Origin of the sequence: Mucilaginibacter terrenus (assembly GCF_003432065.1) — a bacterium.
In the GTDB taxonomy this organism is placed as follows: domain Bacteria; phylum Bacteroidota; class Bacteroidia; order Sphingobacteriales; family Sphingobacteriaceae; genus Mucilaginibacter; species Mucilaginibacter terrenus.
The window spans coordinates 2,013,451-2,071,121 of record NZ_QWDE01000001.1 but is presented as its reverse complement, the minus strand read 5'-3'; the positions used below and the strand labels follow the sequence as shown (position 1 = coordinate 2,071,121).

Genomic DNA, 57,671 nt, shown 5'->3' with positions numbered 1-57,671 from the left:
AGAAGAACTCCATCAACAAGAAAATAGACAATCTAAACCCCATTGATTTAAATTCCTTATTTAAAAAACCATCAATTAAAGCTTTTATAATTATGAAAAGAAATGGTACAAGTAATATGAGCCCGCCCTTAAGCAAGATATCTACAATACCAATTTCAGCTGAGAATCGTATTGGCTGATCGCCCCCTTCAGCATTATTATGATAAAAATAAGGACTGAAGTAGGTGCCTAAATAACCTCTACCAGCTATCCAATCTGTTCCTTTAAACTTAGAAAAAAACTCATTGAATATAAAAGTTCTAGTATCTACAGTATTAACAGAGTTTGATTTTATGAGTGATGTAACATGAATAAAAACCTTTTCAAAATATAGAGTAACGATTGTTAACGCGGCCGTTGTTACGGCAAGTACACTTATTTTGAAAATCTTTGTTCTAAGAAATTTGAAGATATAAAACAGATAATACAGTACAAAAATACCAGCAAACCTAATTGTAATAGCTCTATCAACAAAGAAGTTTGATATGAATATTATAGAAAGCATCAACAAGATTAGATAAATTTTTCTAATCGGTTTTTGCTCATTTATAAACAAAAACTCAAATAGTATTAAATAGCAAGCTTCGTTAATTAACACTGCCTTTTCACCACGAAAAAGATATAAATCCAGTAAAACAATTAACGGGAATATTGTATTGGAGACTTTTGCTATTTTCATTAAAACTGTAATTGAATTATCTTCAATGGACAGTGCGACAATTGCGATGAAAAAGCCTAAAAATGCTAAAGGGTTTGTAAATAATGTTATTAGCTGAGTTGTTTCCGGAGTCAAAGACCAAACTAAGACACCAACAACAAAAAATAAGTATAACAATATAAACTTATTACCAGAATTGGCACCACCTTTTCTTCTGATTACTCCGTTACACAATGCAGCAACTACATAAAAGCCGATAACTGCACCAACACTCAATATTCTAAATAAGAAAATCTTACTCTGTATGAACATGCTAAAGCTCACAGATCCTATTAGAATGAAGTAATATAAATAGGGGATTAACTTTCTTTTATTCACAATAATTTCTTTATTAGTTTTGCGGGGTTGCCTGCCCAAATTTCGTTGTCGGGTATAGAACGGGCAACCACAGCCCCGGCACCAACTACAGCATTTTTGCCAATAGTTACACCTTTTAAGATGATGGCATGTGCGCCAATAAATGCTCCATCGCTAATGTGTACAGGTGCTGTATTCACATTACTATTGTGTTCGGCCCGGCTCAGCCTTTTTGCTGCTTCAATAGGATGAAAATCTGTATCATATATGGCAACCCCTCCGCCAATTCTTACGTTGTTACCAATAGTAATATTGCGTTGGCTTACAATAGAAATGCAGCTAACCCCTACATTGTCTCCAATGGTTATACTGCCACCATCGTTTACAATAAAATAGCACTGTTGCTGCCGGCCTATCATGTTGTGATACTTGCCGCTGTTCATACTAAATTTTTTACCTATGTTAAAATGGCCTTTTAAGTTCACGTTAACTATAGGTACCCCTCTAGCTACAAAGTCTGAGTGAAATTTTACGCCATTCATTTTAAATTTAACAAACGTTATAACCCAGCAAATTGGTAACGATAGTTGAAAATAAACATGCTTTAACCCTTTTAAAATATATCTTAATAGCATGTTTATCAATTTAAAAGAGCCTTGTAAACACTTAGGTTATCTTTAATAATTGTTTCCTTATTGTGCCTTGCCAAAGCAGTAATACGGCCTTTTGCTCCTATTGTACTGGCTAATTCTCTGTTCTTGTGAAGTTGAAGTATAGCACTGCATAAACTAAACGGGTCGTTTGCAGGGACCAGAAAACCATCTTCCTGATGATTGATGATCGACGGTAAGCCTCCTGTATTCGTCGCAATTACCGGAATGCCCAACAGTTGGGCTTCGCAAACACTATTTGGGCTGTTGTCAATATAAGATGGGTGTACAAAAACCGACGAACTCAAAATGGCATCGATAAGTTCATTGGCGTTTGCTATTCCAAGTAACTCAACGTTCAGGTCCTTTGCATATAAATTTAATTTTTTTTCCCAAAATGTATAGGAACTAAGCCCGAATACCTTCCACCTGAATTTTACATTCGATACTGATTTTAACAGACTGGCCGTTTTAAGGATCAAGTCAAAGCCTTTATATAAATTGGGCGATATGGTTGTGATTATTTCAATGATTTCAGTGCCATAATTTTGCCATGGCACTGCGTTGTAAAAAGCACTTCTTAGCATTTCGCTGCAGTAGAAGTAGCGGGCTTTGCCGTTGTATAATGCAGCCACATTGTTGTCCCAAGTGGTGCGGCCAATAAAGTTTGGGCAGTTGGCTAATATCTTATGTTCGCGTTTAGCATTTAATTTATAGATACGAAGCTTTTTTATATAAGATATATAGTTCTTAATTCCAGCATAACGTAAATAGTCAAAGTTGCTTACTCCTGGCGGGAACCAAGCGTTCATGTACGGAATTAAAATACCCTGTAAATGAATGACTACAGGTATTTTAGTATAATACGAAATTAATCCAAAACTTTTTTCGCTGCCAAAGATATGTATAATATCGGGCTGGAAATCTGCTATCACCTGCAAGAATGCTTGCACCTCAACAGCATCGTATTTTTCATAAAATAACACGTGCTTGGTTCTTTTCAAAAAACTGTCGTAAAGCGCAATTGGATAATATGTAGTTTTATTTTGTTTTACTTTGAATGATTTATCAGTAGAAAAAAAGCTAATTGCGAGTTCTAACTCAGGCTCATCAACAATAGACTCCTCCAATGAAGAGATCCACCCGCCTCCATTATTTGAGGTAACATGGTTGTTAAATAAAGAGGGTGTATTTGTGAACCAAAGAATGCGCATTTTTAAAGCTTTTTAAAAATTTTTTTGAACTCAAGTGGCGCAGCCAGCAGGCCATTGGCATTGGCTATAATTAAACTGATACTGATTCCTAAAATGCCTAAATTCATTTTTATAGCTATTAGGTAAGTCATTGGGATAAATAGTACCATCGTTACTAAAGAGATGTAAAATTGAGTTTTAAGCCGACCTAATCCGTTTAAGATGTGAACATAAATCATTCCGTAGGACATTGATAGCACATAAAGCATTACTCCTAAGCTGGTGATGAAGTGAACCTTTACCATTCTATGTAACCATATGTTAAAGATATATGGAGACAGTAATAAGATAATTATTGCAGCAACTGCAAAACCCATCCATATTTTAAAAAGATTCTTTTCTAAAGCTTTGATCCAACTATAATCACCTTTAACCTTTGCTTCTGTAACGGCGCTCCATACAGGGGTCATGACAATGCCAAACACCATCAAAATTACGCTGAATAGCTTATAGGCAACGTTGTATTCTGTTACGCTGGTGGGATGGAAGTACCTGCTGATTAATACGTTGTCTGTTTGATATTGAACGATTCCTGCCATGCTTATGACAAAAAACTTACCACCTACATTCATGATACTTTTAGAGCTCGCGAAAGAGATGTCTTTCAAGGAGGGGATTAGATCCGGTCTTTTAAATCCAAAGAAATAAACATTAATTGTTATGAGCGATAATAAAGTGCCGGAAAAGTATGCTATTCCTAAATTTAAAAGGCTGCCTGATGTTGTATACTTAAAAACAACTATAAATATCAGAGACAGCAGACTCCCAAATAATAACGTGAAAGACACCGCTGATGATTGTTGAAATGCATAGTTTATAGAATTAATTATTTGCAAAACAAATTGTATACAAAAGAAGCCAAAAATGATACCCATTAAGTCCTTAATATCATTTTGATAATTAGCAGAAATGTTCAGAATGGATGAATAATTCACAAGATGATTTACCATCCAAAAAATACAAAACAGCCCTATAGAAATGATGATTAAAGAGGCGTAAGCAGTACTTATTAATTTCCTAACGGTCTTAATATCATCATTTGCAATAGCTATAGACAGTTGATTACGTAACCCATTGCCTAGGCCGATATCAAAAAAGTTAAACCATAAAACGATTGTACTTACACTTAGCCAAATACCATATTTTTCCGGATTAACATAGTTGATAGTGAGCGGTACCATTAGCAAATTAATGGCAATACTCCCACCTTTCAACAACAATGAAAGAGCAACATTCTTTTTAGCTTTTGAAGATCTTTCGTGGCCTTTGTTTAGAAGTAAAAAGAGTTTGCTCTTAATTGCTTGAATCATAATAAGTCGTGATAATGTTATTTGTTGACTTATTTACCTATACTATAAACCTTAAAACCAATTTCGGTCAGAGCTTTTTTGTTGACCACATTTCTGCCATCAAACAAAAAGGCTGGCTTAATCATGTTGTCGTAAATACGTTGCCAGTCATAAGTTTTAAACTCATCCCATTCTGTCATTACCGCTATGGCATGGGCGCCTTTGCAGCAGGCGTATGCATCTTCATATACGTCCACCAACTCTGCATTCTTTTCAGCTTTACGAGTTTCCAAATAGTTTAAATCGCCTAATATTTGGTCTTCAGCAACCTTTGGATCGTAAACAGCAATAGTTGCCTGCTCGTTTAAAAGATCGTCAGCAACATAAATAGCAGCAGATTCGCGGGTGTCATTGGTGTCTTTTTTAAACGCCCAACCTAGGAAAGCAATCTTTTTGCCTGAAATGGTGTTGTAAAGCGTTTTAACAATTTTAGTAGCAAAACGTCTTTTTTGATGATCATTCATGATGATAACCTGTTCCCAGTAATCAGCAACTTGTGTTAAGCCGTAAGAGCGGGCTATATACACAAGGTTAAGAATGTCTTTTTGAAAGCACGAGCCACCAAAGCCAACTGATGCATTAAGGAACTTCGGGCCAATACGGCTATCAGTACCGATTGAACGCGATACCTCTGAAATATCTGCGCCTGTATGTTCACAAAGCTCAGATAATGCGTTTATTGATGATACACGCTGCGCAAGAAAAGCGTTTGCCGTTAATTTAGAAAGCTCAGAAGACCAAAGGTTGGTAGTTAATATACGTTCTTTAGGCACCCAATTAGCATAAACGTCAACAAGTGCCTGGATAGCTATTTGACCTTCTTCTGTTGTATCACCACCTATTAAAATACGATCTGGAGCGTGGAGGTCTTCCACTGCTGTTCCTTCCGCTAAGAATTCAGGATTAGACAATATCTGAAATTGAACATTGTTGCCGGTGTTCTGCAGTATACTTTTCACAGCTTCAGCAGTTCTCACTGGCAAAGTAGATTTTTCAACAACTATCTTGTCTGTCTTTGATACTCTGGCAATCTGCCTGGCGCAAAGCTCGATATATTTAAGATCGGCGGCCATTCCCTTACCGGTACCATAAGTTTTGGTAGGTGTGTTTACCGATATAAAAATCATCTCGGCGTCAGCAATTGCCTCATCAACTTGGGTAGAAAAGAATAAATTTCTGCCTCTTGCTTCTGCTACGACCTCTGCCAGGCCAGGCTCATAAACAGGTATGTTTTCTGTATTTGGATCATTCCAGGCATCTATACGGGCCTGGTTTAAATCAACAACAGTGACTTTAATGTGCGGACACTTTTGTGCAATTACGGCCATTGTAGGCCCACCTACATAACCTGCGCCGATACAGCAAATTTTCGTTATAGCTTTGTTCATTAGGATTGGATTTTTCTTTTGTTAATTAAACCTAAGGTAATTGAACGTAATAGTTGAGCTGAATGTTAGGAGTTTACCATATTACAAGTAAAATATTGCGATAGTATAAACTTGTTACTGCACTACTGCAGATTAAAATCTCCTTAGGAATGTTCTTAGTTTAGAGCCTAAAGTTTCTTTTTCTTTATCAGTGTATGTATTGTAAGAGCTGTAGTAGCTATTGGTATAACCATAGCCATAGTTGAACTGATCTCGTTTGATACCGTTAAATACCAATGTGAATTTGGGGAAACGTTTAGCAGAATCTACGTCATTAATAAAGTCGAGTTCGTCTTTTAACGTATGACCCTGACGAATCATGTAAACTACTGCATCTGCCGTTCTTGAGATGATGTAAGCATCAGTAACCAGGTGAATCGGAGGTGAGTCGATAAGTATATCGTCGTAGCTTTCCTTCAGTTTGTTTATAAGGTCATCAAGACGTTCCTTTTCAAGTAATTCTGAAGGATTTGGCTGTATTGGACCACAACCAAGTACGTCTAACCCTGGAATGCCTGATGGTTGTATAAGCTTAGTTACATCATTAGCTGTTTCAGCCAAATAGTCACTTATTCCAGGGTGTTCAGATGAAAGATTGAATACTCCCGATATCTTTGGCTTACGCAAGTCCATCTCCAAAATAATTGTTTTCCTTGAAGCATAGGCTAAAGTAACTGCCAGATTGGAGCTTACAAAGCTCTTGCCTTCACTACCAACGCTGGAGGTAAATAAGGTTACACGCCCCGAGTTGTTATTTGCGTGAAGGTGGGACAAATTAGTACGTAGCACCCTGAACTGCTCACCGATAACAAATTTCCCACGTCCTTCTGTAACCACGATAGGGGTAGTATCCTCCTGGTAAGATAACTCACCAAGTATTGGAACGTTAACAGCATCTTCAATTTGCTTACGATTGCTAATCCGTTCGTTAAGGCTTTCCCTGGCGTAAAGCAATCCAATCGGTGCAGCGAGTCCCAGCAATACTGCAATTGCATAAACTATACCCGGCTTAGGCCACTTGGCTTTACCGGCGTGAGCATCATCAACAATTTCGGAGTCGGACACCGTGGAGGCATACCTTAATGCTACAGATTCTCGTTTTTCAAGTAAGTAGGAGTATATTTTTTCTTTACTTTCTTGTTCCCGTTTCATTGCAGTGTAAACACGGTCTTGTTCGGGTATTTTCTTTAGGTCTGAAATAATACCGTTATTAAAAGACTGCATTTGCGACTTGATAGCCAATTGCGATGCTTTCAAGGCTTTAACCTTTTCTCTAAAAGCTACTTGCAACGTTTTTATTTGATCATTTATTGGGTCAAACATTGGATTGCCAGCAGGGATTGTTGCCAGCATTTCTGATCTTTTTGTTTGTAGATTAGTTAGCTTTTCATAAAGTGCCATTAAACTCGGATCAGACAAATACGCGCTTGTAGGAGGTAACTTAGAGATATCATCTCCGGATGCTTTAAGCGTACGTTCCAAACCATCAAGTATTTTCAACTGGATTTCGGCATCGTTTAAAGCTTTTATATTAGCCTGTCTTATATCTCTAAAGCCTTGACCTTGTGATGTCACGTCGGTCATGCCCTGAGTGCTCTTAAATTCCTCTATCGCCTTTTCGTCTATGCTTAAATTGCGGTTTAACGAATCTAATCGAGCGTCAATAAAGTCGATTGCCTTTTTAGCATCTTTGTTTTTTGATGACATCGCATCTGCCTTATATTGGGCCATCAACTCATTTAATACGTCTTTACCTCGTTCAGGTACCTCGTCTGAGGTAGAAAGGTTAACAAAAGGTGCATCCTTATTCTCCAACTCAACTTTTACCTTAGAGAGCTGGTTGTCGGTAACCTGATCGGGGTCGCTAACATTGATGTTAATAGTAGCACCCAAATAGCCGCTTATATTATTGGTAGCAGTTAAAGTCCATGTACCGAAAGTGCTTTTCACAGGGCTGCCAAACTTATAGTCCTTATCACCTTCATCAGGATTCGACAAGGTAAAAGTCTGTGAGTCTTTTATGATTACGGTAAGTTTCGCACCATTTCCGTCTATTGTACCAGTTGTTTTTACAAAAGAAAATAGCACCGGACTACGTTTGTATAGATCCTCTTTTTTACCGTTTATCTTAGTAGAATAGTTAACCCAAAGCTGAAGATCATTTACCACCTTGTACATGATCTTTTTTGATTGCATTACTTCAATCTCGTTCTCGACGATAACCGGAGTGCTAATAGGGTCCAGTTGCTGATCCTGGCCACTTTTATTAATAACCGTTCCTTCTGAACTTGTTGGGCCTTTAAATTCCAATGTAGCAACAATTGGATAGGTGGGTTTAGATACTTTTAGATAGAAGAATGCCAGTATAACGAATATTATTACGCCTAATACAAACAGTGGCCAGTGAAATAGATATTTTTTTACCAGGTCACCAGAATTGTCGGGATTGGTATCCCCGGCAGGTAAGGTAAAGGTAGTTAATTGAGTTTTTTGCTTGCTCATATAGTAGGATGCTGTATTATCGGGTTAAAAGAATTGCGAGAATTGACAAGGCTGAAACTAACAAGCCAGCTTTTTGGAACGTAGTGCCTTCGTTCTGCGCCCTTGCCTGGTTTGGCTGTACGTAAATCATATCATTATTTTTTAAATAATAATAAGGCGAGTTAAATAGGTTTTTAGATGTGAGATCTAAGGGAACATACGTACGCTTTCCGTCAACTTCGCGCACCAATAATATTTTGCGGATACCTGTTACGTATAAATCACCTGCAAGGCTAAGGGCCTCAGTTACGGTTGCCCTTTCGTTGTTAATAGTATAAACTCCCGGTGCTCGTACATCTCCCATAACGCTCACTTTAAAGTTTTGAATTCGAACATTAACCCTTGGCTTGGTTAAATAAGGCAGTAGCTTTTCTTCGAGCAGCTTTGCTATGTCGAATGTGCTCATCCCCAATACATTAACATCGCCAACAAGAGGCAGACGTATGTTGCCCGCTTTGTCAACAAGGTAACCTACAACCGCATTTTGCTCGCTTTTATCAAGATTTGTTCCGGATGGGCGCTCAAGATTGTAGTTGAACAGATACGACGCGTCCGGGTTCATGCTGGTAACATGTATGCCAAGTAAATCGCCGGGCTGGATTGTTAAAGGAGTTTTATTAGTAATATCTTCAGTATGTATGCTGTCTCGGTTTAGATCCTGAAAATAAGGAACGTTTTTGTAAGATGTACATGAAGAAACAAAAAATGCGAGGGCTAAAAAAATAGGTAAGAGATGTTTTAATTTCATATTGATTTAGTTAACTAAAATTGAATAAGTGCGCAATTGTATTTGAGCCATTTACTAATATTACGGCGTCTGCCAAAGGTGGCTGAAATTAAAAAATCGTGCGCTATTAATCAACAGTAGTGTTAAGCTCAGAAATTTGGGGGAAAAACCAAGCAAGAAAAACGGTTGATCTACTCTCATGTTCGCAAATAATTGCTGTGTTGCCAACTTATTTCCATTGCGAAAATAATAAAAAATATGAAATGGTGAATTTTTTAAGTTTTTTTTTGCGGTAATTATAGCAATATCCGGCTTGGCGTTGCAAATATTCAAATTTTACTTTTTGTGAAATAATTTCTTTTTCATATAATAGGCACTTGATGCAGATTCCCAAAAATGTATTAGCCAACGCCGATGACTTTGGTTATAGTAGCTCTGTAAACAAAGCTATTTTATTGTGTTATGAACGCGGCATTATAAATAGTACATCATTGATGACCAACACAGAAGGTTTTTACGATGCGGTTGAAAAGATTCACTCAAATTCGGCGATAACAAACATAGGGGTACATGTTGATCTGGCAGAATTAAGGCCTATAACAAACATAGATCCTTTTTTTTTAAACGAGACCGGTGGTTGGAACATTTCCGTAACAGGAAGTTTAATGCGCTATTTTTCATCAGCACAAAAAGACGCTTTGTATAAGGAGATTGTAGCGCAAGTGAATCGTGCAATTGACCAGAAGATTTTTATCACTCACATAGATTCGCATTTACACTTGCATACTTTACCTGCTTTTATTGGGATTTTTTCACAGGTTGCTAAAGAATATCGCTTGAAACTTAGGTTAGCTCAAACTTATCGGCAAGGTAGCTTTACAAAATACTTGTACAGATATATCATAAATCAAAAGCTAATCAGAAAAGAACTTAATTACTCAGACCGCTTTGAAACGATTGAATATTTCTTAAGTAAGTACCCGAACAGTAATATAGCCCGCAAAACAGAGTTAATGCTGCACCCGGATTTAGATGCTAACGGAAATTTAGTAGATCACTACGATAGTAATACTATGATAAGATGGTTGGATTTTTTAGGACAACCATATACAAGTTAACAACGTATATTACATACTTAAACAAATAAGCCAATAACCGGGTAAGCCTATTAAAGTATATATTTTGACTGGAAGTAAATTTTAATGTTAAAATTTATAATTTTATCCTTTTACAAGAGATTATGGTTTAACAAATTTCTTTAATGTCTTTTATTACAGTAGTGCGCCCAATTTTGATTAATTTTCTGAAGCAATAATTTATTTGGCATGATGTTTTTAGGGGTGTATAACAGCTCAGGGGTTTTAGAACCAACTATTTTTTAAGAAGGGAATGGCGAAGAACTCTACGTTGAATTTATTTGAGTATCCAATCTTTACCTCCACCTTAGACCAAGTTGAAGTTGATAATAAGTCTAAGTATGTTATAAATACTTTAAATCAATACTCATATATTATTGCTGAGAAAAATCCGGCTTTCAAGAAGGTTTTACTTGAGTCTGATATACTTTTACCCGATGGAGTAGGGATCGTAGGGGCAGTGAAAATCCTACTAGGAAAAAAAATTAAGAAGATAGCTGGAGCCGATCTCCATTCTTATATGTTAAACATAATGAATCTAAAAGGTGGGAAATGCTTCTATCTTGGTTCTTCTGTAGAAACACTTGAAGGTATACGCAATCGTTTATCAGTAGAATACCCCAATATACAGGTAGAACTTCATTCGCCACCATTTAAAGATAACTTTACTGAAGAAGATAATTCTGATATGATAAAGCATATCAACGCCTTTAAGCCTGATGTACTTTTTGTAGGAATGACTGCTCCTAAACAAGAAACCTGGGTGTATCACAACAAACATAAACTTGATGTGAAAGTGATTTGCTCAATAGGAGCGGTATTCGATTTCTACTCAGAAACAGTAAAGCGGCCAGGTAAGTTTTGGATTAACTTGGGTTTAGAGTGGTTCATCCGCTTGCTTAATGAACCTAATCATCTATGGAAGCGTTATCTGCTTTATGGACCTGTATTTGTTCATAAAGTAGGGAAGGAAAAGTTTTCTTTAATGTTAAAAGGTAAAGCTTATCTGGGCGATAAGTAAGCAGTTGGTTTACAGTTCAGTATCTTAACTGCCAGGAGGTTTGGAACTCCAGTAAATAACTTAACGGTATTGGAAAAGATTATTAAGGTGCTTCGGTGTTACTTATTATTAGGTATCTGTGTAATATCTGTAAACTGCAACTCCACCGCACAAAAGTCTAAGTACAGTATATCACATCCTTTAAAGCTTTCAGGTATAAATAGCAAAGTGATATCCGACTTGGACATCACCGGAGATACATCAAATTGCATTAGCCTCAACCAATGTAGTAACATAACAATTCAAAACTGTAGGCTTCGAAACTCCGCTAAAATTGGGATCAACATTCTTAATTGTAAGAATATTAAAATCATCAACTGTTATTTTGAACAGGTGGCAACGGGTGTTTATGTTTTTAAAAGTCAGCAGGTTAATGTTCGTCAAAATCAATTTAAAAACATGCAAGGCCCTTTCCCGCGCGGCCAGATGGTACAGTTTGATGAGGTGACGGGAGCGGGGAATAAAATAAGCGATAATATAGGTGAAAACCTGCCTGGTAAAAGTTTGCCGGAAGATGCCATTAACCTGTATAAAACAACAGGTACAGCTACAAGTCCGGTTGAAGTGATTGGTAATCGTATTCGCGGAGGTGGCCCAAGTAAAACAGGGGGAGGTATTATGCTTGGCGACAATGGCGGTGGTTTTAGTATCGCAAAAAATAATATATTGGTAGACCCTGGTCAATACGGTATTGCGATAGCTGGAGGTACCCATATAAGTGTCATTAACAACAACATATACGGCCGGCGGCAGCCATTTACTAATGTCGGTATTTATGTTTGGAATCAGCATACTTCCGCTTGCGCTTTGAATGTGGTTCAAGGTAACCTCGTCAATTTTAAAAGTGCCGATGGCGCATCAAACCCGGGCTGGAACCAGGGTAATTGTGGTAAGGTTTATGGCTGGGAAAATAACGACTGGAATGCTCCTATAAACGCATCTATGCTCCCTAAACAACTGTTTGCGGTGCAATAATTATCGGCTATAAGCATGGTAAATATAGTAGCTTTGTACAACTATATGCTTATGCAAAAAGGACGTTTACCTATGCTTACTTAACATTATGCTATCTTTAATTAAAGACAAGGTAAAAGCTTTTTGGAGTAACGGAGACGAGCGTAGCCTGCAGGTTAAACGTAATATTATTTATACTTTTCTAATTCGCGGACTAAGCGTTCTTATAGGGTTTATGCTATTGCCACTTACCATTAATTATCTTAACTCAACACAATATGGTATTTGGGTTACTATGGCTTCCCTGGTGGCTTGGATCAATACCTTTGATATAGGGCTGAGCAATGGCCTTCGGAATAAATTGGCTCATGCACTGGCCCTTAATGAGCACGAAACAGTGCACCGCGATGTTAGTACAACTTATGCTTTGCTATGCATAATAGCAGCAGCTGTGTTCCTATTATTCTTCACAATAGGCTCCTTTTTTAATTGGAACGAGCTGATGCGCGTACCCGCCACGGTTAACTTCGACGTATGGTCTGTATTGGTAATCACCCTGGCTTCTTTTTGTATACAGTTTGTTTTACAGCCTGTTAATAGTATCCTTACCGCTACACACCAGCCTTTTAAAGTTTCAGTTATCACGCTGATGGGGCAGGCATTAACATACCTGGCCATTTGGCTTTTATCGCTATGGAGCAAAGAAAATTTATACCTGTTAGTGCTTATAACATCCGGAACACCGGTACTGGTGTTGCTTGTAGCTAACCTATACCTATTCGCTACAAGTCTCAAAAGCTTCATTCCCAGGGTTAAAGGTATATACCTAAATAACGCTAAAAGCCTGCTTACCGTAAGTGGCGCCTTCTTTTTCATACAAATAGGTGCGCTTGTACTTTATGAGACCGACAATATCGTGATCACAAGAGTGTTAGGGCCAGACCAGGTAACATTGTTTAATATTCCTTTCAAGTATTTTTCTATTATCAATATTATATTCTTTATCATTATAACACCTTACTGGAGCGCCTTTACAGATGCTTACGCTAGAGGAGACCTTCACTGGATTAAACAGTCTGTCAATAAGATGCGCAAGCTTTGGCTGCTTGCATCGGCGTTTGCAGTTGTGCTTTACCTTTGTGCGGACGTTGTTTACAAGCTGTGGATAGGACACGGTATTGCTGTTCCAGATATGCTCTCGCTTGTTATGGCTGTGTATGTAATACTACAAACCTGGATGGTAATACACGCTTACCTGCTTAATGGCGTAGGCAAGCTGAGGGTTCAATTGATACTGGTAATAAGTATAGGAATTATAAATATACCACTGTCTATATGGCTGATAAAGCAGGTAGGCTTGCCCGGCACGGTACTGGCCAATATTATAGTTATGTTGCTGACTAACATTGTTATAACCTGGCAATGCAAGCTCATCATGGACAACAAAGCCACCGGAATCTGGAACCGATGATTGCAAAGATATATGGAAAACAAACCAAAAATACGGCTTGAATGGGTTCCAGAGGCGTATAAAGACCCAATCACAAATGCTCGGAGGGATGAAAAATTGCCGCAGATTAAGAGCACGCACAACTTTAATAAGGTGCCATTAAAAGCTTTAAAGAAGAGTATTAATAAGAAATAATAATTATTATTTTACTGGCAAAACACTGTCACCACTTTAGTGCAGAAATTTTTGTTTATTGGGGTGCTGATTTTCAAGACCGAAATGATGGGAATTGTTCCATATTGGTGATCCAAAACCTTCAAAAACCACATTTTTTTTAACAGATAAAAGTGCTGTTTCTTCCGAATAAAAACTTCCGCGGCAAGAATTTCAAAAATCGTGTTTTGGGGGTCAAAAATCCTGAACTTTTCAATCCGGTAACCTAGTCGTGAAATTTCCGACGGCATCACTACACAGTTGCGATTATTGGACTGTTTGTTCATCAACTTCGTCGCGGTTTAATAAGCGATGTTCTTTTATTAATTTTACCACTGATGATAAGTGAAAAGGAAACGACAGCCATCAGTAAATTCCTGAGCCTGGTTTTACGCCACAACCCAAAGTTAATTGTTATACAACTGGACGCGGCAGGATGGGTGCGTGTTGATGAATTACTGGAAAAGATGGCAGCGCATGGTAAGCCATTAACCCGTGCAGTACTTGACCATGTGGTGGCAACTAACACAAAGAAGCGTTTTGCCTTTGACGAGCATGGCGAGAAGGTCCGTGCCAGCCAGGGCCACTCGGTAGAAGTAGAGCTTGGTTTGCAACCGCAAACGCCACCTGCGACACTTTATCACGGTACCGGTAGTCAATCTGTAGAAAGTATTTTGGCGACAGGGTTAGAAAAGCGCAACAGGCAGCGCGTACATCTGAGCGCCGATACCGAAACGGCCACCAAAGTTGGGCAGCGGCACGGTAAGCCGGTGATTTTTGAAGTAGCAGCTTTAGATATGTACGCGCAGGGGCACAAGTTCTATCTATCAGAAAATGGCGTTTGGCTAACGGATGTTGTGCCACCTGTATTTTTAAAGCTCATGTTAAATGGAAAATAAACCAGTAAAGCCGGAATGGGTGCCGGCGGCGTACCGTGGAAGCCTAATCAAAACAGGCACCCTAAAAAGCATGGAGAATATTTGTAGAGGTATACTATTTGGCGTAGCCATTGGCGACGCGCTAGGAGTACCTGCCGAATTTAAGAGCCGGGAACAACTGGTAAATTCGCCTGTAACAAATATGATTGGCTGGGGTACTCATGAACAGCCTCCTGGTACATTCTCTGATGATAGTTCCCTTACTTTTTGCTTGGCCGAAGCTATTGCCGACGGATTCGACCTAAATAAAGTAGCAAGTAACATGATCAACTGGCGCTATCGCAAGTACTGGACAGCTCACAACGAAGTTTTTGATGTTGGGATTACCACGCAAAGTGCCATTGACCGTTTAGGGGCAGGCGAAAGGCCGGAATTTGCAGGCGATTTTGACGAACGCAGTAACGGAAACGGCTCGTTGATGAGGATACTTCCTCTGCTTGTTTTTATAAAGGACAAAGCTGTTAACCAAAGATATGAACTTATTAAGCAGGTTTCATCGATTACGCACATGCATGTGCGTTCGGTGATATCGTGTTTTTACTATCTGGAATTTGCTTTAGGCTTATTAAATGGCGGAGACAAAATAGCTGTTTACCAAAACCTGCAAGTCACCGTTGCCGAGTATTTGAGATCAATTGAGATAGTTGCCGGTGAGCGACAGATGTTTGATCGGTTGCTGATAGACAGGATAGACATGATTCCGGAGGGGCAGATACAAAGCAGCGGCTATGTGCTTCACACATTAGAAGCAAGTATCTGGTGCCTGCTTAATTCTGATAGTTACAAGGATGCAGTGTTGAAGGCCGTGAACCTCGGCAATGACACTGATACAACCGCAGCCGTAACAGGCGGTTTAGCTGCGTTACTGTACGGTTATCAAACCATTCCTGCAGAATGGCTCAATCAATTAGCAAGAAAAGATGATATAGAAGATCTGGCGATAAGATTATCCGGAGCGGTCTGACCTGATATCTGCGCTAAACTGCCGTCATCAACCTCGTGTTCTTGTCTGCTTTCGATGAACTTCAAACATATTTATTGTACTTCGCGATTGGTGCCGAAGGTGTATAAAGAATGGATGATCACACGGAACCATAAATACGAATTACTACGCTAACATCTCCCTGATCTCCGTTACCTTCCTTTCATCTACTACATAAGTTTGGCATACCGTGTTATTTAAGTTCATGTTGTAGCGGTGTGACAATCCATCAGGATCTGGAAACCTGAACTTAACACCCGGAAGTTGCGAAAGATTCAATGAGGCGAGCGCGTTGCGTTTTAGCGACAGGAACAAAGGGGGAAAATTGCCGTAATCATCCAGCACCTTAAGCCTTATTATCTTTTTTCCTAAGGTGCAACCGTAGTAGTGTTCCAGTAAGGTGCCGTAAATGGTGGCCACAACTACGGAAATTAATGCCGACCACCAGCTATCATGAGTAACAAGCTGTAGCGGAATAAAAAATAAAGTCATATCGATCAGCTTGGCCCAAAGCCTGGGGAAATGGCTTTCGATAGCTGGATTATAATGAAGTTGGAAGGTTAATTCCTGGTATTGTAGCTTACCATCATCGCCCCTTGAGGGCCGGTGAACTGTTTGCTCGACAATAGTTTCAGATATTCTTTTCAATAGCAGTAATCTACCATCCGAGATGTACTTTCTGCTAACAACGTATAACGCCATTGGCTGAACTCTGTACCCGGTTTAATCATTATTAAACTTTACAGTTCCAAATCTTAACGGCGTGCCGGTAAATACAAGGTAAAGGTCTGTTACGCCAAGTCCGTCTGGCAGGTCGAGGGTTAGTTTTTGCAGGCCATTGTAGCTGCCGGTAAATGATTTGATGACCTTCCCATCAGGCGCTCCCGAGCGAAGTTCAATGGTACTCACCGGGTCTGTGCCGCGACCGCGGGGAATAAGCGCCAGCTCAAGGTTTTTGATGCCAGACAGGTCGGTTTTGGCGAACTTTACCCACGCGCCACCATCTTTTACTACCGCAACTGTACTGTCGCGGTTATAAACCATGTTGTGCGTTTCGCTAACATCTTTAACAGGCACCAGCTGACCGCGTAGTACCACAATGTTTTCACCCAGTATAGGCGCTACAGTGCCGGTCCCTTTATCTGTATACGCAGCGCGGAAGATAAAGCTGCCGTTCTCGTTATCGCCTTTCGGGATCGCCGTTACATAAGTGCCGCTTACCGGCATCGATTTTTGTGCTTTTTGAGGTGTGGCCGTGCTCATGATGTATCTCACTACGCTATTCAGCTCGTTAGCAGACAGGGCAGGGTGGGCAGGCATTGCGGCATCGCCCCATACACCCGAGCCGCCGGTTTTTATCTTTTTAGACAGGTAAGTTACCGCGTTAGGGTCGTTCTTGTATTTTTTGGCAACTGATATAAAAGCCGGACCGAGCAATTTTTCTTTAACAGCGTGGCAAGACCTGCAATCGCTTTTGTTGATGAGCGCCATACCGGCTGCAAACTTAGCAGAGGCATCTACACCCTGCTGTTTCTGGGCAATTGCGGTCATGTTGTAACCTTCGGACAGGTAGTTAACGCTTACCGACACCTGGGACGGAGAAATACGCTTGTTGGCCAAACTGCCATCCTCCTTATCGTTAACGTTTACTTTGTATGTCACGGTTTTACCCGGGAAGAAGAAGCTGCTATTACCTTTAGTGATATTAACTGCAACAACCGGTGGCTCGTTACCCGCTTTTATGGTTACTGCCTGGCTGTTCTTTAAGCCTTTCAGGTCGGCTACAGTGAGGGTGGCTTTATAAACGCCCGGTGTAGTAAAGGTTACCGACGGATTTTGTTCCTTTAGCGTTTTGTAGGGTTTGCCATTTTTGGTGATGGCCCAGGTATAGCTAAGTACGTCATCGTCGTCAAAGTCTTTTGTGCCTGCAGATGACAGGTTAACCTTAAAGGGTACCGAACCGGCTGTTTTGTTAGCAGCCGCCTGCACCTGCGGCCTGCGGTTGCCGCCGTTAAATTCAATACGGATAAGTTCTGCCTCGGGATTGTTGCGGAAGTAACCATTGCCATACTCCAGCACGTACAGGTCACCTTCGGGGCCAAACTTCATATCTATAGGTCCGCGCAGTTTTAGCTCTGGCAAAAAGCGCTCCATGCTTTTGTAATTGCCGTTCTCATCTATCTCTACCACGTTTATCCAACCGCGCACCCAATCGGTTATCAGCCATTTGCCTTCATAATACTCAGGGAAGGGCCGTTTAGGATTTTTAAAATCGGCGCGGCGAAAGATAGGGCCACCTACCGCGCTGTTACCGCCACTTTCCATCAGCGGGAACTTTTCGCTGATGCCTTTAGCATACCAAATGAAAGCAGGTGTTGCAGGCGGCAATTCTACCAAACCGCTGCTGTTGGGCGAATGGTTCTCCGGGTGTTCGGCGTTAAAAAAATCGCCTGATTGTTTGGTGGCGAAGTCGTACTTGCGGTAAGCCTTATTATCACCAACAAAGTACGGCCATCCGTAGTTGCCTGGCTTTTTAGCCTGGTTAAACTCGTCGTAAGATTGCGGACCACGCTTTTCAAAATCGTCCTTTGATCCATCCGGACCAACTTCGCCCCAGTACAGCCAGCCTGTTTTGCTGTCAATGGTGAGCCGCCATGGGTTACGGTTTCCCATGGTATATATTTCTGGTTTAGTCTTCGGCGTGCCGGGAGGGAAGAGGTTCCCTGCCGGGATAGTATAAGTACCATCTGCCTGTGGATGTATGCGCAGGATCTTGCCCCTCAAATCGTTGGTGTTCGACGATGATTTTTGCGAGTCCTCAGGTGACATACCCGGGCGCTCGTCCAGCGGCGTAAACCCATCGCTCGCGCGGGAAAAAGTATTGTCGCCGGTGCTCAGGTACAGGTTCTTATCCTTATCAAACAGCATACCGCCGCCTACGTGGCAGCACTCCTCACGCTGGGTAGGCACATCCAAAATGGTTTTTTTGGTGTTCAGCAGTATCTCTTTTCCCAGCCAAACGTAACGTTCCAGCGTGTTCTTGGCGACATCGCCTGCGGGTGCATAGTATAAATAAATCCAATGATTGGTCTCGTAATCAGGGTCGAGTATAACGCCCTGCATTCCGTCCTCGCCTTCGCTTACCTCACCCTTTTTGTTCACATACTTGGTGCTAACGGCAAACTCGCCTATCACGGCTATCTTGTTGGTGGCCGGGTCATAAACCTTTATCTTACCCTTGCGTTCGGCGTAAACAACGCGACCATCCTTCATGATCTGGAACTGCATAGGCTCTTGCACATCCTGCGCCAGTACCACTTTGGTAAAACGGTTTTCCTCAGGCTTTTTAGGGGTTTGCGCATGCAAGGTAATGGTAGCAACGCTCAGCAGTAGTACAGCCGGCAGCGCCTTGAACAGGGTAAAGGTTTTAAACATATAAGGTTGGAAGAATTAGGTGTTTAACTGGTTGATAACACTGGCTAAAATAGCTGTTATAAAGCAAATTAAAGTATAAAACTTTTATTTAGTGAAAATAACTAAATAAAAGTTTTAACGATGGTTATAGCCACTATCGGGGGTGCCTATAATTTGAAGAAGGAGTAAATCTTAAATATTAAAACCATATGGAATGAATACTCGTAATTATCAACAACTAAATGCCTAACCCGTTGTTAATGAACCATAATATCAGACACTTACATGTTAAATGAAAAAACACTTGCAGCGGCTATCAAAACCAGGAGGCTGCAGCTTAATTACACCCAGGAGTATATAGCGTACAAGCTTAACATGTCGCAAAACGCCTACAGCAAAATGGAACTGGGCTATACCTCCATCACCGTAAGCAGGCTTATTGAGCTTTGCCGCGCACTGGAAACGGACCTTTTTGACATGCTGAAACCTGTAATGCAGGTAGCATAACGCATTCTTTCTACCGTGCCGGCGTGCTGTCTTGCCGCCGGCATTAAACAAAACCTACAAAAATTTACATCTATTTTCATTTTCCTCTTGCAGGATCAAATTATGTTGCGTTACTTTGAAGTACAAAGTACTTTAAATGGAAGATAAAGACCTTATTGACGAGATCAGCTCGATAAAGAACATTATGGAGCGCAGTACCCGGTTCATCACCCTTAGCGGGCTGTCGGGTGTTATGGCAGGTATTTACGCGCTAATTGGTGCGTTCCTGGCATACCGCATGTTATATCTTCAGCCGATATATGATTTTAAGGCGCTGGACATACAGCTGTTTACCCTGGCGCTGGTGGTGCTTTTCTTTGCTGTAACTACCGGCATCTTGCTTACTTACCGTAAGGCACGCCGCAGTGGTCAGTCCATTTGGAACAAGAGCAGCCAGAACATGCTTATGGCAGGCGCGCTGCCTTTGCTTACCGGTGGGGGCTTTGCTTTAACCATGTGGTACAACGGTTATGTATGGTTAATAGCATCTGCTTGTTTAATATTTTACGGCCTGGCCGTAGTTGCTGCAAGCCAGTACACTTTTGGTGATGTAAAATGGCTTGGCATTTGCGAAATTGCGCTGGGTTTAATGGCCGGTATCTTTACAGGTTATGGTTTGTTTTTTTGGGCCTTTGGCTTTGGTATACTGCATATTTTGTATGGTACCGTTATGCACTTTAAATACGACAGGTGAAAGTAACGCTAAATAATTTTGATAAAGCTTTTGAGAACCGCATCCGGCTGCAGATAATGAGCGTGCTGGTGGCTAACGAGAGCTACGACTTTAATTCGCTGAAGGAACTGCTGGACGTAACCGACGGCAACCTGGCCTCGCACCTGAAAGCGCTGGAGAAGGAGGAGTACATAACGGTGAATAAAACTTTTTTGGGGAGGAAGCCCAACACCCGTTATGTAGCATCTGAACTTGGCAGGGCAGCATTCAAGCGGCACCTGCAGGAGCTTGAAAATTTAATTAGGCAGCAGAAAGCCTAATTTTTTTTAACTATTTACTTTTAAATTCAAAGTACTTTTAAATACACAAAAATGAAAAAGATCGTCAGTTATTTTTGGGCAGACAAATTCGGGCTGGTTTGCATAGGGGTTATTATTGCCTCGTTCGGCTTGTTTTTGGTAGCCGATACATTTCCCGGGCGTGATAACTTTGGTAAGTTCTTCGCCAATTACATCATATCCATTTTAATGAGTGTGGCGGTGTTTTCCACAGCGTTTAAACAGCACCGTTGGCACTTAAGTAAGGGTAAGGCGGAGTATACCGCTTATCTGCTGGTAATATGGTTCATCAGCGCATTTGCATTAAACCGGGAGATGAATGTATTTGAAGACAGTACCGACTGGCTGTGCATATGGATAGTTGTATCATCACTGGCACTTACCCTGGCTGCCCGCTACAAGGATATGCAGGGATTTATTAAGTACGTTGTTTTCCTGCTGCTCGGGATCGCGCTGGCGCTGTTCCTGTATTATGCTTTTTACCTGCTGCCGTTGTACATCGTTAGCATAGTAGGCATGATAGCTATTGGCATATCTTTTCATACCTATATCCCCATGCTGATGGCCATTGTTGCCATACGGATCATCATTCGTGCTTACAGGGACGACAAACGGGTGTTGTATGCGGCTGTTGCGGGGTTTGCGGTGCCGGTTGTTATAGCGGGTGTGTTCCTGTTCTATTGGGGACAGGCAAGCGATAAGATCAACTTCGCTGTGAATCAAAACACACTTAATGAAGGCAAATTGCCCACCTGGGTAGCGGTGAGCCGCCAACTGGAACGCACGCCGGTTACCGAGCGGATAATGAAGGCAGGTTTGGTATACCACGAAGTAAGCCCTGATGGTAACCTTTTTTGGGGCGGCTTCCCTACTATGTCTTTCGACGCAAAAAAAGAGCACGACCCGCTGGTGGTACTTGCAACGTTGTTCTTCGAGAAACCTAATCTGGATGAAAGTGATCAAATTAACATACTCAAAGCCATGTACAACTCGCGTCACCAGGCGCAGGAACGGCTCTGGAGCGGCGACCAACTGCAAACGGTAAGTGTTATCAGCAACGTAAAACTTTTCCCCGAGTACCGTTTCGCCTATACCGAAAAGACACTTACGTTACGCAATAACAGTAACTGGGAATGGAACAACCAAGAGGCTATTTACACCTTCCACATGCCCGAGGGATCGGTAGTGAGTTCGTTATCATTATGGATAAACGGCAGGGAAGAAAAATCAAGGCTAACAACCAAAGCTAAGGCTGACACTGTGTACAAGACCATTGTAGGTGTAGAGCAGCATGACCCATCGGTTGTGCACTGGCAGGAGGGTAATACGGTAAGCGTGCGCGTGTTTCCGTGTACCACCAAAGAGAACCGCCGCTTTAGAATAGGTATCACCAGTCCGCTACGGCTGCAGGGCAAAAGATTACTGTATGAGAATACCTTTTTTGAGGGGCCTGATGCCAGGACTGCTGTTGAAACGCTGCAGCTTTGCTACAGCAACAAACCGGCTGACCTGCAAATTCCATCAATATTTAAGCAAAGTGGGGTAGACCTTTACAGTGGAACCGGCACTTACCAGCCGGAGTGGGAACTATCCTGCGATGCGCCGGCACTATCAGCAACTGCCTTCAGCTTTGCAGGCCAAAATTATAAGGTAAGCGAGGATGTACCCGCCTACGAAGCCTTTGAACCGAAAGCTGTGTACCTGGATGTGAACAGCGCCTGGACGGAAGAGGAATTTAAAGCGGCTTATCGGGCTGCTGGCAACCAACCGGTTTATGTTTACTACGATAAGCTGGTGCGGCTGACTGATGAAAATGCAGATGAACTATTCCAGCTGTTACGTAGTCAAAACTTTAGCTTGTTCCCGTTTAGCCAGATAAAAGAACCTGCTACAGCGCTGGTGATCACCAAAAGCGATGGTGCATCGCCAAACCTGACGGACCTGGACGGCAGTGGCTTCGCCAATGAACTAACATCATACTTAAAAGAGCCAAGGCAAGTAAGGGTGTTTAACATTGGCACAAAGCTTACTCCGTACTTGAAAGCTTTGAAAGAGATGAGAGTTTTTAACTACAGTGAGGGCGCCCCGCGGGAACTCTTCGCATTGTTGAACAATAAGCAATTTACAAAAAGTCCGGAGAATGATTTTGTCACTGCTATCGCAGCAGCCGGGTTCAACATCAGCAAAACTGAAGGTAGCGCGTCCGGACAGGCGCCTGATCATCTGCTGCGCTTGTTTGCTTACAATGATATCATGAAAAAGGTTGGTCCGGAATACTTTAAACACGGGGATGTTGATACCACCAATGTAGCCGAGGCAGAACAAGCGTATATTGTTTCGCCCGTGTCCAGCATGATCGTGCTGGAAACGCAGGAGGATTACAAACGCTTCGGCATTGACGAAAATAAGGACAGCCTGAAGAACGCTTCTATGAAGTCTTCCGGTGCTGCCCCGGAACCACAGGAATGGCTGCTTATTATCCTCGGTGCAGCTATAGTGGCAACGTTCATCTACCGGTCTAAAAAAGCAGTTCCGCAATTATAATCATGATAGCTTTAACATTAAAACTGCCGCTTAAATGGCATGCTGCAGTGGTTCTGGTTGCCATTTATTCAGGGCTGCTGTTATGGTTTGTGCCTCATTATTTTAACTGGACGGCAGAAATGATTTGCGGGTTAATGCTGGTGCCATACATCTGCACAATGGATGCGCAGCGGCGGTCATTACGCTACCTGGCTCCCGCGCTGCTGTTCATTACCCTGGCTATGCTGATGCCGGTTAATACGCTGTTTTTCCTGGCCATGCTGTTTGCCGCGCTGCTGCTTATAGAAAGTAGCTTTGGGCGGGTGAGTAACATACTGTTGTTCCTGCTGCTGCTTATTTCGCCCGTGTTCAGGCATTTTACACGCTTGTGGGAGTTCCCCATGCGTTTGTGGCTTACCGAGAAGGTAGCGGCTGTAGTAAACTTGCTGGGTATGCAGGCCAGTGCTGTGGGTAACCAAATTCAATTGGGCAAATACGAGTTCTCTATAGATACTGCTTGCGCAGGGCTCAACATGCTGGTAATGTCGGTGATTATCGGCCTGTTCGTACTGGCATGGTATCAAAAGCATGTTGGCAAGTTTTTAAGTGTTCTATCCATATTGCTGTATGTCGGCTTTGCTGTAGCACTCAATGTGCTTGGCAACTTCTTCAGGATACTGTTTATTGTGATTTTCAAGATCATGCCGGGCACATTCTTTCATGATGTGATTGGCATTATTTGCCTGGCCGTATACGTGCTTTTACCACTTTTAGTACTTACTAAACCTATCCTTATCCGCCTCGGGAACGGGCGCAGTGCTGTTGGTGCCGCTATTGAGCCTGCGCTCCATTACCCGTGGTTACATGCTTTACTGTTGGCTGCCATTATGTTTACAGCGGTACGGGTAACCAGTGCCGACAGCTTTGTAAAACCTGCAGCAAACTTTACTATTAACGGCTACAGCCAACAGCAGATGGATGGTGGTATCATGAAGTTTGAGAACCGGCGTACGCTCATTTACTGTAAGCCGGCCGCCTTTTACGCTCCTGAACATGACCCTATGATCTGCTGGGTAGGCAGCGGCTACACCTTTACCAACATCCGCCAGGAGATGGTTGGCAATACCCGGATTTACCTCGCTACGCTGCAAAAAGGTACAGATCGCCTTTACTCGGCATGGTGGTTTGACAACGGCAGCATAAAAACAGTGGACCAGTTTGCATGGCGCTGGACTGCTGCAAAAAGCGGCAGCCGGTTTTACCTTGTAAATGTCAGCGCATCCTCACCGCAAGCATTGCGCGAAAGAGTAGGGGAACTTTTAAGTAAAAACCTGTTTAAAACATCAACAACAATAAAATGAATACAACATTGCCCGCCGGCAACAGCGCTTGCCTGAACCGGCACATCGAAGATCTGAAAAGCCCTATAAAATCAATGCATACGATAAACTACGAACACCTCATGCGCCGAACCAGGCTTTGCATTGGCATTGTTATATTCGGCTTGTTTATTAGCGGAGTTACCGCATTCCCGCTGGAAACTGAGCTTAAATGGATGGCAAATCAAAGCAACGATTTGCCACAATATGTTCAACATTGGCTGGACACAGTCTACGGAGCAATAAAGACAAGCAACAATACATACCCATTTCTAAGTTACGGTACCGATTGGCTGGCCTTCGCGCATGTAATGTTGGCTGTGCTGTTTATTGGTCCGTGGCTTAAGCCGTTGCAGAACATCTGGGTGGTTCAATTCGGAATGATCGCTTGCGTGATGATACTGCCGCTCGCTTTTATTATGGGGCCAATAAGGGGTATCCCAATCTTCTGGAGCCTGGTTGATTGTTCTTTCGGCGTGCTGGGTATTATTCCGCTTTACATCGCTTATGATGGCATCAAAAAACTTGCTGTTTTAAATAGGAGAGGATTATAATGCGTATCAAATTTAACGGCCACTACTTCGCCTTGGCCGTGCTGCTGTTTATAACGGAAGTACTTATCGGAGTTTACATGAACGATAAAATCATTCGCCCTTACGGCGGCGACTTCCTGGTGGTGATATTAATGTACTGTGCATTAAGGGCTTTTGTAGTAATAGATACACAAAGGGCTGCCATTGGCGTATTGGTTTTGTCCTACATAATAGAGTTTGCACAATATTTTCATCTCATCAATTTACTTGGCTGGCAGCAATCTGCGATTGCGCGCAACTTATTGGGTACAACCTTCAGGTGGGAAGATATGCTGGCTTACACTCTTGGCATCCTATTGGTAGTAATAATAGAACGATGGCTGAAAACTAGGAACTCAGCGACACATCCAAACGCAAATGCCTGAAACAGAACAGCAATACTTTGTACCAAAAGGCTCCATCGTTCGCGAAATTTGGGGCAAGGCAGATAACATCATGTTTATCTTTGCCGCTTCTGCCGCGGAGTTCGCCCTGAACAAGGCGGTAGACTGGCTGTACTTTACCGGCAAGCTGCCCGCCGATCCGCTTGGGAGGTTGTTCTCTACCGTTAGCTATGCGCGCATGATCATCTACTCGGATTATGATGGTGCCATAGCCGCCATTAACCGGATAAACGCCATACATGCAGGCGTAGAGCAGGCACGCGGTGCACAAATACCCGATTGGGCCTATCGCGATGTACTTTTTATGCTGATAGATTATTCGGTACGCGCGTTTGAACTGCTGGACCGTGAACTTACCGATGACGAAAAGGAGGAGGTATTTGATGTGTTCTACAGTGTTGGCCTGCAAATGGGGCTTAAGGACATGCCCTTTAATTACCGGCAATGGACAGACGTACGGGTGCAGCATTTGCAGCAGCACCTCTTAAAAAGCAACTTTGCTATTGACCTGTTTAAACAATATAAAAAACACCTCGGGCCGATACGGTACCAATTGCTAAAACAGGTGCAATTGCTCATGCTGCCGCCTGATGCTAAAAAGCTGCTGCCGATAACCAAAGTGTCTTACCTGTCGCCGATAATCTCATTCTACAAGTTGAGCAGGCTGCTAAAACTTGATGGTGTTCTGAAAGAAGCAATCCTTCCGGCTGAATACAAAGACCAGATAAAAGCGCTTGATACTGATTAAAATATTTGCAGATGATCAAAAACATACAATCTTGGGCAGGCGTTATATAAGTGCCGTACACGTACCCGGCACACGTTAATACCAAAACCAATTATGCCTACTCAAATTACCGGGCTTATACTATTACTGGGGCTGATGCTATTTGCATTATACCCACTTATGAAGAAGCGGCGTAAATCAAAGCCGAGGGTTGATACCGATACCCGAAATGCTAATTACGCCATTAACGCTGATGGTAAGCTGGAGCGCATACGTGGTAACAGCTTTATCAACGATTGAAAATATTCTAAATAGTCTAGATCGTTTTGAGGCTCCAGCAGATAACAGCCTGTTTATCATTAGCCTAAATTAGCTCAGGAAAATTATTAATTTTGAAGTTGAATACGCTGATTAACAGCCTTACTCATATAGGTAAGGTGTGCGTCGGCTATTAAATGACCTAACTGCAGGCGAATGCCCCATAACCCCGTAGTTAACAACAATGATGTAATTTGCCTTAGTATAGCAAGGTAAGCTTATGCTTTAAATAGCTGATGTGTTGGTTTGTACTCAATGGAATGTAGCACCCGCCTGGTTTATAAATGAAGAAACTTTTACGCTCATTATTCCTGATCTTTTCTTCAGCAGCGTGTTTTGCGCAGGCTCCTAATATAACTTATTCTACTCCGCAGGTTTACATGCTTGGGAGGGCAATAAACAACTTGTCGCCTAATAATACGGGTGGTGCAGTCCCCGCTACCGTTTACGGGCAGGTATCCGCATTTGTTGGTTCGCCAAACAGTGCTGGTTCTATAAATGCCACTGGCAACCTGGCTAAATTTAACCAGCCGTATGGGCTTGCAAGAGACTCAAAAGGAAATATCTACGTTGCAGATTATGGCAACAACCTCATTCGCAAAATAACAACCGCGGGTGCTGTCACCACTTTCGTGCCTGCCGCCGCAGGTCTCTTAAATCCTACCGGCTTAGCTGTAGATGCTGCAGATAACGTATACATAGCTGATGCAGGCAACAACCTTATCAGGAAAGTTACGCCCGCAGGTGTGGTGAGTACTTTTGCTGGTGAGGGAAGCTTTGGTTATGATGAAGGTCCGGCTGCACTGGCAACGTTTGCTTTTCCTGCCGGAGTAGCTGTTGATGCTGCTGGCAATGTATACGTGGCAGACCTGAATAATAATGCTATCCGTAAGATATCCAACGGAATAGTAACTACACTTACTGGTAAGGCCGGACAAGGTTTTATTAATGGTACATTAGCTGAGGCAAAATTTAATCACCCATTCGGTATCACCATCAGTTCCTCCGGCGATATCTTTGTAGCCGATCAGGCTAATAACGCCATCCGTAAAATATCAGGGACGCAGGTAACAACTCCGGCTGGTAACGGAAGTGCCGGAGCTGATAACGGCTCAGGGTTGACTGCCAGCTTTTCGGCTCCGCAAGCACTCACAACAGATGCAGCAGGCAATGTTTATGTGGCTGATGCCGGCAATAATCTTATTCGCAAAGTTACATCTTCAGGTAATGTAACAACCCTTGCGGGACAGGCCGGCGAATACGGGTCAGATAACCTGGTGGGTACCCAGGCTACTTTCTGGTACCCGGACGGTATAGTTGCAGATGGCCTTGGTAACGTTTACGTAGCGGATCAAGGCACACACATTATACGCAAGGTCGCGGCAGCAGGCTACACCATTAGCCCCGGGCTGCCGGCAGGTTTAAGTTTTGACGGAACCAGTGGCATTATTAGCGGCACCCCTACAGAGCTTAGCCCTGCAACTAATTACACTGTAGTCGCCTACAATGCAAAAGGAAGCAGCACGGCAATCATAAACCTTGAAGTACGGGAAATAACCAGTGACGCTACGCTAAGCAGCCTTACAGTAGATGCCGGGCCGTTGAGCCCGGCGTTTGATCCGTTAAAAAGGAACTATGCCATAGCAGTGCCTAATACCACGGGTACCATCAGTGTAACGGCAGTCACTACAGATGCTACTGCAAAGGTAAAGGTCAACGGCATTTTGCAGGCAAGCGGCGCACAATCCGGCGGTATAGCTTTGAACACAGGCGGTAACACCATTTTAGTTGACGTTGTGGATAAGAATGGCATAACGTTGTTAACTTACAAGGTACTGGTGAACAAGGCACAGCCCCCGTTGCCACAAGCGCCGGTTATTAGCTACCAAACACCGCAGGTGTATAGTTTAGGCGCGCCTATCAGCCCTTTATCGCCCGTTAACACTGGTGGTGCTGTGCCTGCCAACCGTTTTGCTGAAGTAACGACTTTCGCTGACGGCCTTAACGGACCAACAGGAGTTGCAACAGATGCTGCAGGAAACGTTTATGTTTCAGACTACGGTAATAACCAAATTGTAAAAATCACCCCGGCTGGTGTAAAGTCTGTCTTTGCGCCATCATCAGAAGGTTTCATTGGTGCCTGGAGCCTGAGTACTGATGTTTTCGGGAATGTATATGTTGCTGATACCGGGAACAACCTAATCCGTAAAATTACAAGTGCGGGGCTGGTAAGTATATACGCGGGTACAAGTGAATACGATTATGTGGACGGACCTGCTGCCGGAGCAAAGTTCAGGACGCCATATAGTACCACGACAGATGCTTTGGGAAATGTGTATGTAGCCGATGGTGATAATGATGTAATCCGTAAAATTGACGTTAACGGAGACGTTACTACATACGCGGGCAACAATGTAACAGGCCTTTTAAACGGCCCTGCTTCGTCTGCAAAGTTTGATGATCCAATTGGTGCAGCAAGCGACGCGGCAGGTAACGTATACATTGCCGACAAAGGTAACAACGTTATACGCCTGGTAACCAAGGATGGTGTTGTAAGTACTTATGCCGGGAGCGGGGCAGAGGATGTTGACGACCTTAATGGCACATCAGCCGCTTTCTTCAGGCCACATGGTGTTACAGTGGATGCATTGGGCAATGTATATGTTGCTGATTCTTATAATAGTAAAATAAGAAAAATTGCACCTTCGCGGGATGTTACTACACTGGCCGGTAATGGATATTATGGCCTGGAAGATGGTATAGGGACCAAAACGAATTTTAACTTACCCATGGGGGTGGCTGCTGACCGATTTGGGCACTTGTATGTGGCAGACCAGGGAAACGGCGCTGTCAGGAAAATAGACATTACAGGTTACCAGATAAGCCCCACCTTGCCTGCCGGACTGGTGTTTGATGCAAAAACCGGCACCATAAGTGGTACCCCAACTGCCCTGAGCCCTGCAAAAACCTACACCATTACTGCTTACAATACAGGTGGCAGTAGCCAAGCAACACTCAGCATAGCTGTGTTGGAACATTCATCAGAAGCCAAACTAAGCTCCCTGGTTCCAAGTCCGCTTTTTGATTTTACTCCGGTGTTTGATCCTACTACAGAGGCTTACGCAGGTTCTACTTCAGCTACATCCATTACCTTAACACCAACGGCTATTAGTTTGCAGGCCAACATCAAGGTACAAGGTGTAGATGTTGCAAGTGGAACTGCTTCGCAGCCAATAAATTTGGCATTAGGTATTAATGTTATTAAAGTTAAGGTAACTGCTGACGATGGCATCACCACAAAAGAATATACCGTAACTGTCACCCGCACGCTGCCATCTTCTAACTCAGCTTTAGCGGCATTAACCACCAGCACAGGAACGTTAAGCCCGTCATTTGATGCCGCCACAACAAAATATTCTGTAATTGTTGCTAATACCACAACAGCAATCAAATTTACGCCAACAACCAGTGACACTAAGGCAACCGTAACTGTCGCTGGCGTGTTGGTAAACAGTGGTACAGCCTCGCAAGATATTAATTTGAGTGTGGACGATAAGGTGATAAATGTTGTTGTTACGGCGGAAAACGGCAGTACAACCACTTACGAGGTTACCGTAACAAGGGCCAAATCCTCCAATGCCGATCTTTCGGCGCTTGCGCTTAGCACCGGGAGTTTAGATCCTGCTTTTACGTCAGGAACCACAGGTTACAGCGCAATTGTACCAAATAACGTTACATCAATAAGCGTTACCCCAAACGCGGCTGATAACAACGCCACCATTAAGGTAAATGGTATTCCTGTTGCAAGTGGTTCGGAATCACAAAATATTCCATTGGCCATTGGGCCAAACATTGTTATTATAGAAGTGACCGCGCAGGATGGCACAACCATTAAAAACTACACCGTTACGGTGACGCGTGAAAAGTCGTCCAATGCAGATCTTGCTGGTATAACCCTAAGTGAGGGTAGCTTAAAACCTTCATTTTCCGCGGGTATAATAACTTACACAGCCGGGGTATCTAATAGTATCAGTGGTATAACCATAACAGCGCCTGCTGCAGCGGCCACATCAACCATTACAATAAACGGGACTGCAGTTCCATCGGGGTCTCCTTCAGGGATCATCCCGCTTGTTGTTGGTGATAACCCTATTGCTATAGTGGTAACAGCCGAAAACGGTACTCAGAAAACTTACACGGTGACAGTCACCCGCGAAGCGTCCGGGAATGCCAACCTAATCAACCTTGCATTAAGTAATGGTACGCTCAATCCTGTATTTGATGGCTCTATAATAAGCTATACAGCCACTGTAGCCAATGCGATAACGGGTATAAACGTCACACCAACGGCTGCAGACGCCAACGCTGGTATAACAGTAAATGGCAGCGTGGTAGCCAATGGTACGCCATCCTCAAACCTGCCGTTAGTTGGTGAGACAAATACTATAACAATTGTAGTAACCGCTATAAACGGGGCAACCAAAACCTATACGGTAACCGTTACCAGGCTCAAATCGTCCAACGCGGACCTGAGCAACCTCAGTGTTACTGCCGGGCCGCTTACACCGGCATTTTCATCCGGAATGACTTCTTATTTGATAGAAGTGCCAAATAGCACAGTAAGCACCACAGTTACAGCCACCACGAGTGATCCCGGCGCTACAATGGAGACTTTTCAGCTGCCGCTTACCAATGGTGTACCGTCGGGGCCAATTGCGTTATCTCCGGATATCAACAATGTAGATGTTATTGTTACTGCTGCAGATGGTACCACAAAAACCTATAAAGTGGTGATCAGGCGTGCGTTTAGCAACAATGCCAACCTTAACAACCTGCAACTTAGCGCAGGGATACTCTCGCCGTCATTCTCGGCAGCAGAGGTAGATTACCAGGTTGTTGTACTTAACGCCGTGGACCGAATCAGGGTAACACCAACCGTGGCCGACGCTAATTCGGTTGTAAGTGTAAACGGGTCAACAGTAAACAGCGGCTTAGCATCCGGCGACATCCTGCTTAACGAAGGCAACAATACTATCCTGGTGCTGGTAAAAGCCGCCGATGGAACCGAGAAGACATATAGCATACATGTAGTGCGCGAAATACGGCCACCATCATCTGATGCAGCTCTTGTTTCGCTCACGCCAAGCGAGGGTACACTTAGTCCGTCGTTCAACACCAATGGATTGTCTTACCAGGTGTTGGTGAAAAATGATGTGAGCACCATCAACTTAACGCCGGTAACCAGCAATCAGCTTGCTACGGTAACCGTAAACGGTGTGCCTGTTGCAAGCGGCAGTGCATCACAGGATATAGTACTTACTGATGGCGAAAACCAAATATTTGTTGTGGTTATAGCCGAAAATGGTAAGAGCCGGAAAACCTACTCGGTAACAGTGAACAGGGGTGCACTGGCCATGGTGCTGCCAAATGCATTTACGCCAAATGGTGATGGGTTTAACGATACCTGGAAGCTGGCAAAAATTGAGCTCTACCCAAATTGTACTGTAAGAATTTACAACCGTGCAGGACAGCAGGTATTCTCATCAACAGGCTACAGTATACCCTGGGATGGAACCTATAACGGTAAACTGTTGCAACCAGGCGTATACTACTATGTTATAGACCTGAAGCAAGGGCAGGGCATACGGTCAGGGTCGGTGACGATTATCAGGTAGATTTAACGGTTTAAGCGCGTGCTATAATTTTTTGTCATCTATTTTAGGTCCGAAGCGTTCTCTCAAAGCAGTCATCTTCAACTCAAAAAAGCGATATTGCAGGTAAGAGATTAAAATTGTTGTACCCCATATTTCCGCTACTTTAAGGATGCCATTTCTTGGCTTTACAATTTGAAGTATAAATTGAATTATTAGTGGATGTACAAGATATACAGAATAGGAGATTAGGCTAATAAATGTAATTAACCGTACAGGTAAACTGTTGCTCTTCACCTGTAAGTCGTGTAAAAGTGGCAGCATCATTGCTATCGAGAGGCTCATCAGGCTAAAAAGTAATGTCTTAGTGAAAGTATTTGGCTCACCATTTTGCAGGCCGGTAGTGAAATCGAAGTTAACAACGTACTGCTGAAACAATATGATCATCATTAGCAAAAAAAGCACTCCACCTGCTACAAACAATGTGTTTTTGTACCGGGTCCATTTAATTTGATAATAGTACTTGACAAAGGCAGCTAACACGCCCAACCCAATAGCGTCCAAACGAATAAAGGTTATCTTTCTGTACCCGCCGTCCCAGGATAGATGGCTGGTGTGAGATAAAATAATTCGTGCAAAAAGTGGTAAAAAAATAAAGGTGCAAATGGTTGTGATAAGAGAGGATTTTCTTGACCGAAAGACAAATTGCATAGCAAAGAGAACAAGAGGAAAGGTCAAATAGAACCATTCCTCCACGCTTAGGCTCCATGCAATTCCAAAAAACTTGTTCGATTCTTCACTTACGAAATCCTGAGTAAACACAAAAAAAGATAATAATTTGAGCTTACTAACGGGAAGTGATGTTGTTGTGAGCAACACAAAGGATAAATACACAAGCAACATAAAATAGTAGTTTGGCAGCGTACGAAACCATCTTCGTATCCAAAACAACTTAATAGTTTTAAAGCTGGTTGTTACCTCTTTGTCCACAGCGTTTATCAGGATAGTACCTATCAAAAAGCCGCTGAGTACAAAAAACAACTCGACACCAACAACTGCCGTGTAAGCACAGATATAATGGATTATTTTTCTTGACGAGATTATAAAAAGGGTATGTGCGGTAAGCACAAAAAGAACTGCAATACATCTTACCAGGTCAAGGCCAAAAATGCGTTTGTCAATAGTCATTTACGACACCAATATAAAGGTAATCACCCGAGTTTGATCAAACAGCTGAAATAAATGTCAAAGTTTAGTTTTAAAGTTAATTACACAAAATAATTGCTAGCTTTCTTTTGCTCTGCAAACTCTGGGCTAGTAGCAACTTAACTTTCTACTTACATCTGGTTAACACGGCCCTGCTATTTTTACCAAAAAACGCATGAGCTCACGCAGGAACTTTATTGCAACAACCCTTACAGCAGCAGCCAGCCTCACTCTTTTGCCGTCGGTAAATAGTTTTGCAAACATTGGTAATACTTATCGCCGTAATGGCGATACAAAGCCAAAGCTGCGTTTTGCGCTTGCGTCGGATATCCATTACGGGCAGCCGGGTACACCTTTCGACGAGAACACCGGCAATATGGTGAAATGGCTGAATGCAGATCATGCCGCCAATCACCTGGATATGATTATTGTGAATGGCGACCTGGTGCATGACCGTACGGATTTGCTGCCGGTAATAAAATCTAAATACCTGGACAAGTTCAGCGTGCCTTACCATACCATCCCCGGTAACCACGACCGTGCTGATGCACAGCTATGGAAAAGCGTATTTGGTTATGAAGATCGGTACACGGTAGAGCATGGCGATATTGCTTTTGTGCTGGCCAATACAGCTGACACACAAGGCAAATACGTTTGCCCGGATAACACCTTTATCAAAGCATCACTGGAGAAGTTCAGGTCGAAAAAGATCGTCTTTGTAATTCTGCATATTCCGCCGGTAATGTGGTCAAAAGATGATGTTTTTGTGGATTGCCCGGATACCATGGAACTGCTGCACGGCTACCCAAATGTTAAGGCCACTTTCCACGGCCACGATCACCTGCTGGATGGCGTCCGCTACACTGGTAACAAGTTCCCGCACTTTTTTGATTCGCACATTGGCGGCAATTGGGGCACCGATTACAAAGGTTACCGTATAGTAGAAGTGGATGAAAATTACCAGGTATACACCTATCAGGTGAATGCCAGCCAAAACCCCAGGCTAAATAGCAACAAGCTCTAATAAATTACCTTACCTCCCAAATAAGTGTTTCGGTTAGGATTACTCCTTTAGGGTGTATAAATCGTATTGTGTTATCAATCAATAATTTAGGAATTATCACCGTTGTTTCAGAGTGTTTCGCTTGTAATGTTTTTGATTTATAAAGCGCTGATTTTCAAAACTAAGTTGTTTCAAACACCTGTTTAGTGTTTCACCTGTTTCAAGCGAAACAGCAACACTCCATTTTGGTGCCCTTAGCCACCGGGAAAGATTTCCATTAACATATTTTTCATCCTTTTTAACATACGTGTTACCCGCTACCCGGCATTTACAATAATTTTATCCTGCCTTTATTATGAACAAGATGCCGCAACCTGCCTGCATCTTAGTAAACCATTTTTTTGCCTATGAGGTCGAATTTTATAAAAAATATGGTGTTGCTGTGTGCTTTTTGGTGTGGCGAAGGTCACGCCCAAACCCGCGCGCAGATATCAGCTGAAATGAAACATTCCATGGTGGATGAACTGCTGAAACCCTGGTATCCAAAAGCTATTGATACGTTGTACGGCGGGTTCCTGAGCAGCTTTAGCTATGAATTTAAACCTGTAGGCAGCCAGGACAAGATGATAGTGACCCAGGCACGACATGTTTGGAGTAATAGCAAGGCAGCAGAACAGTTCCCTAAAGTAGAGTACTACGCAGAGGGCGCAAAACATGGCTTCCAGTTCCTGAAGAACGTGCTTTGGGATAAGCAATATGGCGGTTTTTACACCTTTACAGACAGGCAGGGCAATCCTAAACAAGGCAGCTTTGCGCCGAAAGAAGCTTACGGAAACTCATTTGCCCTTTATTCATTGGCGGCTTATTACCACCAGTCGCATGATACTGCCGCGCTTAACCTGGCTAAACGTTCTTTTGCCTGGTTGGAGCAGCACAGCCATGACCCAGTTAATAAAGGCTACTTTCAGCACATGGAGCGCGACGGCACCCCAATAAGGCGGCCGGCAGGCATCCGTCCGAATGCGGAGACCGGTTATAAGGACCAGAACACATCCATTCACTTACTGGAATCGTTTACGGAGCTGTACCAGGTATGGCCAGACCCGCTTTTGCGTACACGTTTACAGGAAATGCTTGATCTGCTAAAAACAAAGATTATACACCCTAAAGGCTATCTTCAGCTTTTCTTCCAAACTGATTGGACTCCCGTTAGTAACCGTGATTCATCCGCAGCGGCTATCCATAAATACAGCAGTATTGATCATGTATCATTCGGCCATGATGTAGAAACCGCTTACCTTATGTTGGAAGCTACCCAAGTGCTAGGTAATAAACACGACACCGCAGTGCTTAAGCTCGGAAAAAAAATGCTTGATCACGCGCTGGAGAACGGGTGGGACAGTAAAGCAGGCGGCTTTTACGATGAAGGTTATTACTTTAAAGACAAGCCAGGCATCACCATATTAGCAGACACCAAGAATTGGTGGGCACAGGCAGAGGGGCTTAACACTTTGTTGCTGATGAGCAGGTATTTTCCGAACGACAAGCATCAATACTATGGCAAGTTTGTACAACTTTGGCAATACACGCAAACCTACCTGATTGACCACGAGCACGGCGACTGGTACCAGGGCGGGTTGGATAAGCAGCCGCAATACAAAATGGCGCTGAAAGGGCAGATCTGGAAAGGTACATATCATACCTTACGGGCGCTGATGAACTGCATAGCCCAGCTGAATGCCAAGCCAACCCACAAGAAATAACTAATCAACATAGCTTTTACAACTATATATGTTTACAAAAAGAATTTTGGCTGCCGCCTGTTTAACGTTCCTAATAGGCGCATCGCCGGTAAAGGCCCAGGTAAAAAAGAATACCGTCGGCATGGTGCTTAACAACCTTGAGTACCTGGAATACCAGGGTGTGAACGTGATGCTGGCCCATGACTTTTATCCCGAAGGCCATCAGGGTGGGGTAGGCATCATCCAAAACGGACAGCGTACAGCTACCAACGGAGACCTACGGCTGGAACCTACGCCCGGGCAGTGGTCGCCCATACCAAAGGTTGGTAAACGGGTGATAGATAAGGCTACAGGGGAGGTAAGCGTACGAATGGAGTACCCTAATCCCGAAATCAACCGTAAAGGCTTTAACCCAATTATTTACCCTGATTTAAATTTCGCCTATACCATCAGAGTACAGCCGGTGGGTAAAGCTTTTAAGATTATTATTGATTTGGACAAAGCCTTGCCTGATGACTGGATAGGCAGAGTGGGCTTTAACATAGAGCTGTTTCCGGGCATACTGTTCGGCAAGTCCTTTTATATGGATAAGCAGTTCGGCATTTTCCCGCAGCAGGCAAACGGCCAGATTTATAAGAGCAAATACGGCGAGAATGAAGTAACGCCAATTGCCACGGGTAAAAAGCTGACCATTGCTGCAGAATCCGATGCGCAGCGCATGGTCATTGAAAACCTTAAAGACAGCAACCTTCAACTGCTGGATGGGCGCGCCAAGCACAATAACGGCTGGTTTGTGGTACGTTCGCTTATTGCAAAAGGCGCTGTAAAAAATGCTATAGAGTGGCTGGTAACGCCAAATGCTATCGCAGGCTGGCAATCTTCTCCTGTGGTACAGGTGTCGCAGGTTGGTTACCATCCGTTGCAGCAGAAAATGGCGGTGATTGAATTAGATAAACACGACAAACGCCGCCTGCAGGCAAGCTTGCTCCGCGTGAATGAGAATGGCGGATTTGAAACTATTATAAAAGCTGCGCCTGCAGATTGGGGCGACTTCCTGCGTTACCATTACCTGCGGCTGGATTTTACCAGCATTACCAGGCCGGGGATGTATGTGGTTAAATATGGCAGCTACCAAACCGAGCCGTTCCAGATCAGCAAAAATGTATTTACTACTGATGTTTGGCAGCCTACGCTGGAATACTTTCTACCTGCACAGATGTGCCACATGCGCGTGAACGAAAAATACCGTGTATGGCATGGCTTATGCCACATGGATGATGCACGTATGGCACCTATAGATTCCAATCACTTTGACGGCTATATACAGGGGCATAGTACGCTAACCAAATACAAGCCGGGCGACAATGTGCCTTATCTTAACCGTGGCGCATGGCATGACGCGGGCGATTTTGACCTTAGGGTAGAGTCGCAGGCTGAAACTGTTCATGGGCTTTCGCTCGCTTATGAGCAGTTCAAGATTGATTATGATAATACAACCATCGATCAGACTAACCATCTGGTAGAAATACAACAACCTGATGGTAAGCCGGATATTTTGCAACAAATTGAGCATGGTCTGTTGTCCATTACCGGCGGCTACCAGGCAATGGGTAGGTTTTACCGGGGTGTTATCGAGCCAACCATAAGGCAATACGTACTGCTTGGCGATGCCGCAAACCTAACAGATAATAAACCATTTGTAACCAATGCTAAAAATACTGACCCCATCCTTAACACGCCAGCTCCTGCAGATGACCGGTGGGTGTTTACAGAAGATAACCCAGCGCGTACTATACAGACTGCAGTAGCGCTGGCCGCCGCAAGCCGGGTGATGAAGGGCTATAATGATACATTATCCGCCCAGTGCCTGCAAATAGCACAGCAGGTTTGGAAGGATAATAGCAGCGCTAACGCATCACGACGGATACCATTGGCTGTTGAGTTGTACATCACCACAAAAGATAAGCAGTATTCAGATTTCCTGGTAGCCAATACAGCAGTTATAGCTCAGGGGATTGATTATAACGGTTGGATGGTGAGTCGCACCATTAACCTGATAGATGACGCTAATTACAAGCGTACCATTACTGATGGTGTCAGGAAACTTTACACCAAAATTCAGCAGCAAGGGGAGAAGACGCCTTACGGTGTGCCTTACGAGCCAAGCATTTGGGGTGCAGGCTGGGGTATCCAAAACTTTGGGTACAAGCAATACTTCTTGTATACCAACTTCCCGGATATTTTTTCCGATGACTATATGCTGCACTCCATTAACTTTATACTCGGCTGTCACCCGGGATCAAATACCTCATCATTCGCTTCGGGTGTAGGTGCCCGATCTATGACAACTGCTTATGGTTTTAACCGTGCAGATTGGTCGTACATACCGGGTGGCATAGCATCAGGCACCGCACTAATACGCCCTGATTTTCCTGAATTGCTGAAATGGCCTTATCTGTGGCAGCAGGGCGAGTACGTTCTTGGAGGTGGCACCTCTGATTATTTGTTCCTAATTATGGCAGCTGATAATTTGCTTAATAAGAAAAAATAAGTGCCGTTTTATCACTTGTATTTCCGATGTTGTAAATAATTATTAATGTTGCATTTACATTTATTAGTATATTAGGGTCGCGGTTTGATACACTATCCTCTGCATCAACTGCGGCCAATTATAAACTATGCGATTTAAATTCTCCTTGTTGCTTGTGCTTTTTTTTGTTGCAATGCAGTGTTTGCATGCGCAGGAAGACACGTACCAGTTCTCGCATCTGGATATTACCAATGGCCTGTCAGATAACCAGGTAAACTGCATTTTTAAAGATCAGAAAGGTTTTATGTGGTTTGGCACCACATCGGGGCTTAACCGGTATGATGGGCACAAGTTCAAAGTATTTAAACGCGATAGTCGCAATCCTAATTCTCTTCGGGAAAATCATGTAATGCACGTTAACGAAGGCCCGGGCAACAAGTTATGGGTTTTTACGCACAGCAGCATAAGTGTTTATGACCCGGTCACGGAAAGCTTTTCAGATGTTTCGCGGGAAGCAACAAAATATAAAATACCAACAATTCAAATAGTAAAGGTACAAAAAGACAATTATGGTCGTTTTTGGTTCCTTACCGCAAAACAAGGTGTTTATTGCTACCAGCCGCAAAATGACAACACCGTACATTACGGTACTAACACCAGCCAGGAGGTAACACTACACTCAGACCATGTAATGGATGTTGTTGTAAGTCAGCCGTACAGATTATGGCTTATTTACAATGATGGTTTTATAGAGCAGCTGGATACACGCGAACATAAGGTGTTACGGAGTTTTGACGGTGTTTTTAAAACCAATAAGGCACCGTTACGCAACTACACTATGGCGATGGATAGCAAAGAAAACCTTTGGGTGTGTTCTGATGCCGGTGCCATTGGGGCTTTTATGTACAACACACGGGCCAACACCATGGTGCACTTCAGCAAAGATGCCGCTGGGTACAGGCTGAATGCAAACGTTATAACCAGTGTGATAGAAGCTGATGATAATAAGATCTGGATAGGCTCTGATCATGGCGGTATTAATGTTATCGATCCCGTCACTTTAAAAATATCTTACATTCTCAGTAAGCCTTCAGACTCAAAATCAATCAGCGGGAACAGCTTATATCTTTATAAAGACAACACCGGCATTATATGGGCGGGTACCTTTAAGCAAGGTATAAACTACTATCACAGCGGTATAATGCAGTTCCCGTTGTATAAACATTCTACGTCCGATCCAAAGAGCCTTCCTTTTGAGGATATAAATAGCTTTGAAGAAGATGCCAAACAAAATTTATGGATAGGAACCAACGGCAACGGGCTGCTATACTTCAACAGGGCTACAAACACGTACACACGCTTCAAACACGATCCGCAAAACAGCAACAGCTTGTCCAACGACATTGTGGTGCGCTTGTTTATTGACAAAGACCAAAAGCTTTGGATAGGGACATACTTTGGCGGATTGGACTGCTATGACGGTAAAACATTTACGCATTACAGGCACAACGAAAAAGATCCATCAACAATAACCGACGACCGCGTTTACAGTATACTGCAGGATGCCGCAGGAGATATATGGGTGGGTACGTTTATGGGTGGTTTGAACGTGTTAGACCGTAAGACAGAAGCCTTCAAGCATCCCAGGTATCCTATGGTGTCTGACTATACCGCAGTTATCTATGAAGATCGGGATAAAAATAAATGGATTGGGCGCGATAAAGGCATTGATGTAATAGAGTACAAAACCGAGAAGGTAAGGCATTATACATCTAAGCCTAAAACCCTGAACAGCCTGGTAGGTAATGATGTAAACACCATAATGCAGGACCGCCACGGGCTTATGTGGATAGGAACTAAAGATGGCTTGAGCATACTGGATACCAAAACCAACCACTTTCTTAACATAGAGGAAGGCATTAACCTGCCTGCCAATAATGTTTCGAACATAATTGAAGATAAGGATGGTAAAATGTGGGTGAGTACCACCAACGGCTTATCCAGTATAGTACTTACTTCCGTTGCCGGTAAGTATAAAGTGAACATTAATAACTATAACGAATTGGATGGCCTTCAAGGCCGTGCTTTCAATTTGTATGCTGCTATGCGGCTAAAAAGCGGGGAACTTGTTTTCGGTGGAATAAACGGTTTCAACATATTTGATCCGGCTGTGGTAAGTACCTATAAGGCTAACCCGAATATACTATTTACTGATCTGAACTTGTTCAACAAAACCGTAACTGTGGGCGATACGGTAAACGGCAAGGTAGTACTGAATAAAGCTTTATCGGAGATCAAGGAGCTAACGTTAGGGCATGATCAAAATGTGTTTGATATTGAATTCGCCACGTGCGATTACTTTAACCCCGCAAAAATAAAGTACGAGTACAAACTGGAGGGCTTTGACAACCGATGGACGGTTGCCGGTCCGGAAAAAAAAGCAACCTACACCAACCTGGATGCCGGTGATTACGTGTTTAAGGTACGTGCACAAAACAGTGATGATGAGGAGGTATCACTTAAAATAACTGTACTTCCACCATTCTTTAAATCGCCGCTGGCTTACACCTGCTATTTTGTGCTGCTGGTAGGTGTACTGTTGTTCAGCAGGCACCGGGGCATATTAAAGCTCAAGCGCGAATTTGAAGCGACACAGGCAAAAGCAGAAGCCGAACGCAAAATTGCACAAGAGCGTGAAGAAGCCCGCCGTATGCATCAGCTTGACCTAATGAAGATAAAATTCTTTACCAACGTAAGCCACGAGTTTCGTACGCCGCTGTCACTCATCCTTTCGCCGATTGACAATCTTATTAAAGTTACCGAAAAGCCGGAGCAACAAAATCAGCTGCTCACCATCAAGCGAAATGGCAAGCGCCTGCTCAACCTGGTTAACCAGCTGCTAGACTTCCGCAAAATGGAGTATAACGAACTGAAGCTTTCCCTAAAAAAGGGCGACATTATCCAGTTTGTACGGGAGGTGTCATCGTCGTTTAAAGATGTAGCCCAGCAAAAACAGATACAGTTCCTGGTAGAAAGTGAGGTTTGCGCTTATATAACCGACTTCGATCATGACAAAATAGAACGCATACTTTTCAACCTGCTGTCAAACGCATTTAAGTTTACACCATCGGGTGGGCACGTAAGTGTTATGATAAGCATGAGCAACAACCCTGATGAAAAATCAGGAAAAAATCTGCTGGAGATCAAAGTAATTGATACTGGCATTGGCGTAGCCAAAGAAAATCAGGAAAAAATATTTGAACGCTTTTTTCAGGACAATATGCCCGAAAACCTGCTTAATCAGGGCAGCGGTATCGGGCTTTCTATAACCCGGGAATTTGTGAAAATGCAGGGTGGAAGTATTGAACTCGAGAGTGAACCGGATTACGGCAGCTGTTTTACTGTTTCGCTACCGGTGGGAGTGAAGTATGACGAACAGCAGGAGCAAATTGAAGTGACGGAGCAAGAAGTTATTTTACCTGAAACAATCGAGGCGGCGCCTGCTGGGCCCGGCTCGGCTAAAAAGCCTACCATTCTTTTAATCGAGGATAACGATGACCTGCGCTTTTACCTGAAAGACAACTTGAAAAACAGTTTTCACATTATAGAAGCGGTAAACGGTAAAGATGGCTGGCAAAAAGCGCTTGCATTACACCCTAAACTGATTGTAAGTGATGTAAGCATGCCTGAAATGACTGGTGTTGAGCTTTGCAGGAAATTAAAGGGCGACAACCGTACAAACGGTATACCGGTAATATTACTTACGGCGATGAGCACCGAGGAGGACCAGCTTAGCGGGCTGGAAAGCGGAGCTAACGATTACATTGTTAAGCCGTTTAACTTCGAGATTTTGTTATCCAAGATTCAGAACCTCCTGCGGATGCAAAAAACCATGAAGCAAACGTATCAGAAACAACGAGACGTCAATGCAAAGGATATTAAAGTTGTATCTGAAGACGAGAAGTTCCTGAAAGCGGCGCTGGATTATATTGAGCAAAATATTACTAATATCAATTTTTCTGTAGAGGAACTAAGCAGGCATCTCAATTTGAGCCGTGTGTCGTTGTATAAAAAACTGCTAACCTTAACAGGCAAAACACCGGTAGATTGCATACGTACAATTAGGCTTAAGCGTGCAGTACAATTACTTGAGAAAAGCAAGCTCAGCATAGCCAGCGTAGCATACGAGGTGGGCTTCAACAATGCCGCCTATTTTTCAAAAGTCTTTCGTGAAGAGTATGGCGTATTACCGTCAGAATACATTAACAGCTTACGTGAAAAAGACAAGGCTACAGAGTCGGTATAGCAGGCTATCGACGCAATAATCATCAGCTTACAAACAACAGAAAAGCCGCCTTTACAAGGCGGCTTTTCTGTTGTAAAAGGTCGCAAACTTTTTAAAGTATATTTTTTGGTAACGAAGTCCTGTGTACTGCTTTTGATAACTCATTTGCTAATCGATTGCATTAAAAGTGGGTTTAATGCTATCCAGGGCCACTTTTCACGTGCTTAACATTTGTTATATAAACGTTAACAATTGTGGTATATAACCATTTTTCGCTGTGATACTTTTATGCTGACGTTAAAGCCATCCAACACCTTTATTGTCAACAACCAATTTCAAAACTTAATACCAATTAATGTATGATCAAAAAACTACAAATTAAAAATGTTGTGGTGCTTATCGGTCTCAGCCTATCATTTTGCTTGATGAGTTTAGCCGGGTATGCGCAATCACGGCAGATCACTGGTGTGATATCCTCTACGGACGCTGGTCCGGTGGTGGGTGCCAGTGTAAAAGTAAAAGGCACAAGCACCGGCGTAACCACCGATGTAAACGGTGCTTATAAATTAAACGTACCAGCAGGAGCGAGCACCCTGGTGGTAACTTACCTGGGCTATGCCAGCCAGGAGATAGCTCTTGGTGCAGGAAGCGTTTACAGTGCTACCCTGGTGCCTAACATCAGCAACCTTAATGAAGTTGCAGTTGTATCGGTAGGTTACGGTACAGCACGCAAAAAAGACCTTACAGGGTCAATCAGTTCGGTAAGCTCAGAAACCTTGAATAAGATTCCGGCTCCGTCACTGGAAGTTGCTTTACAGGGCCGGGCGTCTGGTGTTCAGGTGCAGGCAAATGACGGTGCTCCCGGCGGTAACACTTCTATCCTCATTCGTGGTGTAGGTAGCTTGGCCAGCGGCGGTAATAACCCGTTATATGTAGTAGATGGCTACCCTCTTGAAGGTGGTATCAATAACTTCAATACAAACGATATCGCATCTATCGACATTTTGAAGGATGCGTCAGCAACGGCTATATACGGTGTACGTGGTGCAAATGGTGTTGTTATTATAACCACTAAAAAGGGCAGGAAAGATGGCGTGCAAGTATCATTAGATGCTTACAACTCATTTCAGGCGCAACCTAAAAAGTATGATTTACTTAACGCGCAGGAGTGGGCTACATTGGCGAATCAGGTGGCCGACGCTGATCCTAACTTTGTGGAGTTACCTATCTGGCGTAACCCGCAATCGCTTACAACAGCAGATTGGCAGGATGCATTATACCGTACAGGCCGTACTCAAAACTACAGCCTTGCTATACGTGGCGGTAGTGACAAGGTTCAGTCCGCGACATCTGTAGGTTACTATGATCAGAAAGGTATTGTACTTGGTTCTTATTTCAAGAGAGTAACTGTTGGGCTTAACCTTGATTATCAGGCAACACCATGGCTTAAATCATCAACCAGCGCCAAGTATACCTATCAAACATCAAACAACCCTTACGGTACCGGTTCTTTAGGTAACTTAACCCAATTAATTCCTACGCTTGATGGCGGTAACAGCGCTACCAGCCAAATTAAAGATGCGAACGGCAACTACGGTTTCTACAATCCGGACAATACTTATACTGCCAAGTACAACAACCCGGTTTATAATATTGAGACCAACGAATATGAGAACATTGGTAACAACCTGCTTACCACCTCATCTTTAGAGGCTACAATATTACCCGGCTTGCGAATCAAGACTAATGCGGGCGTTCGTTTAAACACTTATTCAGGTTCTTTCTTTCAGCCTGAAGATACCCGCATACAGCAGCAATACCCTGCAGCTGTTCCAACAAACGCTTTGTACAGCCAGCGTCAGAACAATACATTTGAGTGGCTTTGGGAAAATACCTTAGCGTATGACAAAACATTCGGCGCTCACAAAATCAGCTTTGTTGGCGGTGTTTCTCAGCAGAGCACCTCATTTACAGCAAACGGTGCGAGTGGTATACCAAAAAATAGCGTAATTCGTGATTTGGCGCAGCTAAGTAACCTGCAGTTTGATGTTGATGGTAACGGTAAAACCATCACTACATTGGCATCGCAATTCGCAAGGCTTACCTATACCTTCCTGGACAGGTACTCAATTAACGGTACCGTACGTAGAGACGGTTCATCAAAGTTTGATGAGGGTCATCAGTATGGCGTGTTCCCGGTAGCAGGCCTTACATGGAGGGCTAAAGAAGAGTCGTTCCTTAAAAACGCCAGCTGGATCAGCGATTTAAAGTTCCGCGGTAGCTACGGTAAAACAGGTAACCAGGGCCCTATAGCTCCTTTCAGGTACCAGGCACTATATTCAACCGGTTTACCAGCTGCAAGCAGCGGCAACCTTGGTTATCCATTTAATAAATTGTACCAGGGCGGTATTGCGCAGATACAACCTGCCAACCCTGACCTTCGCTGGGAAACAGATTACCAAACAGATATAGGTATGGATGCGTCATTCCTTAATGGTGATCTTAATTTCACTGTAGATTGGTTTAAGCGTACATCAAAAGACTTCCTTTTAAACATTGCCGCTCCTGCTCAGTCTGGCTACACTTCATTCACCAAGAACGTAGGTAGCATGGAGAACAAGGGCTTTGAGTTTGCTGTTAATTACAACCACAGCGTTAAAGATTTCCGTTACGGTTTAAGCCTGACACTGTCTGTTATCAAAAACAAGTTAACCAGCATTACATCAGGAACCGACTTTGTGACCAACTTTGGTGGCCTGGCGCTTACAGGGCCAGGATGGGCTGACAATACTTTTACCAAAACTTACATTGGCAGACCAGTTGGGGAGTTTTATGGCTACAAAACAAATGGCATAATACAATCTCAAGCTCAAATAGATGCACTTAATGCAGCTGCTGCAGCTAAGTTCCCGGCAAATCCGTTCTACTATCAGTCTGCAACATCTCCGGGCGACCGTTATTTTGTTGATACAAATGGCGATGGCCACGTAACAGTTGACGATCAAGTGAGCTTGGGTAGCCCGCTGCCAAAGTTCTTTGGTGGATTTAACCTTGACTTAAGCTACAAGTCGTTTGACTTCAACGCTTATTTCTATGGTATGTACGGCAACAAAATACTTAACTACCAGGAAAGCTCACTGGAGAGTTTCCAAAACCGCGGTTTCGTAGGGGTGGAGAACGTTAGCCGCCAATACGCGCAAAACCATTGGTCGCCAACTAACCCATCTAACAGGTATACCCGTGTTACCTATAGTGATGCGCTTATCCTAAGCAACGTTCCGTCTGATGTTTGGGTGGAGAACGGCAGCTTCCTTAAATTGAAGAACGTTACCGTGGGCTATACCTTGCCAACAGCATTGGTTAACAAAGCATCCCTTTCTAAAGTAAGGTTCTATTTATCAACTCAAAACCTCTTCACAATAACAAAATACACCGGTCTTGATCCGGAAATTGGTATACAAGGTGGTAACGCTACACAAAACGGCATTGACAATGGTACTTACCCGGGCTCAAGGTTCTTCACAGTGGGCTTAAATGTTACTCTTAAATAATAACGCTTTAAAAAATTAATGATATGAAAATGAAGAGAAAAGCGATTACATTATTAGCGTTATCGGCAGCCTTAATGTCTCCGCTGGCGTGTAAAAAGGACTTTTTATCGCAAACGAACAGGTTTAAATCATCTGCTCAGGCCACCTTCCAAAAACCCGGAGATGTGGTTGCATTGGTGAACAGTATATATGACGGATACCAGAACAGCGATTTGTTAAAAAAATGTATCTGGTATTATGCAAACTTCCAAACGCACGACTTTTACAACTACGGAGCTGACGTGGCATGGAACAACTACCAGATTAACTCAAGCTTTGGAGCTTTATCTGTATTCTGGAATAATGCATACATAAGCATCGCACGCGCAAACTCGGCGTTTGATATTATTGCCGACGCAAAAGCGAGAGGCATACTTACATCTGCCCTTGCAGATCGCTTAACAGGCGAGGCTTACTTCCTGCGCGGTATGACTTATTATTATCTTGCCGGTTCATTCGGCGGTGTGCCATTGGAGCTTAAGTCTGTTACAGATGGTTTAACACCACGTTCATCTCAGGATGATGTATTTAAACAGGTGGTAGCAGACATGAAGCAGGCAGAAACATTGTTGTTGTCAAAAACAACTTTGCCTGCTGCCGATTTAGGTCGCGCTACAAAAGGTGCAGCTTACGCATATGAGGGCGCCGCGCAGATGTGGCTAAAAGATTACGCAGCCGCGCTTACAGCTTTTAACAACCCTGAACTTACCAGCAACTATCATTTGCTTCCTAATTTCGTTGATGTTCATGAATTTGATCATCAGAACAATGACGAGTCTTTGTTCGAGATTCAATTTGAAGTTTCCGGCTCACAAAGCTGGGATGGAGGCTGGCAAAATGGTGGCGAAGTTGCCTGGATAGATGACTTTAGCTGGCCGGAAGAGATCTCAAACTTCGGTTATGATTATGCTAACCCGGGCTTATGGTATTCTTACCAGGCTGGTGACCAGCGCAAAGCCGTAACCATTATAGGTCCTGGCGATGAGGTTAAAAGCCCAGGAATTATTGCCAAATGGGGTGGCATAAAGGGCTACCCTGCGGTAACTGCTGGTTTTGCTGCTGGCAACGACCGTTATAAAGCTGATAATGGTACCATCATCAATACTAACGGTACGCTTACCCGTCCATGGTACGGCGTGTCTGACCAATTACGTTCTGGCTACTACTGTGCAAAAAAATGGCGCGATCCGCAGCTTACAGGTGGTACTGGCAACCAGGTAATATTTGGTTCACAAAATCAGGTATTAATGCGTTACGCGGAGGTGTTGTTAAGCCGTGCCGAATGTAAAGTACGCACCGGTGATGTTGCTGGTGCAATGGCGGATCTGAAAATTGTCAGAGATCGTGCTTTTGGTGGAACTGCTCCGGCTGTAATGCAGGACGGTGCCAGGTTTGACGGAACGCCTGCCGCTCCTATAACAGATCCTTTACAAATGGTGTTAAGCGAGTACAGGCACGAGCTTACCGGCGAATACTCTGTATTTTACGACCTTCGGCGCGCAGGCCCGGGTGTAGCTTCAGCTTTCATTAAAAACGCTTATGGTACTGATGCTACTACTACACCTCAGCCATACCCGTTTGGCCCGACAGCTGATGGTAAAGCACACGGTGTTTACCGTACTACTTTACCGGAAGGTCGCGACTTGCTGCCTATTCCGCAGCAGGCTATTGGCCTAAACCCTAACTTGACGCAAAATCCTGCATATCAATAATGATTGGTTTATAAGTTGATGCATAAGAGGTCTCCCCGTTGGGGAGGCCTTTTTGTGTTTTTCCGTTGCGTGTGTTTTGTCAGTTTAAAAGCTGATATTGTAAGAGCTATAGAACCTGAATATGAAGTTATTCTACAATGCGTTTTTTCTTTTTTTGATTATATCCTGTTTTTTGTCCTGCAAAAAAAAGAGCCAGTTTGAACGTGTCTCATCATTTCATTCCGGAGTAGACTTCAATAACGAGATTACAGAAAATGATTCCATTAACCCGCTGGACGTAGTTAACATATATAATGGCGGCGGCGTTGGTGTGGGCGATTTTAATAATGATGGCCTCCAAGACTTGTATTTTACAAGTAATATGGTGCCCAACAAATTGTACCTGAACAAAGGTGATCTTAAATTCAACGATGTTACTAAGGAAGCCGGTGTTGGCGGTAGTGGACGCTGGGGCAGAGGGGTATCAATAGTTGACATTAATAACGATGGACTTGCGGATATCTACGTCAGCAATACTATTTACAAAGATTCTACAAGGCGCCACAACTTCCTGTACATCAATAAAGGTGTAAATAAGGACGGCGTGCCGCAGTTTAAAGATATGGCTATGGAGTATGGCCTGCATGCCGGTACCGAATCTACCATGGCAAGCTTTTTTGATTATGATAACGACGGGGACCTGGATATGTACCTTGTGGTAAATAACGCCAGCTCCTCTTATAACCCTAATGTATTTGGGCCTGCAAGCGCCCGTATGCCGCACTTTAAAACAGGTAAGCTATATCGTAATGATTGGGATAGTAAGCTTCAACATCCTGTTTTTCATGATGTTTCTGTACAGGCAGGTGTAACTATTCCGGGTTTCGGGCACTCGGCATCAACGGTAGATATTAACAGCGACGGTTGGAAAGACATCTATGTAGCGGATGACTTCATTTCTAACAACATCCTGTATATCAACAACCATGACGGTACATTTACCGACCGTTCAAAAGAGTATTTTAAACATACATCTTTGAATGCAATGGGGCAGGACATTGTAGATATCAACAATGATGGGCTTGCGGATGTCATTGAGTTAGATATGAATCCGGAGGATAACTATCGCAAAAAGATGATGCTGATGCCAAATAGCTATCAAACGTATCAGAATTTTGAGCAGTTCAACTATCAATACCAATATGTTCGTAATACACTTCAGCTGAACCGTGGGCCACGGCCGGGTGCCGATGGTAAACCCGGTACACCGGTTTTCAGCGACATTGGCTTTTTAAGCGGTATAGCACAAACCGACTGGAGCTGGACACCCGTAGTGGCTGATTTTAACAACGATGGCTATCGCGACGTGATCATAACCAACGGCTTCCCACGGGATGTATCTGACCGGGACTTCATGACCTATCGACAGGAAGCGTACGCGGTGGCATCTAAGGAGATGGTGCTCAAGCAGATACCTGAAATTAAGATACACAACTACGCTTACCAGAATAACGGCGACCTTACCTTTAAAGATGTAAGTACCGACTGGGGTTTAGAGACGCCTACCTTCTCCAACGGTGCAGTGTATGCCGATCTGGATAACGATGGGGCGCTGGATATGGTCGTTAATAATGTGAACGATAAAGCATCTATTTACCGGAATACAGCCAGGGATGATGACGAAAATCTGCAAAAATCACACTTTTTACAAGTGTTCTTCAAAGGTGATAGCCAGAACATAAATGGACTGGGTACTTTGGTGAATATTTACTACAATCACGGCAAACAACAGTTTTATGAGAACAATCCTTACCGCGGTTATTTATCCACCGATCAGGTGGTAGGCCACTTCGGTTTGGGGCAGGTAAGCGTGCTGGACTCTGTTATGATACGGTGGCCAAACGGTAAAAAGCAGAAGCTGGTAAACGTAAAAGCAGACCAGCGGCTGAAGGTTGATATTGCCAACGCATCTACAAATTATGTACCTACGCCGAATTTGCAAATAGCAAAAGCACTGTTTAAGGATGTGACCGATTCTGTAGGCGTGCACTATTCCAGTAAAGATGCATCTACCATAGACTTTAACATACAAAAGCTGTTGCCGCATAAACTGTCAGAATATAGCCCTGCTATTGCGGTTGGTGATGTAAACGCCGATGGTTTAGATGATATGATAGTAGGTGGCAGCACTTACAACCAGGCACAGGTGTTCTTTCAGCGGGCTGATGGTAAGTTTATACAGCGCGATCTGCTGCCGAATGCACCGGCGCCAACCCTAAACTTTAAGGACGGGGGTATATTGCTGTTTGATGCCAACGGGGACGGTAAGCCCGACCTTTACTGTGCAAGCGCAGGATACGAGGCACCTGCAGGCAGCCCTATATACCAGGACAGGTTATACCTTAACGATGGTAGAGGAAACTTTACCCTAGCTACCAACGCCTTACCGGTGAATCTCGGCAGTAAGTTGTGCGTACGCGCAGTTGATTACAACAAGGACGGCAAGCTGGATCTGTTCATCTCTGGCCGTGTAAAGCCATGGGAGTACCCTAAGCCCGTATCAAGCATTATACTGCGTAACGATAGTCAGAACGGTCAGCCCAAGTTTACCGATGTTACCGCGCAGATTGCACCCGCCCTGCGGAACGTTGGTTTGGTATGCGACGCCCTGTTTACAGATTTTGATAATGACGGATGGCAAGACCTTATGGTTGCAGGCGAGTGGATGCCGGTCACCTTCCTGAAGAACGATCATGGTAAATATGTAAATGTCACCGCAAACACCGGTATCAGCAACAACCTGGGCTGGTGGAACTCCATAGTAGCCGGCGATTTCCGTCATACCGGCAGAACAGACTACATTGTAGGCAATACCGGCCAAAACACTATCTTACAGGCAAGTGACCAATATCCTGTATATATTACCGCGAAGGATTTCGACAACAGCCATACCTACAGTGCTGTACCATCAACTTTTTTTAAAGACAAGGACGGCAAAATGAAAGAATTCCCGGTACAGGGCCGTGATGATATGCTGAAGCAAATGATTAGCATGAAGAAGAAATACACCAATTACAAGTCGTACGCGACCGCAACTATGCAGGACATCTTCACGCCGGAACAGTTGAAAGGTGCCCTGCGCTTGAAGGTGAACATGCAAAAAAGCTGCTTTGTACGTAACGATGGCGGCGGCAAGTTTACCATGATACCCCTGCCTATAGAAGCACAGGTGTCTGTAGTAAATGGTATGGAAACAGGAGACTTTGACGGCGACGGCAACCTGGATGTGGTAATAAATGGTAACGATTACGGTACTGACGTTGCCATTGGCCGGTACGATGCCATGAATGGCCTGGTGCTGAAAGGCGATGGCAAAGGCGGCTTTAAACCGCTGAGTATATTGCAAAGCGGCATTTATATACCGGGTAATGGTAAAGCATTAGCTAAACTGCGCGACAGCAAGGGACATGAACTGCTCGCTGCAACTCAAAACCACGACTGGACAAAGGTATTTAAGCTAAACCGGACGGCAGCTACCGTGGATGTTAAGCCGGATGATGCCTACGCCCTTATCAGGTACAAAAACGGCCGGACAGACAAGCAGGAGCTGTATTTTGGTTCGTCGTTCTTATCACAATCTGCAAGGTTTGTAAGCCTTGGTGCAGATGTAAGCGCGGTTGATGTTGTAGATAATAAAGGCGCCAAACGTACTATTGATATTTCAAAGAAGAAGTAATAACCAATTAAATAATAAGCTGGCGGCTTTAAACCGTAAGCTCTACCAATTATGACGAACAAACTATTCTACAATGCTGCTTGTGCCGCCTTGTCGCTGGCGAGCCTCGCGGCGGCGGGTAACGCGCGGGCGCAAGCCTTGAAAAATCAAGTCTCTTTAACCGATATGTCTGCATTTGCCGCTCCTCCAAAAAGCTGGGAAATAGCCGGGAGCATTCATGCCGGTATGGACAAGATGAATGAATTTGACACCGGTAAAGGCACAGGTGTGCTGGTGAACAGGAGTGACGAGAAAAACCCGGGACACGATCTGTACTTTAACCTGCAGCATGGAGACCTGGACCTGGAAATGGACTACATGGTGGCCAAAGGTGCTAACTCGGGCATTTACCTGCAGGGCCGTTACGAGATACAACTGCTGGATAGCTGGGGTACAGTAAACCCAAAATCAAGCGATAACGGCGGCGTTTACGAACGCTGGGACGATAGTAAGCCCGATGGCATGAAAGGCTACGAAGGCCATGCGCCACGCCAGAATGTAAGCCGCGCACCCGGTCTTTGGCAGCACATCAAGATATCGTTCCAGGCACCTAAGTTTGATGCCCAAGGCAATAAAATAGCCAACGCTAAAATTCTTGCTGTTACACTTAACGGCGTTCTCATACAGGATAATGTCGAACTGTCTGGCCCTACACGTGGCGCGTATGACAATAAGGAAAGTGCTACCGGTCCGCTTCGCTTACAGGGCGACCATGGCAGTGTTGCGTTCAAGAACATCAGCTACACCAGCTTTGATAAGCCGCATCCAACTGTATCGCAGTTAAAATATGTGGTTTACAAGGGCACGTTTGATGCCGAACCGGATTACAAAACATTAAAGCCGGAAGCACAGGGCGCGGGCGAGTCGCTTAGCTCCAACGAGGTAAAACTTGCTAATGATTTCCTGCTGAAGTATACCGGCGTAATGCACATTAACGATGCGGGCGAATACACCTTCAGGTTGAGCGTTCCCGGTGGAAAAGGTGGTTTAAGTATTGCCAGTAAACCGGTTATTGCGCTCGCAAATAACCGTGGCAGTGGTAGCGCGCAGCTATCAGCAGGCGACCAGCCTTTTGAGGTGTTCTACGCTAAAACTGTGGACTGGGTAAAAGCAGCCCTTGCGCTTACTGTAGCTGGCCCGGGTATACGCGAATACACGCTTACAGATGCAAACGTTAGCAATAACGATCCTGTTGATCCTATCCTGATCAACGCTACGGAGAATACCATCCTGCGCAGCTTTACTGATTTGCCGGGCAATTACCGGGTAACTCACGGGGTAAACGTAGGCAGCACAGATCAGCTGCATTATACTTTTGATATGGATAAAGGCATGATCGTTCAGCTTTGGCGCGGCGGCTTCCTGGATGCCACCCCGATGTGGCACGAACGCGGGGACGGATCATCAAGGGCAGCAGGCTCAACACAGTTTTTTGGCAAAGCAGTGCCTGCAATTGCAAAGCTGACTACGGCCGACGCTACATGGCCTGCAGACACAGCGGGTACAGCTTATCGCCCGAAAGGATATGTGCTGGATGCAGATGGCAGGCCAACGTTTAAATACCAGCTATACGGCGCAAGCGTTGCGGATGCCAGTACAGTTATAACAGGCGGGCAAGGCTTACAACGCACCGTTGCGGTAAATGGTTCAATTCCGGGTGCTATGTTCCACCTGGCGCAGGGCAACAAAATAGAACAGCTAAAGAACGGCTGGTACGAGGTGGACGACCAATACTACATCAGGCTGGATGATGCCGCAGGCGAAAAGGCGGCCATCCGTAGCGTAGGGGGAATGCAGGAACTGCTTATCCCGATAAAACAAAAATTAACCTATTCTATCATTTTTTAACGAGACAGCTGATGATGAATTTATATAAACAAATGATGGGCAGGTTTGCAATTGGCGTATTAACCTGCATGTTGCTGGGAGGAAGCGCGAAAGTATTTGCCCAGGCTGAGTCTCCGAAAGAAGACGACTTTTTTAAGATCATGAAAGTGCCGGCACCCGAAGGTACCATACTGGAAGTTGGGGGCCTGTGCACTCTGCCAAATGGCAGCCTGGCGGTAACTACCCGCCGTGGCGATATATTTATTGTAGAGAACCCGACCAGTCAACGGCCGTTCTTCCGCAAGTTTGCATCGGGCTTACATGAGGTTTTAGGAGCGGCTTATAAAGATGGCGCTTTATACGTGGTACAACGCGGTGAACTGACCAAACTGGTTGATACCAACATGGATGGTAAAGCCGACGTATTTGAAACGGTTTACGCCTGGCCTCTCTCCGGCAATTACCACGAGTACAGCTTTGGCCCTAAGTTGGCTCCGGACGGAAGTTTCTTTGTAACACTTAATCTTGGCTTCCCGCCGGATTGGTGGCATCCTAAAAGCTTTGTACCGTACCGCGGCTGGGCGCTTAACATTACCGAAGATGGTAAAGTTACCCCATGGGCAGCGGGTTTCCGCTCGCCTTGCGGCATCAGTATGATAGACGGGCAGCTTTGGTACAGCGACAACCAGGGCGACTGGGTTGGCTCGGGCAGTATCATGCCGGTTAACAAAGGTAGTTTTATGGGGCACCCGGCTAGTTTGGTGTGGACCAATCTGCCTAATTCACCGTTGAAGCTGACTTCCGAAAAGTTTTTCTCCATGAACAACCCGAGGATAGAATTCGATAAGAGCGGCCAGCCTTTTAAACCATTGAACATTGAGAACGAAAAGTTTAAAACAGAATTCGAAGCCAAAAAAGAAATTCCAGAACTGCAACTGCCAGCTGTATGGTTGCCTCATGGTATCCTGGGGATATCCAACTCCGAGATCGTAAAGATCCCGGAAGGCGCCTTTGGTCCGTTTTCCGGCCAGCTGCTGGTGTGCGACCAGGGGCAGAGCATGGTAGACCGCATTTTTCTGGAGAAAGTGAACGGCGAGTACCAGGGTGCAGCATGGGCATTCCGTAGCGGTTTTCAGTCGGGTGTAGTAAGGCTAGCCTGGTTGCCCGACGGATCTTTAGCAGCCGGCGAAACCAACCGTGGCTGGGGATCTGCAGGGGAGGCTACCATGGGCCTACAGCGTTTGGTGTGGAACAACCACATCCCGTTTGAAATGCGCGCTATAAGGGCCATGCCTGACGGTTTCGAAATAGAGTTTACTAAACCTGTAGACAGGAAGGTTGCAGAAGACCTGGCTTCTTACAAGGTAGATAGCTACATTTATAAATACCATGGTGTATACGGCAGCCCGCCGGTTAATACCGAGAAATGCGCAGTTACAGGTGTGAAGGTGTCAGAGGACGGACTGAAAGCACGCATAGTGGTTAATAACCTGCGCAGGTACTATATCCACACCATAACGCTTGACGGCATCCGCGATAAAGAGGGTTACTTTAACCTGGTACATCCTACAGCTTATTACACGCTGAATAACATCCCGGAAGGGAAAAAACTAACCGCAGCTGAAGTGAGCAAACAGAGCTCGGTAAAAGCTGTAGCGGCTGTTAAGACCGCTCCGGTAAAAACCACGGCAGCTGCAGGTAAAGTTGTTGCAAAAGCGCTTACCTATGATGAGGTAAAGCCACTGCTGCAAAAGAACACCTGTTTGTCCTGCCACAACCCGAACACGAGGCAGGTAGGCCCGGCCTTTAAGGACGTTGCCAAACGAAAATACACTGTAGCGCAGATAATGGCTTTGATCAAGAACCCTAAACCAGAGCACTGGCCGGACTACTCGACCCCAATGCCACCTATGCCGCAGGTAAGTGCACAGGATGCGCAAAAGATTGCCACCTGGATACGATCTTTAAATAATTAATTATCTGGAGAAAGAAGATTGTTGTAATCATCCTGTGTATCGATATCGATGACACCTTTATCAAACGGGATGGTTACAACTTCCTCAGGATGGGTTTTAAGAATGTTTTTGGCACCTTCGTCGCCTTGAAGCAGTAGCAGGTGGTTGAACATGCTCCTGTCAAATAATACAGGTACCCCAACTGTGCCGCCATAGGCGCAAGCCACAATGGCTTTTTCGCTTTCCTGTTTTGCTTGGAGCATAGCATCCAGTAACTTATGGTTCACGTAAGGCTGATCGCAGAGGATGAACAAGGCGCTGTCGATATCAAAATCATGCAGCATGTAGTTAACAGCTGCCTTTATGGATGATGCCATCCCTTCTGACCATTCGTTATTCAAGATGATATGTACATCCTGGTGAGGGATATAAGAACTAACCAACTCGTGGTTAGCTCCTACCACTGCAATAACCGGCCGGCATTTTGACACCATTGCAGCCTCAACAGCATGCTGAATAAGTGTTTTGCCGTCATAAATGAGCGTTTGTTTGGGTTCGCCCAATCGTGATGATGAGCCCGCCGCAAGAATAACTACTGCCGTCATGAACTGCTTATTTTTTTGATGTGGGTGGTGTGAATAGGTGTTGGCTTAAATTTAAGCGAATAACCCTGCCGGGACGACAACACCGCTTTAATTTCCGACAATATGGATAAGGCGATCTCTTCTGCACCTTCCGAACCGATGTCCAATCCTACAGGACCGTAGATGCCGTTCAGTTGATCCTGAGTAATATTAAACCCATTATCTTCCAGTTCTGCAAGCATGCGCTCCAGCTTCTTTTTAGGGCCGAGTATGCCTACATAGGGGAGTTGCAGCGGAATAAGCTCTTGTAAAAGGGCCAGTTCATAGTTGTAGTTATGCGTCATCAGCACAAACGCTGTTTGCGGATTAAGATCAACGTGCTGTAATACTTCCGAAGGCTTTGCAATGATAACTTTTCTTGCTGAAGGAAACCGGTCGGCAATGGCATAATTAGGTCTGCCATCTACAACGGTTACATCCCAACCAAGCACGGCAGCCATTTTAGTAAGGGGTATGGCATCATTACCGGCACCAATTACTACAAGGGTAATAAGTGGCTTGATAAATTCCACAAAAGCGGTGTATTCCACTTCGCCTGTTAAAATCCGCGTTTCAGATTGTTGCTGATCAAAAACACGTTGTGCATCGTTGATGAGCGAGAGGCGATGATCTGAGCTCTCCAGTCCTGATATTTCCAGCCCTTGAGTAGTCAGGCATAAACACGTTCCGGGCTGGGGTGCTTTGCGGTCTTCGATGGAGAACAGCGTAACAAGTACCCCCTGTAAACGCTTATCTACAATGGCTTTAAGCAATCCAATAGGACTGGTGCCACTGTCGTTTATAGGTTCTATAAGGATATGTATGATGCCGTTACAACCCAGGCCTACGCCTAGTTTGCTGTCGTCATCATCCATGGTATCGTAAGTGACCAGCATAGCTTCCTGCTGATGAATAACCAACCGTGCTTTGCGTAATGCATCACCTTCTAAACAGCCGCCGCTTATTGCACCGGTGAGTTGCCCGTCCTCAGTGATCAGCATCCGCGCTCCGGCACGCCGGTAAGCGGATCCCTCTACCTGCACAACTGTGGCAAGCGCGGTTTTTATACCACTTTGAGCGGCGATATCATAAGCATTAACAATGTCTGTTAGTTCCTTCATCCAATAAGCTTATCGGGCGTAATAGGCAAATCGCGAACACGCTT

At 44.0% G+C, this 57,671-nt stretch carries 39 protein-coding genes (2 of these 39 only partly in view); 26 read left to right on the top strand and 13 right to left on the bottom strand.

Features of this window, described 5'->3' with window-relative positions:
- The 7 genes from DYU05_RS09245 to DYU05_RS09215 form a co-directional block, all read right to left on the bottom strand.
- Window positions 1–1,009, bottom strand: partial view of a hypothetical protein gene (locus DYU05_RS09245; RefSeq protein ID WP_117382659.1) — the 5' portion only. It extends 125 nt beyond the left edge of the window; 1,009 of the gene's 1,134 nt are visible here — the first part of the coding sequence; it begins with the start codon at window positions 1,007–1,009; its stop codon lies beyond the left edge, outside the window.
- 62 nt (window positions 1,010–1,071) lie between these two features.
- Window positions 1,072–1,596, bottom strand: coding sequence for an acyltransferase (locus DYU05_RS09240; RefSeq protein ID WP_165852035.1), 525 nt, complete (start codon window positions 1,594–1,596; stop codon window positions 1,072–1,074).
- A gap of 98 nt (window positions 1,597–1,694) precedes the next feature.
- Window positions 1,695–2,918 carry a glycosyltransferase gene (locus DYU05_RS09235; RefSeq protein ID WP_117382657.1) on the bottom strand — a complete coding sequence of 408 codons (1,224 nt, stop codon included), beginning with the start codon at window positions 2,916–2,918 and terminating at the stop codon, window positions 1,695–1,697.
- A 2-nt stretch (window positions 2,919–2,920) separates the two neighbouring features.
- Window positions 2,921–4,267 (bottom strand): lipopolysaccharide biosynthesis protein, encoded by a 1,347-nt coding sequence (locus DYU05_RS09230; RefSeq protein ID WP_133300203.1) that lies wholly within the window; start codon window positions 4,265–4,267, stop codon window positions 2,921–2,923.
- Between the two features lie 29 nt (window positions 4,268–4,296).
- Window positions 4,297–5,694 carry a UDP-glucose 6-dehydrogenase gene (locus tag DYU05_RS09225; RefSeq protein ID WP_117382655.1) on the bottom strand — a complete coding sequence of 466 codons (1,398 nt, stop codon included), beginning with the start codon at window positions 5,692–5,694 and terminating at the stop codon, window positions 4,297–4,299.
- A gap of 132 nt (window positions 5,695–5,826) precedes the next feature.
- Complete coding sequence (locus DYU05_RS09220) at window positions 5,827–8,235, bottom strand: GumC family protein (protein ID WP_117382654.1); 2,409 nt, start codon at window positions 8,233–8,235, stop codon at window positions 5,827–5,829.
- Window positions 8,236–8,251: 16 nt separating this feature from the next.
- Window positions 8,252–9,022 (bottom strand): polysaccharide biosynthesis/export family protein, encoded by a 771-nt coding sequence (locus tag DYU05_RS09215; RefSeq protein ID WP_117382653.1) that lies wholly within the window; start codon window positions 9,020–9,022, stop codon window positions 8,252–8,254.
- A gap of 359 nt (window positions 9,023–9,381) precedes the next feature.
- On the opposite strand from DYU05_RS09215, the gene DYU05_RS09210 reads away from it, so the two are divergent.
- The 7 genes from DYU05_RS09210 to DYU05_RS09180 all read left to right on the top strand — a co-directional run bounded on the left by DYU05_RS09210 (window position 9,382) and on the right by DYU05_RS09180 (window position 15,716).
- Window positions 9,382–10,119 (top strand): carbohydrate deacetylase, encoded by a 738-nt coding sequence (locus tag DYU05_RS09210; RefSeq protein WP_117382652.1) that lies wholly within the window; start codon window positions 9,382–9,384, stop codon window positions 10,117–10,119.
- Between the two features lie 271 nt (window positions 10,120–10,390).
- On the top strand, window positions 10,391–11,158 hold the full coding sequence (locus DYU05_RS09205; RefSeq protein WP_117382651.1) for a WecB/TagA/CpsF family glycosyltransferase: 768 nt from the start codon (window positions 10,391–10,393) through the stop codon (window positions 11,156–11,158).
- Between the two features lie 87 nt (window positions 11,159–11,245).
- Window positions 11,246–12,172 carry a right-handed parallel beta-helix repeat-containing protein gene (locus DYU05_RS09200; RefSeq protein WP_317127853.1) on the top strand — a complete coding sequence of 309 codons (927 nt, stop codon included), beginning with the start codon at window positions 11,246–11,248 and terminating at the stop codon, window positions 12,170–12,172.
- Between the two features lie 88 nt (window positions 12,173–12,260).
- On the top strand, window positions 12,261–13,622 hold the full coding sequence (locus tag DYU05_RS09195) for a lipopolysaccharide biosynthesis protein (protein ID WP_117382649.1): 1,362 nt from the start codon (window positions 12,261–12,263) through the stop codon (window positions 13,620–13,622).
- 12 nt (window positions 13,623–13,634) lie between these two features.
- The gene (locus DYU05_RS21100) at window positions 13,635–13,796 is read left to right on the top strand and encodes a hypothetical protein (protein WP_165852033.1); all 162 of its coding nucleotides are present in this window, start codon (window positions 13,635–13,637) and stop codon (window positions 13,794–13,796) included.
- A gap of 356 nt (window positions 13,797–14,152) precedes the next feature.
- Complete coding sequence (locus DYU05_RS09185) at window positions 14,153–14,713, top strand: RNA 2'-phosphotransferase (protein WP_117382647.1); 561 nt, start codon at window positions 14,153–14,155, stop codon at window positions 14,711–14,713.
- Window positions 14,703–15,716 (top strand): ADP-ribosylglycohydrolase family protein, encoded by a 1,014-nt coding sequence (locus DYU05_RS09180; RefSeq protein ID WP_235853977.1) that lies wholly within the window; start codon window positions 14,703–14,705, stop codon window positions 15,714–15,716. The genes DYU05_RS09185 and DYU05_RS09180 overlap by 11 nt, the downstream gene beginning before the upstream one ends.
- 144 nt (window positions 15,717–15,860) lie before the next feature.
- Here DYU05_RS09180 and DYU05_RS09175 read toward each other — a convergent pair whose 3' ends face one another.
- Both DYU05_RS09175 and DYU05_RS09170 read right to left on the bottom strand, forming a co-directional pair.
- On the bottom strand, window positions 15,861–16,436 hold the full coding sequence (locus tag DYU05_RS09175) for an RDD family protein (RefSeq protein ID WP_117382646.1): 576 nt from the start codon (window positions 16,434–16,436) through the stop codon (window positions 15,861–15,863).
- A gap of 21 nt (window positions 16,437–16,457) precedes the next feature.
- The gene (locus tag DYU05_RS09170; RefSeq protein WP_117382645.1) at window positions 16,458–19,169 is read right to left on the bottom strand and encodes a PQQ-dependent sugar dehydrogenase; all 2,712 of its coding nucleotides are present in this window, start codon (window positions 19,167–19,169) and stop codon (window positions 16,458–16,460) included.
- A gap of 264 nt (window positions 19,170–19,433) precedes the next feature.
- Between DYU05_RS09170 and DYU05_RS09165 the strand changes: the two genes are divergently transcribed.
- The 10 genes from DYU05_RS09165 to DYU05_RS09120 all read left to right on the top strand — a co-directional run bounded on the left by DYU05_RS09165 (window position 19,434) and on the right by DYU05_RS09120 (window position 32,303).
- Complete coding sequence (locus DYU05_RS09165; RefSeq protein WP_117382644.1) at window positions 19,434–19,655, top strand: helix-turn-helix domain-containing protein; 222 nt, start codon at window positions 19,434–19,436, stop codon at window positions 19,653–19,655.
- A gap of 136 nt (window positions 19,656–19,791) precedes the next feature.
- On the top strand, window positions 19,792–20,388 hold the full coding sequence (locus tag DYU05_RS09160; RefSeq protein ID WP_117382643.1) for a hypothetical protein: 597 nt from the start codon (window positions 19,792–19,794) through the stop codon (window positions 20,386–20,388).
- The gene (locus tag DYU05_RS09155) at window positions 20,385–20,687 is read left to right on the top strand and encodes a winged helix-turn-helix domain-containing protein (RefSeq protein WP_117382642.1); all 303 of its coding nucleotides are present in this window, start codon (window positions 20,385–20,387) and stop codon (window positions 20,685–20,687) included. Before DYU05_RS09160 ends, DYU05_RS09155 begins: the two co-directional genes overlap by 4 nt.
- 51 nt (window positions 20,688–20,738) lie before the next feature.
- Window positions 20,739–23,249 carry an XrtN system VIT domain-containing protein gene (locus DYU05_RS09150; protein WP_117382641.1) on the top strand — a complete coding sequence of 837 codons (2,511 nt, stop codon included), beginning with the start codon at window positions 20,739–20,741 and terminating at the stop codon, window positions 23,247–23,249.
- 2 nt (window positions 23,250–23,251) lie between these two features.
- Entirely contained in the window at window positions 23,252–24,589 is a 1,338-nt protein-coding gene (gene xrtN, locus DYU05_RS09145; RefSeq protein ID WP_117382640.1) for an exosortase N, read from the top strand.
- Complete coding sequence (locus tag DYU05_RS09140; RefSeq protein ID WP_205771822.1) at window positions 24,586–25,161, top strand: hypothetical protein; 576 nt, start codon at window positions 24,586–24,588, stop codon at window positions 25,159–25,161. Before xrtN ends, DYU05_RS09140 begins: the two co-directional genes overlap by 4 nt.
- The gene (locus DYU05_RS09135) at window positions 25,161–25,565 is read left to right on the top strand and encodes a ribosomal maturation YjgA family protein (RefSeq protein WP_117382639.1); all 405 of its coding nucleotides are present in this window, start codon (window positions 25,161–25,163) and stop codon (window positions 25,563–25,565) included. Before DYU05_RS09140 ends, DYU05_RS09135 begins: the two co-directional genes overlap by 1 nt.
- Window positions 25,558–26,331 carry an oxygenase MpaB family protein gene (locus tag DYU05_RS09130; protein WP_117382638.1) on the top strand — a complete coding sequence of 258 codons (774 nt, stop codon included), beginning with the start codon at window positions 25,558–25,560 and terminating at the stop codon, window positions 26,329–26,331. Before DYU05_RS09135 ends, DYU05_RS09130 begins: the two co-directional genes overlap by 8 nt.
- Window positions 26,332–26,424: 93 nt before the next feature.
- Complete coding sequence (locus DYU05_RS09125; protein ID WP_117382637.1) at window positions 26,425–26,610, top strand: hypothetical protein; 186 nt, start codon at window positions 26,425–26,427, stop codon at window positions 26,608–26,610.
- A 302-nt stretch (window positions 26,611–26,912) separates the two neighbouring features.
- Complete coding sequence (locus DYU05_RS09120) at window positions 26,913–32,303, top strand: cadherin-like beta sandwich domain-containing protein (protein ID WP_117382636.1); 5,391 nt, start codon at window positions 26,913–26,915, stop codon at window positions 32,301–32,303.
- Window positions 32,304–32,324: 21 nt separating this feature from the next.
- Here DYU05_RS09120 and DYU05_RS09115 read toward each other — a convergent pair whose 3' ends face one another.
- Complete coding sequence (locus DYU05_RS09115; protein WP_117382635.1) at window positions 32,325–33,467, bottom strand: acyltransferase family protein; 1,143 nt, start codon at window positions 33,465–33,467, stop codon at window positions 32,325–32,327.
- A gap of 193 nt (window positions 33,468–33,660) precedes the next feature.
- Here DYU05_RS09115 and DYU05_RS09110 point away from each other — a divergent pair, with 193 nt between their 5' ends.
- The 9 genes from DYU05_RS09110 to DYU05_RS09070 all read left to right on the top strand — a co-directional run bounded on the left by DYU05_RS09110 (window position 33,661) and on the right by DYU05_RS09070 (window position 55,904).
- Window positions 33,661–34,509: a metallophosphoesterase family protein gene (locus DYU05_RS09110; RefSeq protein ID WP_117382634.1), complete on the top strand. Its 849-nt coding sequence runs from the start codon at window positions 33,661–33,663 to the stop codon at window positions 34,507–34,509.
- Between the two features lie 386 nt (window positions 34,510–34,895).
- Window positions 34,896–36,251: an AGE family epimerase/isomerase gene (locus DYU05_RS09105; protein WP_117382633.1), complete on the top strand. Its 1,356-nt coding sequence runs from the start codon at window positions 34,896–34,898 to the stop codon at window positions 36,249–36,251.
- A 28-nt stretch (window positions 36,252–36,279) separates the two neighbouring features.
- Window positions 36,280–38,781 carry a glycoside hydrolase family 9 protein gene (locus tag DYU05_RS09100; RefSeq protein ID WP_117382632.1) on the top strand — a complete coding sequence of 834 codons (2,502 nt, stop codon included), beginning with the start codon at window positions 36,280–36,282 and terminating at the stop codon, window positions 38,779–38,781.
- Window positions 38,782–38,953: 172 nt separating this feature from the next.
- Window positions 38,954–43,066, top strand: a complete 4,113-nt coding sequence (locus DYU05_RS09095) for a two-component regulator propeller domain-containing protein (RefSeq protein WP_235853976.1) — start codon at window positions 38,954–38,956, stop codon at window positions 43,064–43,066.
- Between the two features lie 404 nt (window positions 43,067–43,470).
- Complete coding sequence (locus DYU05_RS09090) at window positions 43,471–46,596, top strand: SusC/RagA family TonB-linked outer membrane protein (RefSeq protein WP_165852032.1); 3,126 nt, start codon at window positions 43,471–43,473, stop codon at window positions 46,594–46,596.
- 23 nt (window positions 46,597–46,619) lie between these two features.
- Window positions 46,620–48,347, top strand: a complete 1,728-nt coding sequence (locus DYU05_RS09085) for a RagB/SusD family nutrient uptake outer membrane protein (RefSeq protein ID WP_117382629.1) — start codon at window positions 46,620–46,622, stop codon at window positions 48,345–48,347.
- Window positions 48,348–48,468: 121 nt separating this feature from the next.
- Entirely contained in the window at window positions 48,469–52,062 is a 3,594-nt protein-coding gene (locus DYU05_RS09080; protein ID WP_117382628.1) for a VCBS repeat-containing protein, read from the top strand.
- A 51-nt stretch (window positions 52,063–52,113) separates the two neighbouring features.
- Window positions 52,114–53,949, top strand: a complete 1,836-nt coding sequence (locus tag DYU05_RS09075; protein ID WP_117382627.1) for a 3-keto-disaccharide hydrolase — start codon at window positions 52,114–52,116, stop codon at window positions 53,947–53,949.
- Window positions 53,950–53,960: 11 nt separating this feature from the next.
- Window positions 53,961–55,904, top strand: coding sequence for a c-type cytochrome (locus DYU05_RS09070; RefSeq protein ID WP_117382626.1), 1,944 nt, complete (start codon window positions 53,961–53,963; stop codon window positions 55,902–55,904).
- On the opposite strand, the gene DYU05_RS09065 is transcribed toward DYU05_RS09070, so the two are convergent.
- The 3 genes in view from DYU05_RS09065 to DYU05_RS09055 are tightly spaced (each overlapping or abutting the next) and all read right to left on the bottom strand, a layout consistent with a single transcriptional unit that may run on beyond the window.
- Window positions 55,901–56,488: a nucleotidyltransferase family protein gene (locus tag DYU05_RS09065; RefSeq protein WP_117382625.1), complete on the bottom strand. Its 588-nt coding sequence runs from the start codon at window positions 56,486–56,488 to the stop codon at window positions 55,901–55,903. The genes DYU05_RS09070 and DYU05_RS09065 overlap by 4 nt on opposite strands.
- A complete protein-coding gene (locus tag DYU05_RS09060) occupies window positions 56,485–57,627 on the bottom strand; it encodes an XdhC family protein (protein ID WP_117382624.1) in 1,143 nt (380 codons plus the stop codon). Before DYU05_RS09060 ends, DYU05_RS09065 begins: the two co-directional genes overlap by 4 nt.
- On the bottom strand, window positions 57,624–57,671 hold the end of the coding sequence (locus DYU05_RS09055; protein WP_117382623.1) for a xanthine dehydrogenase family protein molybdopterin-binding subunit. 2,106 nt of this gene lie beyond the right edge of the window; 48 of the gene's 2,154 nt are visible here — the last part of the coding sequence; the start codon falls outside the window, past its right edge; the stop codon is at window positions 57,624–57,626. Before DYU05_RS09055 ends, DYU05_RS09060 begins: the two co-directional genes overlap by 4 nt.

Coding starts and splice junctions, on each gene's coding strand:
- DYU05_RS09125 (WP_117382637.1), top strand. CDS start 26,425: ATGCCTACTCAAATTACCGGGCTTATACTATTACTGGGGCTGATGCTA.
- DYU05_RS09225 (WP_117382655.1), bottom strand. CDS start 5,694: ATGAACAAAGCTATAACGAAAATTTGCTGTATCGGCGCAGGTTATGTA.
- DYU05_RS09095 (WP_235853976.1), top strand. CDS start 38,954: ATGCAGTGTTTGCATGCGCAGGAAGACACGTACCAGTTCTCGCATCTG.
- DYU05_RS09070 (WP_117382626.1), top strand. CDS start 53,961: ATGATGAATTTATATAAACAAATGATGGGCAGGTTTGCAATTGGCGTA.
- DYU05_RS09165 (WP_117382644.1), top strand. CDS start 19,434: ATGTTAAATGAAAAAACACTTGCAGCGGCTATCAAAACCAGGAGGCTG.
- DYU05_RS09090 (WP_165852032.1), top strand. CDS start 43,471: ATGAGTTTAGCCGGGTATGCGCAATCACGGCAGATCACTGGTGTGATA.
- DYU05_RS09175 (WP_117382646.1), bottom strand. CDS start 16,436: ATGGCGTTATACGTTGTTAGCAGAAAGTACATCTCGGATGGTAGATTA.
- DYU05_RS21100 (WP_165852033.1), top strand. CDS start 13,635: ATGGAAAACAAACCAAAAATACGGCTTGAATGGGTTCCAGAGGCGTAT.
- DYU05_RS09105 (WP_117382633.1), top strand. CDS start 34,896: ATGAGGTCGAATTTTATAAAAAATATGGTGTTGCTGTGTGCTTTTTGG.
- DYU05_RS09230 (WP_133300203.1), bottom strand. CDS start 4,267: ATGATTCAAGCAATTAAGAGCAAACTCTTTTTACTTCTAAACAAAGGC.
- DYU05_RS09110 (WP_117382634.1), top strand. CDS start 33,661: ATGAGCTCACGCAGGAACTTTATTGCAACAACCCTTACAGCAGCAGCC.
- DYU05_RS09185 (WP_117382647.1), top strand. CDS start 14,153: ATGATAAGTGAAAAGGAAACGACAGCCATCAGTAAATTCCTGAGCCTG.
- DYU05_RS09130 (WP_117382638.1), top strand. CDS start 25,558: ATGCCTGAAACAGAACAGCAATACTTTGTACCAAAAGGCTCCATCGTT.
- DYU05_RS09075 (WP_117382627.1), top strand. CDS start 52,114: ATGACGAACAAACTATTCTACAATGCTGCTTGTGCCGCCTTGTCGCTG.
- DYU05_RS09135 (WP_117382639.1), top strand. CDS start 25,161: ATGCGTATCAAATTTAACGGCCACTACTTCGCCTTGGCCGTGCTGCTG.
- DYU05_RS09215 (WP_117382653.1), bottom strand. CDS start 9,022: ATGAAATTAAAACATCTCTTACCTATTTTTTTAGCCCTCGCATTTTTT.
- DYU05_RS09120 (WP_117382636.1), top strand. CDS start 26,913: ATGAAGAAACTTTTACGCTCATTATTCCTGATCTTTTCTTCAGCAGCG.
- DYU05_RS09210 (WP_117382652.1), top strand. CDS start 9,382: ATGCAGATTCCCAAAAATGTATTAGCCAACGCCGATGACTTTGGTTAT.
- DYU05_RS09160 (WP_117382643.1), top strand. CDS start 19,792: ATGGAAGATAAAGACCTTATTGACGAGATCAGCTCGATAAAGAACATT.
- DYU05_RS09205 (WP_117382651.1), top strand. CDS start 10,391: ATGGCGAAGAACTCTACGTTGAATTTATTTGAGTATCCAATCTTTACC.
- DYU05_RS09115 (WP_117382635.1), bottom strand. CDS start 33,467: ATGACTATTGACAAACGCATTTTTGGCCTTGACCTGGTAAGATGTATT.
- DYU05_RS09085 (WP_117382629.1), top strand. CDS start 46,620: ATGAAAATGAAGAGAAAAGCGATTACATTATTAGCGTTATCGGCAGCC.
- DYU05_RS09235 (WP_117382657.1), bottom strand. CDS start 2,918: ATGCGCATTCTTTGGTTCACAAATACACCCTCTTTATTTAACAACCAT.
- DYU05_RS09150 (WP_117382641.1), top strand. CDS start 20,739: ATGAAAAAGATCGTCAGTTATTTTTGGGCAGACAAATTCGGGCTGGTT.
- DYU05_RS09195 (WP_117382649.1), top strand. CDS start 12,261: ATGCTATCTTTAATTAAAGACAAGGTAAAAGCTTTTTGGAGTAACGGA.
- DYU05_RS09180 (WP_235853977.1), top strand. CDS start 14,703: ATGGAAAATAAACCAGTAAAGCCGGAATGGGTGCCGGCGGCGTACCGT.
- DYU05_RS09065 (WP_117382625.1), bottom strand. CDS start 56,488: ATGACGGCAGTAGTTATTCTTGCGGCGGGCTCATCATCACGATTGGGC.
- DYU05_RS09170 (WP_117382645.1), bottom strand. CDS start 19,169: ATGTTTAAAACCTTTACCCTGTTCAAGGCGCTGCCGGCTGTACTACTG.
- DYU05_RS09100 (WP_117382632.1), top strand. CDS start 36,280: ATGTTTACAAAAAGAATTTTGGCTGCCGCCTGTTTAACGTTCCTAATA.
- xrtN (WP_117382640.1), top strand. CDS start 23,252: ATGATAGCTTTAACATTAAAACTGCCGCTTAAATGGCATGCTGCAGTG.
- DYU05_RS09060 (WP_117382624.1), bottom strand. CDS start 57,627: ATGAAGGAACTAACAGACATTGTTAATGCTTATGATATCGCCGCTCAA.
- DYU05_RS09140 (WP_205771822.1), top strand. CDS start 24,586: ATGAATACAACATTGCCCGCCGGCAACAGCGCTTGCCTGAACCGGCAC.
- DYU05_RS09220 (WP_117382654.1), bottom strand. CDS start 8,235: ATGAGCAAGCAAAAAACTCAATTAACTACCTTTACCTTACCTGCCGGG.
- DYU05_RS09240 (WP_165852035.1), bottom strand. CDS start 1,596: ATGAATGGCGTAAAATTTCACTCAGACTTTGTAGCTAGAGGGGTACCT.
- DYU05_RS09080 (WP_117382628.1), top strand. CDS start 48,469: ATGAAGTTATTCTACAATGCGTTTTTTCTTTTTTTGATTATATCCTGT.